The organism is Saccharopolyspora sp. NPDC050389 (genome assembly GCF_040655595.1).
In the GTDB taxonomy this organism is placed as follows: domain Bacteria; phylum Actinomycetota; class Actinomycetes; order Mycobacteriales; family Pseudonocardiaceae; genus Saccharopolyspora.
On the sequence record NZ_JBFAKG010000089.1, the window covers coordinates 1 to 40,473 of the forward strand.

At 69.9% G+C, this 40,473-nt stretch carries 44 protein-coding genes and 1 pseudogene; 11 read left to right on the plus strand and 34 right to left on the minus strand.

All coding sequences use genetic code 11. The features are described from left to right. Positions 1-511: 511 nt before the first annotated feature. From AB0I53_RS38950 to AB0I53_RS38960, 3 genes are read right to left on the minus strand one after another with little or no spacing between them, the layout of a single operon-like run. Positions 512-811: a hypothetical protein gene (locus tag AB0I53_RS38950; protein ID WP_358614063.1), complete on the minus strand. Its 300-nt coding sequence runs from the start codon at positions 809-811 to the stop codon at positions 512-514. Next, positions 798-2,105 carry an acyclic terpene utilization AtuA family protein gene (locus tag AB0I53_RS38955; protein WP_358614064.1) on the minus strand — a complete coding sequence of 436 codons (1,308 nt, stop codon included), beginning with the start codon at positions 2,103-2,105 and terminating at the stop codon, positions 798-800. The genes AB0I53_RS38950 and AB0I53_RS38955 overlap by 14 nt, the downstream gene beginning before the upstream one ends. Beyond that, positions 2,105-3,376, minus strand: a complete 1,272-nt coding sequence (locus tag AB0I53_RS38960; protein WP_358614065.1) for a citrate:proton symporter — start codon at positions 3,374-3,376, stop codon at positions 2,105-2,107. The genes AB0I53_RS38955 and AB0I53_RS38960 overlap by 1 nt, the downstream gene beginning before the upstream one ends. 91 nt (positions 3,377-3,467) lie before the next feature. Here AB0I53_RS38960 and AB0I53_RS38965 point away from each other — a divergent pair, with 91 nt between their 5' ends. Next, complete coding sequence (locus tag AB0I53_RS38965; RefSeq protein WP_358614066.1) at positions 3,468-4,391, plus strand: LysR family transcriptional regulator; 924 nt, start codon at positions 3,468-3,470, stop codon at positions 4,389-4,391. 12 nt (positions 4,392-4,403) lie between these two features. Here the strand turns inward: AB0I53_RS38965 and AB0I53_RS38970 are convergent, their stop codons facing one another. The 3 genes from AB0I53_RS38970 to AB0I53_RS38980 all read right to left on the minus strand — a co-directional run bounded on the left by AB0I53_RS38970 (position 4,404) and on the right by AB0I53_RS38980 (position 6,905). After that, positions 4,404-5,093 carry a demethylmenaquinone methyltransferase gene (locus AB0I53_RS38970; protein ID WP_358614067.1) on the minus strand — a complete coding sequence of 230 codons (690 nt, stop codon included), beginning with the start codon at positions 5,091-5,093 and terminating at the stop codon, positions 4,404-4,406. A 105-nt stretch (positions 5,094-5,198) separates the two neighbouring features. Then, positions 5,199-5,687 (minus strand): GNAT family N-acetyltransferase, encoded by a 489-nt coding sequence (locus tag AB0I53_RS38975; RefSeq protein ID WP_358614068.1) that lies wholly within the window; start codon positions 5,685-5,687, stop codon positions 5,199-5,201. Between the two features lie 93 nt (positions 5,688-5,780). Continuing rightward, on the minus strand, positions 5,781-6,905 hold the full coding sequence (locus AB0I53_RS38980; RefSeq protein ID WP_358614069.1) for a glycosyltransferase family 1 protein: 1,125 nt from the start codon (positions 6,903-6,905) through the stop codon (positions 5,781-5,783). A 198-nt stretch (positions 6,906-7,103) separates the two neighbouring features. Here AB0I53_RS38980 and AB0I53_RS38985 point away from each other — a divergent pair, with 198 nt between their 5' ends. Further along, on the plus strand, positions 7,104-7,964 hold the full coding sequence (locus tag AB0I53_RS38985; RefSeq protein ID WP_358614070.1) for an inositol monophosphatase: 861 nt from the start codon (positions 7,104-7,106) through the stop codon (positions 7,962-7,964). Positions 7,965-7,967: 3 nt separating this feature from the next. Here the strand turns inward: AB0I53_RS38985 and AB0I53_RS38990 are convergent, their stop codons facing one another. From AB0I53_RS38990 to AB0I53_RS39000, 3 genes are all read right to left on the minus strand, one after another. Then, positions 7,968-8,564, minus strand: a complete 597-nt coding sequence (locus AB0I53_RS38990) for a hypothetical protein (protein WP_358614071.1) — start codon at positions 8,562-8,564, stop codon at positions 7,968-7,970. Positions 8,565-8,754: 190 nt separating this feature from the next. Continuing rightward, positions 8,755-9,630, minus strand: a complete 876-nt coding sequence (paaC, locus tag AB0I53_RS38995) for a 1,2-phenylacetyl-CoA epoxidase subunit PaaC (protein WP_358614072.1) — start codon at positions 9,628-9,630, stop codon at positions 8,755-8,757. A gap of 176 nt (positions 9,631-9,806) precedes the next feature. Then, on the minus strand, positions 9,807-10,304 hold the full coding sequence (locus AB0I53_RS39000) for a DUF3592 domain-containing protein (RefSeq protein ID WP_358614073.1): 498 nt from the start codon (positions 10,302-10,304) through the stop codon (positions 9,807-9,809). Positions 10,305-10,392: 88 nt separating this feature from the next. On the opposite strand from AB0I53_RS39000, the gene AB0I53_RS39005 reads away from it, so the two are divergent. Next, positions 10,393-11,691 carry an isochorismate synthase gene (locus AB0I53_RS39005; protein WP_358614074.1) on the plus strand — a complete coding sequence of 433 codons (1,299 nt, stop codon included), beginning with the start codon at positions 10,393-10,395 and terminating at the stop codon, positions 11,689-11,691. 49 nt (positions 11,692-11,740) lie between these two features. Here the strand turns inward: AB0I53_RS39005 and AB0I53_RS39010 are convergent, their stop codons facing one another. Continuing rightward, on the minus strand, positions 11,741-13,240 hold the full coding sequence (locus tag AB0I53_RS39010) for a M1 family metallopeptidase (protein WP_358614075.1): 1,500 nt from the start codon (positions 13,238-13,240) through the stop codon (positions 11,741-11,743). A 301-nt stretch (positions 13,241-13,541) separates the two neighbouring features. Then, positions 13,542-15,212, minus strand: coding sequence for a 2-succinyl-5-enolpyruvyl-6-hydroxy-3-cyclohexene-1-carboxylic-acid synthase (gene menD / locus AB0I53_RS39015; RefSeq protein ID WP_358614076.1), 1,671 nt, complete (start codon positions 15,210-15,212; stop codon positions 13,542-13,544). A gap of 135 nt (positions 15,213-15,347) precedes the next feature. On the opposite strand from menD, the gene AB0I53_RS39020 reads away from it, so the two are divergent. The 3 genes from AB0I53_RS39020 to AB0I53_RS39030 all read left to right on the plus strand — a co-directional run bounded on the left by AB0I53_RS39020 (position 15,348) and on the right by AB0I53_RS39030 (position 18,667). Continuing rightward, positions 15,348-16,271, plus strand: coding sequence for a 1,4-dihydroxy-2-naphthoyl-CoA synthase (locus AB0I53_RS39020; protein ID WP_358614077.1), 924 nt, complete (start codon positions 15,348-15,350; stop codon positions 16,269-16,271). 280 nt (positions 16,272-16,551) lie between these two features. Further along, positions 16,552-17,742 carry an o-succinylbenzoate--CoA ligase gene (gene menE, locus AB0I53_RS39025; protein ID WP_358614078.1) on the plus strand — a complete coding sequence of 397 codons (1,191 nt, stop codon included), beginning with the start codon at positions 16,552-16,554 and terminating at the stop codon, positions 17,740-17,742. Between the two features lie 52 nt (positions 17,743-17,794). Next, positions 17,795-18,667, plus strand: coding sequence for a 1,4-dihydroxy-2-naphthoate polyprenyltransferase (locus AB0I53_RS39030; protein ID WP_358614079.1), 873 nt, complete (start codon positions 17,795-17,797; stop codon positions 18,665-18,667). Positions 18,668-18,906: 239 nt separating this feature from the next. Here the strand turns inward: AB0I53_RS39030 and AB0I53_RS39035 are convergent, their stop codons facing one another. Genes AB0I53_RS39035 through AB0I53_RS39045 form a run of 3 tightly spaced genes read right to left on the minus strand, consistent with a single transcriptional unit; the run spans position 18,907 to position 20,910 of the window. Then, on the minus strand, positions 18,907-19,473 hold the full coding sequence (locus tag AB0I53_RS39035) for a DUF3558 family protein (protein WP_358614080.1): 567 nt from the start codon (positions 19,471-19,473) through the stop codon (positions 18,907-18,909). A gap of 34 nt (positions 19,474-19,507) precedes the next feature. Continuing rightward, on the minus strand, positions 19,508-20,611 hold the full coding sequence (locus tag AB0I53_RS39040) for a PLP-dependent cysteine synthase family protein (RefSeq protein ID WP_358614081.1): 1,104 nt from the start codon (positions 20,609-20,611) through the stop codon (positions 19,508-19,510). Next, entirely contained in the window at positions 20,608-20,910 is a 303-nt protein-coding gene (locus AB0I53_RS39045) for a DUF4229 domain-containing protein (RefSeq protein WP_358614082.1), read from the minus strand. Before AB0I53_RS39045 ends, AB0I53_RS39040 begins: the two co-directional genes overlap by 4 nt. 195 nt (positions 20,911-21,105) lie before the next feature. On the opposite strand from AB0I53_RS39045, the gene AB0I53_RS39050 reads away from it, so the two are divergent. Together AB0I53_RS39050 and AB0I53_RS39055 are read left to right on the plus strand one after the other, a co-directional pair. After that, on the plus strand, positions 21,106-21,330 hold the full coding sequence (locus AB0I53_RS39050; RefSeq protein ID WP_093269525.1) for a BldC family transcriptional regulator: 225 nt from the start codon (positions 21,106-21,108) through the stop codon (positions 21,328-21,330). 220 nt (positions 21,331-21,550) lie between these two features. After that, positions 21,551-21,742: a hypothetical protein gene (locus AB0I53_RS39055; protein ID WP_358614083.1), complete on the plus strand. Its 192-nt coding sequence runs from the start codon at positions 21,551-21,553 to the stop codon at positions 21,740-21,742. 43 nt (positions 21,743-21,785) lie between these two features. Here the strand turns inward: AB0I53_RS39055 and AB0I53_RS39060 are convergent, their stop codons facing one another. The 16 genes from AB0I53_RS39060 to hemB all read right to left on the minus strand — a co-directional run bounded on the left by AB0I53_RS39060 (position 21,786) and on the right by hemB (position 35,336). Continuing rightward, entirely contained in the window at positions 21,786-23,414 is a 1,629-nt protein-coding gene (locus tag AB0I53_RS39060; protein WP_358614084.1) for an AAA family ATPase, read from the minus strand. A gap of 236 nt (positions 23,415-23,650) precedes the next feature. Beyond that, positions 23,651-24,649, minus strand: coding sequence for a c-type cytochrome biogenesis protein CcsB (ccsB, locus tag AB0I53_RS39065; protein ID WP_358614085.1), 999 nt, complete (start codon positions 24,647-24,649; stop codon positions 23,651-23,653). After that, positions 24,649-26,271, minus strand: coding sequence for a cytochrome c biogenesis protein ResB (locus tag AB0I53_RS39070; protein WP_358614086.1), 1,623 nt, complete (start codon positions 26,269-26,271; stop codon positions 24,649-24,651). The genes ccsB and AB0I53_RS39070 overlap by 1 nt, the downstream gene beginning before the upstream one ends. After that, on the minus strand, positions 26,271-27,053 hold the full coding sequence (locus AB0I53_RS39075) for a cytochrome c biogenesis CcdA family protein (protein ID WP_358614087.1): 783 nt from the start codon (positions 27,051-27,053) through the stop codon (positions 26,271-26,273). The genes AB0I53_RS39070 and AB0I53_RS39075 overlap by 1 nt, the downstream gene beginning before the upstream one ends. Positions 27,054-27,288: 235 nt before the next feature. Beyond that, on the minus strand, positions 27,289-27,885 hold the full coding sequence (locus AB0I53_RS39080) for a TlpA disulfide reductase family protein (RefSeq protein WP_358614088.1): 597 nt from the start codon (positions 27,883-27,885) through the stop codon (positions 27,289-27,291). Next, a complete protein-coding gene (locus AB0I53_RS39085; RefSeq protein ID WP_358614089.1) occupies positions 27,882-28,517 on the minus strand; it encodes a histidine phosphatase family protein in 636 nt (211 codons plus the stop codon). Before AB0I53_RS39085 ends, AB0I53_RS39080 begins: the two co-directional genes overlap by 4 nt. Next, on the minus strand, positions 28,514-29,800 hold the full coding sequence (hemL, locus tag AB0I53_RS39090; protein ID WP_358614104.1) for a glutamate-1-semialdehyde 2,1-aminomutase: 1,287 nt from the start codon (positions 29,798-29,800) through the stop codon (positions 28,514-28,516). The genes AB0I53_RS39085 and hemL overlap by 4 nt, the downstream gene beginning before the upstream one ends. 97 nt (positions 29,801-29,897) lie before the next feature. Then, the gene (locus AB0I53_RS39095; protein ID WP_358614090.1) at positions 29,898-30,257 is read right to left on the minus strand and encodes a hypothetical protein; all 360 of its coding nucleotides are present in this window, start codon (positions 30,255-30,257) and stop codon (positions 29,898-29,900) included. Positions 30,258-30,332: 75 nt separating this feature from the next. Then, entirely contained in the window at positions 30,333-30,767 is a 435-nt protein-coding gene (locus AB0I53_RS39100) for a hypothetical protein (protein WP_358614091.1), read from the minus strand. Next, entirely contained in the window at positions 30,760-31,179 is a 420-nt protein-coding gene (locus AB0I53_RS39105; protein ID WP_358614092.1) for a hypothetical protein, read from the minus strand. Before AB0I53_RS39105 ends, AB0I53_RS39100 begins: the two co-directional genes overlap by 8 nt. Continuing rightward, positions 31,179-31,850 (minus strand): proline-rich domain-containing protein, encoded by a 672-nt coding sequence (locus tag AB0I53_RS39110; protein WP_358614093.1) that lies wholly within the window; start codon positions 31,848-31,850, stop codon positions 31,179-31,181. Before AB0I53_RS39110 ends, AB0I53_RS39105 begins: the two co-directional genes overlap by 1 nt. A 52-nt stretch (positions 31,851-31,902) precedes the next feature. Further along, positions 31,903-32,478, minus strand: coding sequence for a proline-rich domain-containing protein (locus AB0I53_RS39115; RefSeq protein WP_358614094.1), 576 nt, complete (start codon positions 32,476-32,478; stop codon positions 31,903-31,905). A gap of 106 nt (positions 32,479-32,584) precedes the next feature. Next, positions 32,585-33,142, minus strand: a complete 558-nt coding sequence (locus AB0I53_RS39120) for a hypothetical protein (protein ID WP_358614095.1) — start codon at positions 33,140-33,142, stop codon at positions 32,585-32,587. A gap of 46 nt (positions 33,143-33,188) precedes the next feature. Further along, positions 33,189-33,725 carry a hypothetical protein gene (locus AB0I53_RS39125; RefSeq protein WP_358614096.1) on the minus strand — a complete coding sequence of 179 codons (537 nt, stop codon included), beginning with the start codon at positions 33,723-33,725 and terminating at the stop codon, positions 33,189-33,191. 40 nt (positions 33,726-33,765) lie between these two features. Beyond that, positions 33,766-34,356 carry a hypothetical protein gene (locus AB0I53_RS39130; RefSeq protein WP_358614097.1) on the minus strand — a complete coding sequence of 197 codons (591 nt, stop codon included), beginning with the start codon at positions 34,354-34,356 and terminating at the stop codon, positions 33,766-33,768. After that, complete coding sequence (gene hemB / locus AB0I53_RS39135; RefSeq protein ID WP_358614098.1) at positions 34,353-35,336, minus strand: porphobilinogen synthase; 984 nt, start codon at positions 35,334-35,336, stop codon at positions 34,353-34,355. The genes AB0I53_RS39130 and hemB overlap by 4 nt, the downstream gene beginning before the upstream one ends. A 311-nt stretch (positions 35,337-35,647) precedes the next feature. Here hemB and AB0I53_RS39140 point away from each other — a divergent pair, with 311 nt between their 5' ends. Then, complete coding sequence (locus tag AB0I53_RS39140; protein WP_358614099.1) at positions 35,648-37,312, plus strand: hypothetical protein; 1,665 nt, start codon at positions 35,648-35,650, stop codon at positions 37,310-37,312. Here the strand turns inward: AB0I53_RS39140 and AB0I53_RS39145 are convergent. Together AB0I53_RS39145 and AB0I53_RS39150 are read right to left on the minus strand one after the other, a co-directional pair. Next, positions 37,299-37,442, minus strand: a complete 144-nt coding sequence (locus AB0I53_RS39145; RefSeq protein ID WP_358614105.1) for a hypothetical protein — start codon at positions 37,440-37,442, stop codon at positions 37,299-37,301. The genes AB0I53_RS39140 and AB0I53_RS39145 overlap by 14 nt on opposite strands. Beyond that, entirely contained in the window at positions 37,379-37,738 is a 360-nt protein-coding gene (locus tag AB0I53_RS39150; protein ID WP_358614100.1) for an alpha/beta hydrolase-fold protein, read from the minus strand. Before AB0I53_RS39150 ends, AB0I53_RS39145 begins: the two co-directional genes overlap by 64 nt. Here AB0I53_RS39150 and AB0I53_RS39155 point away from each other — a divergent pair. Then, positions 37,658-37,897 carry an iron chelate uptake ABC transporter family permease subunit gene (locus AB0I53_RS39155; RefSeq protein ID WP_358614101.1) on the plus strand — a complete coding sequence of 80 codons (240 nt, stop codon included), beginning with the start codon at positions 37,658-37,660 and terminating at the stop codon, positions 37,895-37,897. The two genes, AB0I53_RS39150 and AB0I53_RS39155, sit on opposite strands and share 81 nt — an antisense overlap. Positions 37,898-37,954: 57 nt before the next feature. Here AB0I53_RS39155 and AB0I53_RS39160 read toward each other — a convergent pair whose 3' ends face one another. Beyond that, positions 37,955-38,194: a hypothetical protein gene (locus AB0I53_RS39160; protein ID WP_358614102.1), complete on the minus strand. Its 240-nt coding sequence runs from the start codon at positions 38,192-38,194 to the stop codon at positions 37,955-37,957. A gap of 405 nt (positions 38,195-38,599) precedes the next feature. Here AB0I53_RS39160 and AB0I53_RS39165 point away from each other — a divergent pair, with 405 nt between their 5' ends. Beyond that, the gene (locus AB0I53_RS39165; RefSeq protein ID WP_358614103.1) at positions 38,600-39,379 is read left to right on the plus strand and encodes a trypsin-like serine protease; all 780 of its coding nucleotides are present in this window, start codon (positions 38,600-38,602) and stop codon (positions 39,377-39,379) included. A 195-nt stretch (positions 39,380-39,574) separates the two neighbouring features. Here the strand turns inward: AB0I53_RS39165 and AB0I53_RS39170 are convergent. Next, a pseudogene (locus AB0I53_RS39170) lies at positions 39,575-40,219 on the minus strand (ABC transporter substrate-binding protein); the annotation flags it as partial. Between the last annotated feature and the right edge of the window lie 254 nt (positions 40,220-40,473).

Below are 40,473 nucleotides of genomic sequence, written 5' to 3' on the forward strand. Positions count from 1 at the left end.
ACCACACAAAACCTGCATGGTCGGGGGCATAAAAGAACACTAACCAAAACAGTCCGCTGTTGAGTTCTCAAAGAACACACCCACACCATCACCCAACCCCACAACAGGGATCGAAACTCCGGGGAGCATTTCCTCGTTTTCGCTTTCGTGTTTACCACTGTAGAGCATCGTGATTTCCCGTGTCAAATCGGGGGGGTTCGCTTTCTCAACCGACCCAATTCGTTATCTTTCGGGACCACTTGGCTCTTCAGTTATCAACACGCAGAAGCATTTCGCTTTATCAAGTCTTGCCTTTCGGGCTCGCCCACTCTACCACTCAGTCGTGGGAGCTTGGTTCGCGACCCCGCGTCAGGCCCGTTCCGGTTTTCCCGGCCCGTGTCGCTCTGACTTGGATAAAGTTACACACCCCCAAAACACCCCTTGCAACCACCCCCCTTTTAACGGCTCCGAGGCGCATCAACCGGCCGTTTGTCTGCGAAAACAGGCTTGCCGCATCTCGCGGCGCGCGTTCTCAGAGGACCAACGACAGGAGACGGGAACTCAGGGACTTTCCGTGGGTGTCGAGGGCCAGCGACGTAGTCACCCCGCCATCGAGGGCTTGGCGGCAAGTGAACTGCAGGCCGCACAGGTTCGGGAGTTCGTAGCGCAGTACCTCGCCCCGGATGTGACCGGCGAGGTGCTCACGGACCCGCTCTGCCGTGACCTCCCGGACAAGGAGAGCGAAGTCGTCGTCGCGGTAGGGGAACAGCGACAGCGTCGAGGTGTCTCCCTTGTCGCCGGCCCGGCAATGGGCGATTTCATGCAGCAGCACCGTCGGCCTCCAACACCGTCACCCTGGTCTCGACGTCCGATCTGGGAATGAACGCCGACACGATGCCGATCACCTCGCGAACATCGACGCGAACACCGCCGCCGCCCGCCGGCCCATTCGTGTAGAGCGCTTCGACCTCGTGGCAGACCACATCGGCCGCCATCGGATCAGGCGCCATCGCCGCCACCCGCAGGCGGCACTCATCCGTCGGCTCACCCGAGCCCTTGAGCGCACCGAGGACGTCCGCTCTGATGCGCAGTCCCGTGCCGCGCAATCTGGTGGTGATCACGTCCGCTGCCAAGCGCGCACGGCCGGCGGCGTTCGGCCCGGCGTAGCTGATGCCGCACTCAGCCCGGTATCCGGCGCGATAGCCGACGCTCACCTTCAGCTCCGCCGGGCGGGCCCGACCGGCGGCACCGCTGATCCGAACCCGGTCGGCGCCGGCCTGTTCCGCGCGCACCGGACGGAAGTCCAGCACCACGTCGGGAGTGCGATAGCCAGTCGGATCGGTCACCTCGTAGAGCAGCTGCTCGCGCACCGTCGCGGTGGAGACGACGCCCCCGGTGCCTGCGAGCTTGCCGATGGTCGTCGTGCCGTCGGATGCCACCTCCGCGAACGGGAATCCCAGCTCCGCCAGATCCGGCACGTCCTTCACCCCGGGATCGGCGAAGTAGCCGCCGGTCACCTGCCCCGCGCACTCCAGGACGTGCCCGACGAGCGTGCCAGCCGCGATCCGTGGCCAGTCGTCGAGCTCCCAGCCCAGCCGATGCGCCAGCGGCGCGACGAACAGCGACGGATCCGCGACCCGTCCGGTCAGCACCACGTTCGCCCCGGTATCCAGCGCCGGTAGCAGCGCGTCTGCCCCCAGGTAGGCGTTCGCGGACACGACTTCGCCGTGGTCGGCGAGCGGGATCCCGTCCTCCAGCGCCGGAAGCCGCAGGTCGAGGCGGTCCAGCACGTCATCCCCGGTGACCACCGCGATCTTGCCGCGCAGACCCAGTTCCGCCAGCAGGTGTCGGGTGACCGCGCCCGCCGCCAGGGGATTCGCCGCGCCCATGTTCGTCACCACCCGCACGCCGTGCTCGCCGGCGACCGGCAGCAGCCGCTCGAACCGCGCGCGCAGCCGCGGGTCGTAGCCGGCCGCCGGGTCGCGCAGCTTCCGCTGCTGGCCGAGCGCGATGGTGCGTTCCGCCAGGCACTCCAGGACCAGGTCGTCCAGCCCGGCCCGCGCCGCGAGGTCCACCGCCGGTCCGATCCGGTCACCGGCGAACCCGGCTCCGCTGCCGATGCGCATCACAGCACCCCCGTGACCAGCGCGACGGCGGTCATCACCAGCGTCGTGCCGAACGCCCACTTGAAGATGAACCGCTGGTGGTCGCCGAGGTCGACCTTGCTCATCCCGAGCAGGATGAAGGTCGAGGCGGTCAGCGGGCTGAGCGGGAAACCGGTGGTCATTTGGCCGAGGATCGCGGCCCGCCCGATGGCGGCCGGGTCGCCTCCGAGCGCCGCGGTGGTCTCGGCCAGCACCGGGACCACGCCGTAGTAGTACGCGTCCGGGGTGAACACCAGGCTGAACGGCATGCTGGTGATCGCGGTCGCCACCGGCAGCAGCCCGGCGGCGGAGTCCGGGATGACCGACACCAGGCTCTCGGCCATCGCCTTGATCATTCCAGTGCCGGTGATGATGCCGGTGAACACTCCGGCGGCGAAGATCACCACGGCGACCAGCACCACGTTGTAGGCGTGTTTGGTCAGCAGCTCCTGCTGGCTCTGCCAGGACGGCCGGTTGACCAGCAGCGCCACTAGGAAGGCCAGCAGGAAGAGCACTTCCAGGTCCGCGAGCTGGGCCAGCAGGCACACCACGAGCACCAGCGTCAGCGCCGCGTTGATCCAGTACCGAACCCGGTCCACCCCGGCCGGTCGGGTGCGGTCCGCGACCGCCACCTCGATGACGCCGAGCCGCTTCCGCTCCGCGCGGCCGATCAGGTAGGCCGCGAGCAGCACCCAGAGGATTCCGGCCAGCATCGCGGGGAGCACCGGGAGGAACAGCTGACTGCTGTCCAGTTTCAGCGCGGCCATCGCCCGGGCCGTGGGCCCGCCCCACGGCACCATGTTCATCACGCCCGCGGCCAGGCAGATCACGCCTGCCAGCACGATGCGCCGCATGCCCAACCGCTGGTAGATCGGCAGCAGCGCGGATACGGCGATGAGGAACGTCGACGCTCCGTCGCCGTCAAGCGCGACGAGCAGCGTGAGCAGCGCGGTGCCCACCGTGATCTTCAGCGGATCGCCCTTGGCCCAGCGCAGGATGCGGGTCACCGCCGGGTCGAACAGCCCGGCGTCGACCATCAGGCTGAAGTAGAGCACCGCGAAGGTGATCATGATGGCCACCGGCGCGACGGTGATCAGCCCGTCGGCGATCAGCGAGCCGAGCCGGCCGCCGAAGCCGCTCGCCAGCGCGGCCGCGATGGGCACCAGGGTCAGGGCGAAGAGCACCGAGACACGTCGGGACAGCACCAGGGCCAGGAAGACCCCGATGGTCAGGAACCCACTCGCGGCGAGCATGCAGCACCTCCGTTGTCGGACGGACGTACTGTGATCCGCATCGCTCATGCACGTCAAGCAAGAGTTACTGATACATTAATGCGCTGTGAGCATGGATCTGACGCTTCAACAGCTCCGCCTGGTGCTCGCCGTCCACGACGCCGGCAGCTTCACGCTCGCCGGCGATCAGCTCCACCTGGCGCAGTCGTCGATGAGCCGCACCGTCCGCGAGGTGGAGCGCAAGCTCGGCATCACGCTGTTCGAACGCACCACGCGGAACCTGGTCATCACGCCGGAAGGCAGCGAGTTCTGCCGGGTGGCGCGGCGCGTGGTCGAGGCCTTCGACGCCGGGATCAACCACTTCGAGGGGTTCCTGGCCGGCAACCGCGGCCAGGTACGGATCGCAGCGCTGCCGTCGCTGGCGGCGATCCTGCTGCCGCCCGTGGCCTCCGCCTACCGGGCGGCGCACCCCGAGGTCGAACTGTCCATTGAGGACGGAATGTCGGACGAGGTGCTGCAGCGGGTCCGCAGCGGCGCGGTCGACCTGGCCGTCACGGTGGTGCCCGAACCGCTGCCGGACCTGCAGGTCCGGCCGATCGCCACCGACCGGTTCTGCTGCGTTTTCCCTCCGTCGCACCGGTTCTCCGAACGCCGGCGGCTCGACTGGGCGGACCTCGCCGACCAGCCGCACATCGCCTTCGCTCCGAGCAGCAGCATCCGGCAGCACGCCGAACGCGCCTTCGCCACGGCCCGGGTGCGCCCGGACGTCGTGCTGGAATCGCGGAACATCACCACCGTCGCGGGGCTGGTCGCGGCCGGGCTCGGTGTGGCGGTGATGCCCGGGCTGGTGCTGCCGCTGGTCCAGTTCGCCGGGCTCGAACACCGGGCGCTGGGCGGCCCCGAAATCCGCCGCCGCATCGCGGTGGTCCGCGATCCGCACCGCCCGCTCGCCGCGGCATCTGAGGCGTTCATGACCGCTATCGGTCGGGCCCAGCACTCCGCCGATGCCGCGCCGCCGGAGACGACCTGGCTCTGAAGCGGCAGGGAATCAGGAAGGCTTGACCGCGCGGTGAACGGCCACGACGCCGCTGGTGAGGTTGCGCCACTGCACGCCGGTCCAGCCGGCCTCGGCGATCAGCTCCGCCAGCGCGCGCTGGTCCGGCCACTCGCGGATGGACTCCGCGAGGTAGACGTAGGCGTCCGGGTTGGACGACACCGCGCGGGCGATCGGCGGCAGGGCCCGCATCAGGTAGTTCAGGTAGATCGTCCGGAACGGCTGCCAGGTGGGCGTCGAGAACTCGCACACCACCAGCCGGCCGCCGGGGCGCACCACCCGCAGCATCTCCCGCAGGCCGGCGGCCGTGTCGACCAGGTTCCGCAGCCCGAACGAGATAGTCGCGGCGTCGAAGGATTCGTCGGCGAACGGCAGCCGGAGCGCGTCGGCAGCGACCATCGGGACACCTCGGTCCCGGCCGACCGACAGCATGCCCAGCGAGAAGTCCGCAGCCACGCACCACGCGCCGGAGCGAGCGAACTCCACCGTCGACACGCCGCTGCCCGCCGCCAGGTCGAGCACCCGCTCGCCCGGCTTCGGAGCCAGAGCCCGCCGGGTCACTTCCCGCCAGCGCCGGTCCTGCCCGAAGGACAGCACCGTGTTGGTCAGGTCGTACCTGCGCGCGACGCCGTCGAACATCGCGGCGACCTCGTGAGGCTTCTTGTCCAAACCGGCCCGAGACACACCCGAAGGGTACGTGGCGGGATCAGCGAGATCACCAGCACGCCCATCAAGTCCGCATTGCGGAATTTCTATTCCATTCCCCCTTTCGCGATGCCCGGCCCTCGATCAGCAGCCGGGCCACAACTGGATCCGCAGGCATTCTCTGACCTGCGACTTCTTCTCAGGGTGCGGTTCCCGCCGTCCCGCCGGACGGAATCCGATGCGCTCGCAGAAACGCCGGGCAGCCGGGTTCCCATCGAACACCCACAACGCCACCGACGTCGCACCCCTGCTCCGCGACCACGACAAGGCCGCATCGACCAGGGCCTCCGCGACGCCCTCGCCCCGCCGCGCCGGGTCGACCCACATTGCTTCGAGCCGGTACTCCGCCGGGGTCGTCGTCGGCACCGCCGAGACGACGCCCACCGCCTCCCGCTCCGCCCAGGCCACGAACCACGGACCCCGGGCGATCCGCTCCCGCCAGAACGCCATCGGCCGTGCCCGCTCTCCGTCCAAAGTGGATCCGAATGCGGCGGGGTCGGCTGCGAGCGAGCGCAGCCGCACCTCCCGCAAGGCGGCCAGCTCGCCGTCGACCACCCGGCGCACGGAAATCACGGCACTCATGATGGACGGGAGAACCGTTGTGGCGCAACGTATTTTATTGCGCCAGCACCACGGTGCTCCTGAAGTCTTCGGCGATTTGCTCCATCAAGCCGCCAAGGGCTCTACGCGTGCCGCAACCTCGGCGTAGTGCCCGATCAGCTGCTGGCACAGCGCGGGCCAGGTCCGCCCAGCGACGGCGGCGCGCGCCGCCTCGCCGAACCTCGCCCGCAGCGCCGGTTCGCGCAACTCCGCGACAGCGGCGCGCAGCGCATCCGCGTGCACAGCGGGATCCTCGGCGGGCAGCAGATAGCCAGTGCGGCCGTGGTCGACGAGATCCCGAGGCCCGCCCGCGTCCGGAGCGACGACCGGCACGCCCGAAGCCATCGCCTCCTGCACCGCCTGGCAGAACGTCTCGTGCGGCCCGGTGTGCACGAAGACATCCAGGCTCGCGTAGATCCGCGCCAGCTCGTCGCCGGTCCGCTGCCCGAGGAACGCCGCACCCGGCAACGCCGCGCCGAGGTTCTGTCGTTCAGGCCCGTCACCCACGACGACGAGCCGCACGCCCGGCATCTCGCCCAGCGCCGCCAACCGCTCGATGCGCTTCTCCGGCGCCAACCGCCCCACGTACCCGACGAGCAGCTCGCCGTTCGGCGCCAACTCGCAGTGCAGATCCGAATCCCGGCGATGCGGCGAGAACCGAGCGGTGTCCACGCCCCGCCCCCACCGGTGAACGCGCGGAACTCCGTGCTCCCGCAACGTTTCCACGGCCCACGTCGACGGCGCCAACGTCCGGTCGGCGGCACCGTGCAGGCGGCGGATCCAGCGCCACGCGGCGCGAGCGGTCAGACCCAGGCCGTACGACTCGGCGAACCCCGCGACGTCGGTCTGGTAGACGGCGACGGTCGGAACACCGATCCGCCTGGCGGCGGCCAGGCCGCGCGCCCCGACGATGAACGGCGACGCCAGATGCACGACATCCGGGCGGAATTCCTGCAACCCGCGCAGCAACCGCCGCGTCGGGAAGCCGATCGGCAACGATGAAACCAGCGGCAGATCCACCGCGGGCAGCCGGATCACCGGAAAACCCGCGTACTCCTCCGGGCCCGCTCCCGGCGCGATCACCAGCGCCGCGTCACCCCGCCGCTGCAAGTGCTCCAGCACTCGCAGCACGGAATTCGTCACCCCGTTGATTTGCGGCAGGAAGCTCTCGGTCACGATCGCTATGCGCACGCGGCACACCGTGACGGCCCGGTCCGGCGAACAGTCGACCGCAACGTGACGGCACCGCCAACGCCAACCGAAGACCACGCCAACTCGCCGACCGGACCACTCGCGGCGTGGCGCAACGCGCAATCGTGACCTGTAACTCCACAACCGGTCACCTGAGTGTTGCGCTCCGGTCACCCACAGCACGGAGCCTGGGACGGCATGACGGTCCTGCCTTCCCCGCCCGCGCAGATCGATCCCGCCCTGGTTTCGCGGGCGTTCGAGGTCGCCGGCCGACTCGCGAACGATGCCGCTGACGTGATCATCGCGACCGCGGGACGAGGAGCGCGCCCCGAGCCCACCGAGTCGCCGTTCGACTGGGTCACCGACACCGGCCGCACCCTCGAACGCCACACCCGCCGGATCCTCGCCGACGAGTTCCCCGGAATCCCGGTGTTCGGCGAGGAATTCGACGCCGCGCCCACCACCGTCGCCGAGCACTGGGCCGCTCGCGCCGGTTCGGCGCGGTTCCGCTGGTCGGTCGACCCGGTCGACGGCACCGCCAACTACGTCGCGGGCCTGCCCTGGTGCGCCTACAGCCTGGCCATGCTCGACGAGCACGGGCCGGTCGTCGGAGTGGTCGCCGATCCGTACCGCACGCAGATCTACGCCGCGGCGCGCGGCCGCGGCATGCGCGCCAACGGCACCCCGGTGCGGCTGCCCGTGCAGGGCGAAGCGCGCGGCGGCATCGTGTGCACGGAGCTGACCAAGAACGGGCCGTGGCGCGGCATGGACCGGTTCATCACGAATGCCGCGAGCGCCCAGGTCGGAGTCCGGCTGCTGGGCTCCCCGGCGCTGGCCATCACCCAGGTCGCGCTCGGCCACGCGATCGCCGCGGTGCTCGACTCGTACGAGGAGTGGGACGTCGCGGGTGCGCTCGCGCTGGCCACCGAATCCGGTGCCACCGTGCTGGACCGCCGCGGCAACACGACCGCTCTCCCGCTGGACGGGCTGCTGGTGGCCGCGCCCGGCGTCGCCGCCGACGTGCACGACTGGTGGCGGCAGGCCACCGAACGGAGCTGACCGTCAGGCGGCCGGCATCAGCGCGCGGGCGGGAGCCGAACCCGGCGGCGGGCCGAACACCGCCGACATCGGCCGCAGCAGCGGGAACTGCTCGCGCAGCACCGACACCTGCTCGTGGACCCGGCTGAGGTCGGGGGCGGCGACCAGTTCCACGACCGTCTCCAGCACGTGGTCGGTGACCATCCCGAACCTGGTCGCGGCGTCGTCGAGCTGGCTCTGCACCCGGCGCACCACGGCGTCGTCCCGCGACTCGCTGGCCGCCAGGCCGCGGCCAAGCTCGGAAAGCGCCCGAACGTTCGGCAATTCCGCGTCCATCCGCCGAACCACCGTCTGCAACTGGTGGCGGGCCTGCGTGGAGGACACCGCGTCGACGGCCCGAGCGGCTCGGTACACCGCCTGCTCGCACCGCTGAACCTCGGTCAACCACTTGTCCGGCAGGGGCGACGGGGACGCGACGGACTGCGTGGCGGGCGGCACCGCGGTGGGCGCGGCAGCCGGCTTGGTTTTCCGTCTCCGGGCGCAGACGACGGCCAGCATCACCCCAGCCCCGCACGCTCCCGCTATCAGTGCGACGAGCACTTGCACCCAGATTCCGTCCATGTCGAGTTGTGTCCTTCCACTTCGCCGAAGAGGCATCCGAACCGGTGTCCCGCCCGCGGTCACCGGTCCGACGATGTCGACCGGACCGAAGTTCCCGAGCGCCCCCAGATCACTTTGCGCCTGCCGGGCCCCGAAGTTCTTGGGGGAAAGTACTCAATCTGATCGCCTGTGCCGCAGCTCTCGCGCCTGATCAGAGCTGCGCGGCGGCTCTGGCCAGGTACTGCATGTCGGCGAGCAGGAACTCCATGCCGCCGGTGTGCACCCCGTCCCGGCCGCCAGGCCGGACGAACCCGCCGAACTCCGTCGGATCCGGCCGCTCCAGGCGAGCGACCGAGAACACCTCGTCCAGCACCTCGCTCACCTCACCACGAACCACCGCCGGATCGACCCCGCAGCCGACATCCGCCAGCCGGGCCTCGACCGGGTGCGGCGTGAACAGCTCACCGGTCATCGGCCACACCCGCTGGAACCCGCCCGCCATGCGCCGCGCCGAGGCGGCGTTGGCATCGCCGAGGCGGATGACCCACTGCGCGGCGTGGTCGCGGTGCCTCGTCAGTCCCGCGAGCGATCGTGCGGCCAGGGTGGCCAGCACGGCGTCCCGGCTCCGCGTCAGCCGCTCGAACACTGCCGCCCGCCACGCGGTGTACAGCAGCAGCCGTGCGACGGTGGCCGAAAAGCCGCCGCCCTGTCCCGGCCCGCAGTCGACCTCGACCAGCCGCACGTTGCGGAATTCCGCGGCGGTCCGGAAGTACGCGAGGCTGTCCTCGCCCCGCCCCTCGCCCTCGACCTCGCCCGCGCGGTGCAGCAGGATCCTGGCCTCTCCCAACAAGTCGAGCGCGATCGCACCGAGCGCCGCGGCCTCTTCCAGCTCCGGGGCGCGAACTCCCCACTCGGACAACCGGTGCGACAGGACCAGCGCATCGTCGCCGAGCATCAGGCAGTACTGCGCGAGGTCCGAAGTGGCCACGCCACCCGGAATCGATCGATCCACAGTGGACATCGAAGGTGCGCCGAGCACCCACTGCTGCACATCCGACGCACTGGACTGCACTTCAGACGTGTTCATGGCGACCTCGCAGACGCGGGCCGACGGCCGGTCGGCACGAGTGGACCGCTTCCCCCACTCGCAGGTCCATATCGGTCGTGCGAATCCGCCGCCAGCCCCCTTACGGCGGGGAAACCAGTGTCACACCACCCGGCCGAATTAGGGAAGCCTGATCAGCGGCACAAGGGACCAAGGACTCACCGCGCGGTCGGCCGCCGCAGCAACCAGTACACCGGAAGCAGCACCGCCCACAGCACGGCGAGCGAGCTGGAAACCGGCAGCAGCGAAAGAGTCATGTTGCGGCCGGCGACGCGCACCAGATCCGGGTTCCGCGAGTCGTACTCGACCCGGACCAGCTGTCCGGCCTGCAAGTCGGCCGGGTAAAGCACGCCGTTCGGCGGGATGTAGACGCGGCCCTCATCGGTGTTGAAGCGCACCACGGTCCGGGTCAGCGAGGTGTCCACCACCTCGGCCACCGCTTCGCCCTTGGACTCCTCGATGGTCCGGTCGTTGATGAAGCACGCGCCGACGATGGAGAGTCCCATCACGGTCAGCAGCAGGCCGAACACCAGCACGCCTCGCGCGGCACGCGTTCGCCCCCGGCGACGGGGCGTCCCCGCAACCGGCTGGTCACCGTCCGTGCTGGGTTCGGTCACCGGGTCGGCCGCGTTCTGCGCCACCGCATCGCTCGCCACGGTGACCGATTGTAGGCATCCCGTCGGCGGCTACGCGCATGCCTTCGGTGTCGCCCACCTGTTGGAGACCGACGCATACCCTCCAGGAGTGGCGACTACACCGCGGCTGCTGACGGCCCGAACCCGAAGGCTCGAAGCAGGCGACCCCCGATACGACCGCCCCCTGCTGGAGCTGCTGCCTGCCGACGCCGTGCTCAGCTGGGTCCGCGACGGCTCCGGGCTCGTCGGCTGGGGCTGCGCGGCCCGCCTGGACGTTTCCGGTCCCGACCGCTTCAGCCGGGCCGACGACTGGTGGCGAGAGCTCTGTCACCAGTTCGAGGTCGACGACTCGGTCGGGCTGCCCGGCTGCGGGCCGGTGGCGTTCGCCAGCCTGGCCTTCGCCGACGACCCCGGGCGCTCCGTGCTGATCGTTCCCGAGGTCGTCATCGGGCAACGCGACGGCGTGCGATGGATCACCACGATCGGCGACGGCTCCGCCGAGCAGCAGCCGACCGAGCCCGTGCGCCCGCCCGGCACGGTGTCCTACAGCGACGGGCAGCTGTCCGCGACCGGCTACCGCCAGGCCGTGGCCGAGGCCGTGCGCCGCATGAGGCAAACCGGCGACCTCGACAAGATCGTGCTCGCCCACGACCTGCTGGCCAGCACCTCGGAGCCGCTCGACGCCCGATTCCTGCTGCACAACCTCGCCGCCCGGTACCCGACCTGCTGGACGTTCGCGGTCGACGGCCTCGTCGGCGCCACACCCGAGCTGCTGCTCGAACGCGTGGGATACGAGGTGCGGTCGCAGGTGCTCGCCGGCACGGTCTGGCCGCGCGAAGGGCACACCACCGAGCAGCTCGCCGCCGAGTTGATGGCCTCCGCGAAGAACCGCAGCGAACACGCCTACGCGGCGGAGTCGCTGGCGGTTCGCCTCCGCCCCTTCTGCAGCGACCTCACGGTGCAGAACGAGCCGGAGGTCCTCCAGCTGCGCAACGTCCTGCACCTCGCGACGAACGTCGAAGGAAAGCTCAGCGAAAGCAGCACACACGACGGCGCCGCAACGCTGCTGCGCATGGTCGCCGCGGTGCATCCCACGGCCGCGGTCGGGGGAACGCCGACCGAGGACGCCGTGCGGGCGATCAGCGAGCTGGAAGGGATGGACCGGGGGCGCTACGCGGGCCCGGTCGGCTGGCTGGACGGCAGCGGCAACGGTGAGTTCGCCGTGGCGCTTCGCTGCGCCCAGGTCGAAACCGCCGCCGCACCCGGCACCGAGGCCGAGCGCGGCGGCGGCAGGATCCGCCTGTACGCCGGGTGCGGAATCGTCCCCGAATCCGACCCCGACCAGGAGGTCGCGGAGGCGGAAGCGAAGCTGCTCCCGGTCCGCGAAGCCCTCGAAGGCGTCCGCTAGCGGAAACGAGTCCCACCGACGGACGCCTTCTCGCCAGTGCCCGTGCGGATCAGTGGTCGTGCAGCAGGGCGTGGGTGCGGTCGATCTCAGCCACCGCCTTCGGCGGCGCCACCGCAACGCGGGTCGCGCTCGCCGGCACCCCGGTCGCCTCGCCGACCGGCGGCTTGCCCTTCGTGAACAACCAGGTGTTGAACAGCTCGTCGAGCTGCTTGCCGGAGCGCTGCTCGGCCAGCGCGATGAACTCCTCGATCGTGCCGGTGGAGTAGCGCTTCTCCGATACCCAGGTCCGGATGATGTCGAGCAGGGCCTCGTCACCGACCACGTTGCGCAGGGCGTGCACGGTCATCGCGCCTCGGTCGTAAACCGCGTCGCTGAACACTTCCGCCGCGCCGGGATCGCCCGGCAGGACCTGCCAGAACGGGTCGTCGGCCGGGTAGGACGCGTAGTAGTGGTCGAACAGCTCCTGTGCGGTTCCGGTGCCCTGCTTCTCCGACCAGAACCACTCCGCGTAGGTCGAGAAGCCCTCGTTCAGCCAGATGTTGCGCCAGGTGTCCACCGACACCGAGTCGCCGAACCACTGGTGCGCGTTCTCGTGCACGACCACCGACATGTTCGCCCCGTTCCGGAAGAACAGGTGGCTGTAGGTCGGCCGGGTCTGGTTCTCCAGCGCGAAGTTCAGCCCCTCCGACGAGACCAGGCCGCCCTGCGCCTCGAACGGGTACTCGCCGAGCAGCCCGGTGAGGAACTCCACGACCTCCGGGGTGCGCTCGACGCTGGCCTTCGCCGGGCCCGCGAACTCGCCGAGGTTGTCGGAGTACGCGGTGACGAACGGCTGCCCGAACGCGCCGGTCTTGGTGCTGATCTCGTACTGCCCGACGCCGATGAACGCCAGGTAGGTGGCGGTCGGCTTGGTCGTGCGCCACTGCCAGGTGGTCCAGCCCGCGAGGCTGGCGGTCTTGGTGTTGACGCCGTTGGACAGCACCTCGGTGCCGTCCGGCACCGCGACGGAGACGTCAAAGGTCGCCTTGTCCCTGGGGTGGTCGTTGCTCGGGAACCACCAGGCCGCGATCTCCGGCTCGCCGACCGCGAGCGCACCGTCGGAGGTGCGGACCCACGGCTTCAGGCCATCCACCTCGACCGTCGACGGCACGCCCTCGTACTCGACGACGAAGGTCGCGAGACTCCCCTCCGCCAGCGTCTCCGGCGGCGTCACCGTCAGCTCCGTGCCGTCCTGTGAGAACTTCGCGGGCTGGCCGTTGACCCGCACCGACTTGGTGGGCAGCGCGAAGTCCAGGTTGAACGCGGTCAGGTTCTGCGTCGGCTTCGCGACGATCGTCGTGGTGCCCTGCAGATGGTCGTCCGCGGGCTGATACCGCAGCTGGATGTCGTAGTGCGAGACGTCGTAGCCACCGTTGCCGTAACCGGGGAAGTAGCCGTCTCCCACACCGGGCGCCCCCGGTCCGTCACTGCCGGCCAACGCCGGTGTGGCGAGCAAAGCCGTTGCGCAGCACGCCGCCGCCGTGGCTCGCAGGCCGTGTCGTCGAAACACCTGCCACCTCCTCGAACATCTTGGTCGCTAGGAGAGTAAGGAGGCTCCCAACTACCAGGCATGTTTTCGGATCACAGGTTTTTCCCACAGTGCAGCGAAAATCCGCGAAAGCACGTGGCGGGAGCACCGGTGAAGGCCGGTCGGCCGCCCCGATCTGCGGATAAATACCCACCTTTCGAGCGACAACGACCCACGAGCGGCGCCGGACGAGCATGTGACGTCGCTCGCTCGGCCGTCAGCAACGGCCGAATCCCGAGCAGTGAGATCAACTACGCGTTAACGGCTCAACCGCAGCACACCGTCAGCCGAGCAGCGCCGTACGAACCGCGCCCAGCAACCGCTGGTGCACCGAACGCAGCGCGGCGCGATCCGCCCGCACCTCGACGACCCGCAGGCCCGGCCGCCACTGCAGGGCAGTGGTGAGCTCGGAACGCTCGCGCACCAGCACGTGGTCGACGCCGTGCGCCGCGCAGAGCTTGCCGATGTCGGTTCCGTGCGGCGTGGCGAAGACCCGCTCGAAGGCCTCCCGGTGCTCGGGACTTCCCTGTTCCAGCAACGCGAAGATGCCTCCGCCGTCGTCGTTCAGCACGACGATCGTCAGATCGGGCCGCTGTTCGTACGGCCCCAGCATCAATCCGTTGCTGTCGTGCAGGAAAGTGAGGTCACCCAAGAGCGCGTAGGCGGGTCGGTCGTGCGCGACCGCGGCGCCGATCGCGGTCGACACCGTGCCGTCGATGCCGGCCACGCCCCGGTTCCGGTGCACGACCACATCGGACCGCTGCCGCGCGGCCAACGCGACATCGCGGCTCGGGTTCGACGACCCCAGAACCAACAGGGCCTGTTCCGGCAACGCATCGACGACCTCGCGCGCCACCGCGGCTCCGCTCGGCCAGCGCTCCAGGTCGAGCGCGGCGTGCAGGGCTTCGGACGCCTTCTGGTCGGCGTGCTGCCACGCGGTGAGCCACTCGGGGTCGACGTCTCCCGGCGCGGCGCCGAAAGTCTCCGCTACCTCCCGCAAGTTGTGCGCCGGAGCCGCCCAGTCCACACCGCCGTGCGCGAGCAGCACCTCCACGTCGGTATCCGCCAGCAATTGCTGGACCTGCCGGAAGACGGTCGGGCGGCCGACGCACAGCACCTGCTCGGGACGATGTTCCTGCATGAACTCGGGCAGGTTCAGCAGCCACATCCCGGTGCTGATCGCCGCCGAGCCGCCGATTCCCACACCACCGGATTCCGATAACACCGGCCAGCCGTACCGATCGCCCCACTCGCCGGCGCTCTTGGCGCCCCAGTCGGCGACGAGCACGAGTCCGCGCCGAGCGTGCACTTGGGACAGTTCGCTCGGTGCCTGGCCTCGTTGGGAGACCTCCGTCCACCGTGCATCGGCCGGGCGTCCGGCCAGTGACTCGCACCACTGATCGTCCCCGTCCGGCACCAACGGCTCCCGGAACGGGACGTTCAGGTGCACCGGGCCGCCTCGCCCGCCGCCGATCGCGGCGTGCCAGGCCCGGCACATCTGGCTTCGCCAGTACGCGTTCTGCCCCGGTCGGCTCTCGGCCACCGCCAGCTCGTCGAACATCCGGATCTCGGCGCCGAACAGCCGGTGCTGATCGATGGTCTGGTTGGCGCCGGCCGCGCGCAGCTCCGGCGGCCGGTCCGCGGTCAGCACGATCAGCGGGACACCCGAGTGGTACGCCTCACTGACCGCCGGATGCAGATTCGTCGCCGCGGTACCGGAAGTGCAGACCACCACGACCGGCGACTGCGTCCGCGACGCCAGCCCCAGCGCGAGAAAACCCGCGCTGCGCTCGTCGATGCGAACGTGCAGCCGCAACCGCGCTGCGTGCGCGGCTCGGTACAGTGCGTAAGACAGAGGTGCGTTGCGTGACCCCGGGGAGAGCACCACCTGCCGCACCCCGTTGCGGACGAGCTCGTCGACGATGACCTCAGCCTGGGCCGTGGACGGATTCAACCGATCACCTCTGAACATCGCTTGGCGAACTCCGGCCGAGGGGGCCATGGTCCCCCTCGTCCTAGTTCGCGCAAGCGCCGGGCAGCTGCGGGGAGGCCCCCGCGCCGAGCGCCTGCTGCGCCTATTGTCCCAGGTGTGCAGAATCCCCGTGTCTCTGAGCTGTTCGATCCGGCTTTGTGGGAGCCCGTGGCGGGCTTCGACTTCACCGACATCACGTATCACCGCTGCGTCGAAGACGGCCCCGGGAAAGGCACCGTGCGCATCGCGTTCGACCGCCCGGACATCCGAAACGCCTTCCGCCCGCACACCGTCGACGAGCTGTACCGCGCCCTGGACCACGCGCGCATGACCAGCGACGTCGGCTGCGTGCTGATCACCGGAAACGGCCCGTCCAGCAAGGACGGCGGCTGGGCCTTCTGCTCCGGCGGCGATCAGCGGATCCGCGGTCGTTCCGGGTACCAGTACGCCGACGGCGAGACCGCCGAGACGGTCGACCCGGCCCGCGCCGGGCGGCTGCACATCCTCGAGGTGCAGCGGCTGATCCGGTTCATGCCGAAGATCGTCATCGCGGTCGTTCCGGGCTGGGCCGCCGGCGGCGGGCACAGCCTGCACGTCGTGTGCGATCTCACGCTCGCCAGCGCCGAGCACGCCCGCTTCAAGCAGACCGACGCCGACGTCGGCAGCTTCGACGGCGGCTTCGGCTCCGCCTACCTCGCCCGCCAGGTCGGCCAGAAGTTCGCCCGCGAGATCTTCTTCCTGGGGCGGCCCTACACCGCCGAGCAGGCGCACCAGATGGGCATGGTCAACGCGGTCGTCCCGCACGACGAGCTGGAGGCCACCGCGTTGCAGTGGTCCCGCGAGATCAACGGCAAGTCCCCGACCGCGCAGCGCATGCTCAAGTACGCGTTCAACGCCATCGACGACGGGCTGGTCGGCCAGCAGCTGTTCGCCGGCGAGACCACCCGCCTCGCCTACATGACCGACGAGGCCGTCGAAGGGCGTGACTCGTTCCTGCAGAAGCGGACCCCGGACTGGTCCGCCTTCCCCTGGTACTTCTGAGTCGCCGGGACCGGTTCCGGGCGGACCCGCACCGCTTGCTCCGGCGCGAAACCGGTCCCGTCCACCATCGCCCGCAGGCCGCCGGCCGAAGAGGTCCGCCAGCAGGTCGGCCGGGCACACCAGCACGATGAGAACCATCATTTCTCGGCTCCTTCCAAGCGCGTACCAATTTCATCGGCCGAAAATTCGAACACTTGATCGCTAGAACAGGTGATCGAGTGTCGAAGTTCTCGCCGCGGCGGCGCAGCCCACGGGGCCGGTGCTCCCCGACAATGGGCAGATGCCGAACGCCCGCGATCTGCAGCCGCTTCCCGTGCCACCCGGAGCCGGGGCATTGGCCGTGCTACCTGCGCTGACGCGGGCACTGCACGGCGACGGACCGGCCCTGCTGCCGGTCGCCGCCGGAGACGCGGCAGAGTCCCGCCGGCTCGTCACCGCCCTCGCCGACGGCGCGCCGCTGACCGCAGCCGAGGACCACCCCGACGACCCGACCGCGCTGGTCATCGCCACCTCCGGCTCCACCGGCACCCCGAAGGGCGTGCTGCTTCCGGCGTCGGCGCTGCGCGCTTCCGCCGAAGCCACCCACCGCCGCCTCGGCGGGCCCGGCAACTGGCTGCTGGCGATGCCCGCCCACCACGTCGCAGGCATCCAGGTCCTGGTCCGGGCCTTGCTGGCGGGCACCAGCCCGCACGCCGTCGACACCTCCGCCGGATTCCGGCCCGACGGGTTCGCGACGGCGGCCCGACACGTGCTCGCCGCGGATGGCCCGCACTACACGGCCCTGGTGCCAACCCAGCTGTCCCGACTGGTCGAAGCGGGCGGCGATGGCCTTGCCACGCTGCGGAAATTCGACGCGGTGCTGCTCGGCGGCGCAGCCACCCCGCCGGCCTTGCTTCGCCAGGCGCGGGACTGCGGCGTGCAGGTCACCACGACGTACGGGATGAGCGAGACCTCCGGCGGCTGCGTTTACGACGGGCGGCCGCTGGACGTCGCGAAGGTCCACATCGACGGCGCGACCGGGCCGATTCGGCTGGCCGGACCGATGCTGGCCAGGGGTTATCGGCACCAGCCCGACGCGCAGGCGTTCGCCGACGGCTGGTTCCGCACCGGCGATCTGGGCCGGTGGCAGGGCGACCGGCTGGAGGTCCTGGGCCGCGCCGACGACATGATCATCAGCGGCGGGGTGAATGTGGCCCCGCTGCCGGTCGAGCGGGCCCTCACCGAGCAGCCGGGAGTCCGCGAGGCGTGTGTGCTCGGCGTGGCCGACCAGGAATGGGGCCAGGCGGTGGTCGCCGCGGTCGTGCCTGCGGATCCGGCCGATCCACCGGCTGAGGACGCCCTCCGGGCCGCCGTGCGCGAGCGGCTCGGCGCAGCAGCCGCGCCGAAGCGCATCGCCTTCCTCGCGGAGTTGCCGCTGCGTGGGCCGGGAAAGCCGGATCGGCGAGCATTGGCCGCACTGCTCGATTCCTGAATGCGGGGAGGCTCTCGCCGACGGCCCTCGCGGGTGCGCGAAGATGGCTCACATGGCGACTGTCGCTCAATGGATCGAAGGCGCTCGCATCCGCACCTTCCCGAATGCGATCGCACCAGTGCTCGCCGGCACCGGCGCGGCGGCGGGGATCGACGGGTTCGATCCCGTTACCGCGGTCCTGGCGCTGCTCGTCTCCATGCTGCTGATCATCGGGGTGAACTTCGCGAACGACTACTCCGACGGCATCCGCGGCACCGATGACGACCGGGTCGGCCCGTTCCGCCTGGTCGGCTCGGGTTCGGCGAGGCCGGGCGCGGTGCGCGCGGCGGCGTGGACCTGCTTCGGGCTCGCGGCGGTCGCCGGACTCGGCGTTGTCGTCCTAAGTGGACATTGGTGGCTGCTGGCCGTCGGCGCGGTCTGCATCGCCGGGGCCTGGTACTACACCGGCGGCAAACGCCCTTACGGCTACGCAGGCCTGGGTGAGCTCGCCGTGTTCATCTTCTTCGGCCTGGTCGCGGTGCTGGGCACGATGTACGTGCAGGCCGACGCGATCTCCGGCTCCGGCATCGGCGCCGCGGTGGGCATCGGATCGCTGTCCAGCGCGGTCCTGGTGGCCAACAACCTCCGCGACATCCCATCCGACCGGGTCACCGGCAAGCGCACCCTCGCGGTGCTGCTCGGCGACCGTGACACCCGCACGCTCTACGTCGCGCTGACGCTCGTCCCGTTCCTGATCACGGTCCTGATCGGGCTGCGGAACTCCTTGGCGTTGCTCGGTTTCCTCGCCCTGCCGCTGCTCATCGTGCCGTTGCGCGCGGTGGCAGGCGGCTCCCAGGGGCGCGCCCTGATCCCGGCGCTGCGCGACACGGGCTTCGCCATGCTGGCGTGGGCGATCCTCACCGGCGTCGCCGTAGCCATCGGCTGACGCTGACACCGAGCTGCAGAGGCTGTTCGGAATCTCGTTCGTGCAGCGGTGCATCCCCACAAGCTGATGTGGAGTGAACGGCCTGTTCGCCTCGATAGACGAGGTGAACAGGCCGTTCACGACATCGGCGCGCACTACCGGTGTGGAGTGAACGGACCGTTCGTCCCGATGGACGAGGTGAACAGGCCGTTCGCTTCATCCACCCGGCACCCGCTGGAGACTTCCTGGGCCGGAACCGGTCACACCACGACTGCGGTGAGCACGTACTCCGCGACGAGCTCGGCCTTCTCGCACTGGTCGGTGCTCGCTTCGCCGGCCGTCACCGAAACCTGCAGCGTCGCGCCCGCCACACCCGCGAACACCGAGCAGTCGCTCGCGCGCATGGTCCGGGTGCCTCGAACGGCGCCCAGCTCGACCTCCTCGCGGCCCAGCGTCGCGAAGCCCTCCGGCTGGGCGCCGATCAGCACGGAACGCCCTCCTGAGCTGGCTTGGAAGCTGCAGCCGCGCACTGGCGGATCGAAGCCGATCTCGCGAGATTCCCCGCGTTCCACGGGAAACGCCAGCGTGCTCAGCTCGTCCTGCTCGACCAGCCCGCAGAGCTGGTCGGCGGGCAGGTCGGCGAGCCGCTTCTGCTGCTCCGGCGGCACTTTCCGGGTGATCGACGGGCTCGCGGATTCCGTCGCGGACTCCTCGGCCGAAGTGGTCGGCGTCGGCGGTGCGGAGGTCGGCTGCGCCTGCTCTCCCGATGTGCAACCGGCCACCACGCCGAGCAGCGCAACCACGGACAGCCAACCCCAACGCCTCACCGACACACCAACCTTCCTGCGCGGGCTCTCGCGTTCAGTCTGCCCGGAACTCGCCGGTGGCGTGGAAGTGGTCCAGCACCGCGGTCGGCGCGGTCAGATCCAGGCCGCGCTCGGCGACCCAGTCATCGTCGTAGTACGTGTGCGTGTAGCGCTCGCCGCCGTCGCAGAGCAGCGTCACGATGCTGCCGCTGCGGCCCTGCTGGATCAGCTCTGAAACCAGGGCGAACACGCCCCACAGGTTGGTCCCGGTGGAGCCGCCCACGCGCCGCCCCAGCACCTTCTCGACCCAGCGGATCGTGGCGATCGACGCCGCGTCCGGCACCTTGATCATCCGGTCGATCGCCTGCCCGACGAACGAGGGCTCCACCCGCGGCCGCCCGATGCCCTCGATCAGCGACCCGGAATCGCTGGTGCGGTTCGGGTCGCCGTCCCGCCAGGCGTCGAAGAACACCGAGCGCCCGGGATCCACGACGGCCAGCCTCGTGTTGTGCCGGCGGTAGCGCAGGTAGCGCCCGATCGTCGCGCTGGTGCCGCCGGTGCCTGCACCGACCACCACCCACGCCGGCTCGGCGTGCGGTTCGAGCGCGAGCTGCTCGAAGATCGATTCGGCGATGTTGTTGTTGCCGCGCCAGTCGGTGGCCCGCTCGGCGTGCGTGAACTGGTCCATGAAGTGGCCGTCGAGCTCCGCGGCCAGCCGGCGGGACTCGGTGTAGATCGCACCCGGCTCGTCCACGAAGTGGCAGCGGCCGCCGTGCCATTCGATCAGCGACACCTTCTCGCGGCTGGTGGATCTGGGCATCACCGCGATGAACGGCAGCCCGAGCAGGCGCGCGAAGTAGGCCTCGGAAACCGCCGTGGATCCCGACGACGCCTCGATGACCGGTGTGTTTTCGGTCACCCAGCCGTTGCAGATCGCGTACAGGAACAGCGATCGGGCCAGCCGGTGCTTGAGCGAACCAGTCGGATGTGTTGACTCGTCCTTGAGGTAAAGGTCGATGCCCCACTCCGCGGGCAGCGGAAAGTGCAGCAGGTGGGTGTCCGCGCTGCGGTTCGCGTCGGCCTCGATGATCCGCACGGCTTCGCTGGTCCAGCCGCGGGTTCGAGCGCAGGAACGGTCGATGTCGAAGTTGTCGATCACTGCACGTCCGCGGTTCGCTCGCCGCGCAGCTGGGCGCGAAGTTCGGCGCGGCGTGCCCCGCGTTCGGCCATCCCCGCAGCGACCCTGCGACGCAGCCCGCCGAAGACGAGCAGCGACAACGGCATCGCCACCACGACGGCCACCGCGAGCGCGACGAGGACGGGAACGTGCACCAAGAGCAGCACCGCAGTGACTGCGACCACCAGTCCCAGCCTGGCAACGGTGTAGAGCGTGATGTCGCGCGTGAGGTTCGGCTGCGCGCCCTGGTCCGCGGTTCCGGCTTCCTGCTGTTCCTGCACGTCATCCAGGGTAGAGCAAGGAGAGCTGCGCTCGGCCCGGCACCTTCCCGGCGCACGTCGCGGCCGCCCGAAGCGCCGTTTTCGTCCCTTACCTTCCCTTTACCTAAACCCAAATGTTCGAGTACCTGACCATCGAGGTGCCAGGATGCGACCGGAATGCCCGAAAAACCACTACTCGCAACGTGGAGGTCACCTGTGACCGCGACGACCCAGCAGCCTCGCCAGAACGGTCAGGAGCAGCTCCTCACCCCCGGTGAGGTTGCCGCGCTCTTCCGGGTCGATCCCAAGACCGTGACGCGGTGGGCGACCGCCGGCCGGATCGGCTCCATCCGCACCCCTGGTGGCCACCGCCGCTTCCGGGAGTCCGAGGTCCGCACCCTGCTGGCCGAGCTGACTAACGACGTCAACCGGTCTGTCTGAGCGGCGATCGGTGCGCTGAGCCGACGCCCCGGCAGTCGGCGAGCACCGCGCCACCGAGGATCTGAAGATCGCCGGCGGCCCCAGCGACCGCCGATCCAGGTGGCGCCTCGCCCCTCAACGAGGCGCCACCTGGATCCGCCTGCGACGACACCACCTGCGACGACGACAACCGCGCCCGGGATTGGCTAATCTCGAAGCGGAACAGTTGGAGGTGGCCACGATGATCTACGTTCTGGCAGCGATCGGTGCGCTCACCGTCGTCGTGCTGATGTGGAAGGCTTTCGGCCCCCAGACGACCGGGGAGGCCCGTCGGCGTCCCCGACAGGCGCCGATCGCACCGGACGACGATCCCGATTTCCTGCGCCGGCTCGGCGAGCAGCAGCGCAAGCAGCGCCCCGGCGAAGACGACTGAGCACGCCGTCGGGGTGGGCGGCGGCGCCCACCCCGACCGGACGTCAGCCCCGGTTGCGGCCGGGCGCGTGCGGGAAGTCGTCGGCCACGATCGCGGCCAGCTCCAGCAGCGCCATCCGGGTGGGCACGTCGAGCTGGTCCAGCTCCACCTCCGCGCCCTCCTCGAGGTGCGGATCGAACGGGATCTTCGAAACCGCGCGGCAGCGCGCCCCGAAGTGCGCGGCCAGCTTGTCCACGTCGACCTTGCCGGAACCCGGGCGCACCGAGTTGATCACGGCGACGGACCGGGACACCAGCTCGCCGTACCCGTGCGCGTCCAGCCAGTCCAATGTGGCCGAAGCGCTGCGCGCCCCGTCGATCGAACTGGACGACACGATGACCAGCGAGTCCGCCATGTCCAGCACCCCCTTCATCGCGGAGTGCATCAGGCCGGTGCCGCAGTCGGTCAGCACCACGTTGTAGAAGTGCTCCAGCAGCGTGACGGTGCGCCGGTAGTCGTCCTCGCTGAACGCCTCGGAAACGGCCGGATCCTGTTCGCTGGCGAGGATTTCCAGCCTGCTGGGCCCCTGCGAGGTGTAGGAGCGGACGTCGCTGTACTTGCGGATCCGGTGCGCGTCCCGAAGCAGGTGCCGCACGGTCGCCGTGGTTTCCAGCGGGATCTTCTGGCTCAGCGTGCCGCGGTCCGGGTTCGCGTCGACGGCGATCACCCGGTCGCCGCGCAGCGAGGAGAAGGTGGAGCCGAGCGTCGCGGTGGTGGTGGTCTTGCCGACACCGCCCTTGAGGCTCAGCATCGCGATCTTGTAGCAGCCCTGCAGCGGCTGGTTGATCCGGCCGATCAGCTCGCGCCGCCGCCGGTCGGCCGGCCCTTCGCCGAAGTTCACGGTCTTGCCGCTGGCCACGTAGACGGCCTTGCGCCAACCCGATTGGGGTGACCGTTTGGTCGGCCGGAGCAGCTGAGCGGACGAGAGGTCCTGGCCGAATGGCTGATCCCCGCCGCCCTGGGCCTGGGCAGCCTGGGGATATGGCGAAAACGACTGCTGCGGGCCCGGTTGCGGCCCGCCCTGCTGGTTCTGCTGCGGGTACTGCTGCCCCGGGAAGGGCGGATCGCCCGCCGTCGGGTACGGGCCGGACTGCCCGCCGGACGCCTGCTGGTACGGCCCGGACGGTCCTCCGGAGACTGGCGGATACGGCCCGGACGCCCCGCCGGAGACTGGCGGAAAGGGTCCGGAGGGCCCACCGGAAACCGAGTAGGGACCCGACTGCCCTCCAGGCACCTGGTGCGGGCCCGAGGCGTTCGGCTGGTGGTGCGGACCGGAAACCGTTGCATCGCCGTATTGCGGGCCCGCCGGGAACTGCTGCGGGCCGGACTGGCTCGGGTCGGCGTATTGCGGCTGCACTGCGGGTGCGCCCGGCGTACCGCCCGGGTAGTACGGCTGCGGCGCGTCGCCGTACGGGCCGGGTTGCCCGGCCTGCGACGGGTCAACGTACGACGGCGTCGGGTGTCCGGCGGGATGCGGTTGTCCCGGCGAGGTCTCCGGCTCGGCGTACGGCCCTTCCTGCGCCGTGCCGTTCCCGTTGCCCGTGGATTGCGGCTCGGCGATCGCACCGTCTGCCTGCGTCGCGGCGGGACCCGTGTCGCGCCGCGCTTCGGGCTCTTCGTACTGTCCGGTCACCGTTGCCGTCCCTCCAACAATCGAGTCGCGCCCTGCCGGACCGAATCGAGATCTCCCCGTCTCCGCAAGGCACGGTAGTCCCAGATATACCCACAAGTCACCGGGGGTGGCCGGTCGGCTCCGCAAACGAGCACCGCCCGCCGAACCTGACTTGCGCAGGTGGCGGGCGGTGTGCCGGAAATTACGGCCGCTGCGGCCGATTTTCGGCCGCGCCCCGGCCGGGGCCGATCACGAGCTCACAGTCCAGCGTACGAGTGAAGCCCCGCGACGACGATGTTGATGAAGAACAGGTTGAAGATCATGACGGCCAGACCCAGGATGTTGATCCACGCCGACCGGACGCCCCGCCAGCCGGCCGTGGCCCGGGCGTGCAGGTACGCGGCGTAGACGACCCACGCGATGAACGAGCAGGTCTCCTTCGGGTCCCAGCCCCAGAACCGGCCCCAGGCGGCCTCGGCCCAGATCGCACCCGCGACGATCGCGAACGTCCAGACCGGGAAGATGATCACCGTGGCGCGGTAGGCCATCCGGTCCAGCGCCTGGCTCGTCGGCAGCCGGGAGCCGAACTTGGCCAGCTTCAGCGGGTTGTTCTCGTACCGGGACCGCAGCAGGTACAGCACGCTGGCCACACCGGCGAAGAGCAGGACGCCGCTGGAGACGATCGCCGCCGCGACGTGGATCACGATCCAGTACGACTGCAGCGCCGGCTGCAGCGGCGCGGCCTGGGCGTAGAGCACGGTGCCGGACAGGAACAGCAGCAGGATGACCGGCAGCATCAGGAAACCGCCGAGCCCGCGCAGCTGCGTCGGGGTGGCTTCGCGCCGCTCCGCGCGCAGCTGCCGGAACAGCACGATGATCCAGGCGACCACTGCCGCCAGGCAGATCGCCGAGCCGAACTCGTACATGTTGCCCCACGGCACCCGGCCGGTGGAGAAACCGCGCAACAGGAGGGAGGCCGCATGCACCAAAGCGCCGAGCACCGTCATGGCGACGGCCATACCGCCGAGCCGCTCGCTCAGCGGGCGCTTCGCCGGCGTCTCGACGTGCCCGATCGTCGGCGTCGCGGTGGCGCCGCCACCGGCGTTGACCAGCGCCGACTCCTTCTTGCGGGAGGCCTCCCCGGTCCTGCCGTAGGCGAATTCCGCGAAATACAGCAACATCGCGGCGATGTAGACGACCACGGATGTGGCGTACGCCATGTCGCTGTAGGTCGACAGCGTCTGATTGACCGGCATCAGTTCTTCCTTTCGCGCGCGGGCCCAGCGACCGCGCGTGACTCCGGCGAGTGGTCGACGCCCGTGCCGAGGAGATCGGCGGTCAGCCTGGTGAACTCCTCGCCGTAACCGGCCTGGTCGGTGCGGGCGAGTCCGCCGACTTCGACAACGGTACGCGCGGAACCGGGTTCGTCCGGTTCCGGGTTCGGCACGACCCGGACCCACACGCGGCGCCGCTTGATGGTCAGCGAGGTGCCGATGCCGAAGATGATCGCGACGGCGAAGCCGAGCACCCACGGCTGGAACGGGTCGTGCGAGATCTGCAGGTTGGTCCAGCGCTTGACCTCGTCGAAGCGGACCTTGGTGCCGTCGTCGAGCAGGATCTCCTCGCCGGGGCGCAGGTTCTTGCGGGCGACCCGCTCGAGCCTGCCCTGATCCACCATGGACTGGTCGACGCCGAAGATCGACTGGCCGCGGCCGGAGTCGAGGCCGAGGTCGCCGCGCAGCACGTCCACTGCGACGGTCGGGTCCAGCAGGTCCGGGAAGCCGGAGCTCAGCACCTTGCCGTCGAAGGTGGCGGTGGGCGCGAACAGGCCGGTGATCGCTAGCTGCTTCTCGCGCCGCTGCGCGTCGTCCAGCACGCCCGGCGGGTCGAACTTGGTGGCGCCCTGCGAGAGCATCGTCTGGATGGAAACCGGCTGCCACTGGATGATCCCGGTGCGCTGCTGGCCGTCGGGGAACGTCACCGTGAACTGCGGGGCGTATCCATCGCCGGTCAGGTAGACGCGGTCGCCTGCGATGCGCAGCGGGTGGTTGACCTGCAGCAGGTAGGGCTGCCAGGTGTTGGTGTCCAGGTCGCCGTCGGCCTGGTACTGCATGTCGACGCGGTAGCTCTCGACCTGCCCGTTCGGCTGGTACTGCACGTCGAAGTCGTTGACGCGCACGCAGAACGGGTTGAGCTGGGTGCCGTCGACGGTGAGCCCCGCGCGGAAGGAGTCGTAGTTGTAGGTGCCGGCGTTGCAGAACTCGGAGCCGTTGGCCACCACGATGACCTGGCCTTCGTAGCCGTACAGCTTGCCGCCCGCGACGCTGATGAGCATGCCCACCAGGGCGAAGTGGAAGACGAGGTTGCCGATCTCCCGCAGGAAGCCGCGCTCGGCGCTGATCGACCGCCCGCCGTCGGCCTCCTCGCGTTCGACCATGCGCCAGCCGCGCAGCCGCTTGCGGGCGGAGGTCATCGCCTCGTCGACCGAGGCGTCGAGGGTGGCCTTCTCGTAGTGCGGCATCCGGGCGAGGTTGCGCGGCGTCCGGACCGGCTTGCTGCGCCACTGCTTGTAGTACTCCCAGCAGCGCGGCAGCAAGCAGCCGATCAGCGAGATGAACAGCAGCACGTAGGTGGAGGCGAACCAGACCGAGCTGAACACCTCGAACGCACCGAGCTTGTCCAGGATCGGCGCCAGCGTCGGGTAGTCGCTGAAGTAGCGGTCCACTTCGGACTGGTTCAGCGAGCGCTGCGGGATCAGCGCGCCGGGCAACGAGGCGAGCGCGAGCAGGAACAGCAGCACCAACGCGGTGCGCATCGAGGTCAGCCCGCGCCACGTGTTGCGCAGGAACGCCAGGGTGCTTTTGAGGAATCCAGGCATCAGATCAGCGTTTCGAAACCGGCGATCGGCTCACGCAGCACTGCGATCAGCTCTCCCCACAAACCGGTGACGAGCAGGAGGCCCACCACGATCAGCAACACTCCACCCGCGATCTGAATGGCCCGGGCCCGGCGGCGCAGCCACCCGGCGCTCCGGATGGCCCACCGGGCACCAAGCGCGAGCAGCACGAACGGCATCCCCAGGCCCAAGCAGTACGCGGCGACCAGCAGGATCCCGCGGACCGCGGTGCCGGTGGTCGCGTCGGTGGCGATGGCGATCGAGGTCACTCCCGCCAGCGTCGGCCCGAGGCACGGGGTCCAGCCCAGGCCGAACACCGCGCCCAGCAGCGGCGCGCCCCAGATCCCGGCCTTGGGCACCCGGTGGATGCGCAGGTCGCGCTGGAGCGCGGGCACCAATCCGACGAACACCAGGCCCATCGCGATCGTGACCACGCCACCGATCCGCTGCAGCAGCAACTCGTTCGCCAGCAGCGCATCGGACAGGCCGAGCAGCAACAACGTCCCGGACGCGAACACCACGGTGAACCCAGCCACGAAGAGCAGGGCCGCTCCGGCGACCCGCCAACGGCCGCGGCGGCTCTGTTCGGCTTCCGCGACGTCCACCGGCGGGGCGTCGGCGCCGACGACACCGGCCAGATAGGCCAGATATCCGGGCACCAGCGGCACCACGCAGGGCGAGGCGAAGCTGATCGCCCCGGCGAGCGCTGCGATCGCCGCCGCGAACAGCAGCGGTCCGGTCGCGGCGAGCTCGGTGGGGTTCACACCTCGAGGGTAGGAAAGTCAAGAGGGCGATCTACCACCGGGCTCGGTGAACCGGCCCACATCTTTCCTGGTGAACGCATTCCGCAGGCACGACAAGAACCCACCAGGGCCTAAAGTCCCGCGTTTTCGGGACCAGCGAATCCGATCGGAGGTGAGCATCACAGCACCGGCGCGCGCCCACTTTCCCGAGGCCGGGCACGAACGCGCGCCGATGCCCGCAGAGCTGCGGGGAACGTCAGCCCTGTTCGGCGGCGACCTTCTGGACTTCGGGGAGCAGCTCGCTCTCCAGCATCTCGGTCAGGAAGACCGCCGCGACCCGGTGCTGCCGGTCGAGCACGATCGTGGCCGGCACGGTGCTGCGCGGGAACTGCCGCAGCGTCAGGAGCGTGCGGCCCGCCGGGTCGAAGATCGACGGGTAGGTCAGGCCCCGGTCGCGGTGGAAGTCCGCGGCGGCCGACTGGCTGTCCCGCACGTTGATGCCGAGCACCTGGACGCCCTGGGCGGCGGTCTTGTCCTGCACCGCCTGCAGGTCATCGGCCTCGGACCGGCACGGTCCGCACCACGAGCCCCAGATGTTCAGGACCACGACCTGGCCCTTGAAGTCGTCCAGCCCGATCTGCTTGCCCGGCTCCAGGAGGTTGTCACCGGCCATCCCACTGACCCGGCCGCGCTGTTCCGGCGGGTAGAAGATGCGGGTCTGCCCGCCGGGCGAGACGAAGGTGAACTCACCGCCGCCGCCCTTCGACACCGCGTCGTCGCCCTGGGTCGCGCAGCCTGCGACCAGCGCCAACGCCGCCGCGACCAGTCCGAACCGCACCAACAGTCGTTTCATGCCCCTGTCACCTTCGGATCGGTCTCCCCGGCCGGTTCGACATAAGCGATCCGCACCAGTTCCTCGCCGCGGAACACCAGGCTCGTCAGCGAGGCCAGCGAGCACTGCCGCCGCCGCGGGTCGTGCCACATCGGCTTGCCCTCCAGGAACCGGCGCAGCGTCCAGATCGGCAGCTGGTGCGAAACGCACACCGCCTCGTGGCCGGCCGCCGCCGACCGGGCCCGGTGCGCTGCGCCGAGCATGCGGTGCGCGATCTCCAGGTACGGCTCGCCCCACGACGGCCGCAGCGGGTTCCAGAGCTTCGGCCAGTGCTTCGGCGACCGCAGCGCGCCGTCTCCGACGGAGACCTTCAGGCCTTCGAAGCGGTTGTCGGCTTCGATGAGCCGCTCGTCGGTCGCCACGTCAAGCTGGAACGTCGCGCCGATCGGCATGGCCGTCTGCTGCGCGCGCTGCAACGGCGAAGCGACGACGTGGGCGACGTCGCGCCCGGCCAGGAACTCCGCGACGACCTTCGCCTGCTGCTCGCCCCGGTCCGACAGCCGGTATCCCGGCAGCCGCCCGTACAGGACGCCGTCCGGGTTGTGCACCTCGCCGTGGCGCAGGAAGTGCACCACCGTCTTCTCGCCGGTCATGCGTCCGACCCCGGTGCGGTGGCCGCGGCGGCGGCGCGCGCCGCGTGCGGCAGCGCTTCGGCGATCGCTTCGAATGCCGCTTCGTCCATCGCCGCGTTGACGAACCAGGACTCGAAGGCGCTCGGCGGCGGGTAAACGCCGCGCCTGAGCAGTTCGTGGAAGAACGCGGGGAACCGCCAGACCTGCTGGGCCTGCGCCTGCTCGTAGTTGTGCACCGGCGTCTCGCTGAAGAAGACGCTGACCATGTTCGCCGCGAAGGCGATCTGGTGCGGCACGCCCTCGGCCGTCAGCGCCGCGCCGAGCAGGTCGCCGAGCCGCTTGCTGTTGCGGTCCAGCGCCGCGTAGACCGCGGCGTCGGCGGCGCGCAGGTTGGCCAGCCCGGCGGCGACCGCGACGGGGTTCCCGGACAGCGTGCCCGCCTGGTAGACCGGCCCGGACGGGGCGAGGCGGGCCATGATGTCGGCGCGACCGCCGAAGGCCGCCGCGGGCAGCCCGCCGGACATCACCTTGCCGAACGTGTAGAGGTCGCCGGCGACGCCGTCGATGCCGAACCAGCCGGCCGCGGAGACCCGGAAACCGGTCATGACCTCGTCCATGATCAGCAGCGCCCCGGCGGCGCTGGTGATCTCCCGCAGCCCGGCGTTGAAACCGGGCAGCGGCGCGACCGCGCCCATGTTGCCCGCCGCGGCCTCGGTGATCACGCAGGCGATCTCGTCGCCCTGCTCGGCGAAGACCTGCCGCACGGCGTCGAGGTCGTTGTAGGGCAGCACGATGGTGTCCGCCGCCTGCGCACCGGTGACGCCCGGCGAGGTCGGCAGGCCCAGCGTGGCGACCCCGGAGCCGGCGCTGGCCAGCAGCGCGTCGACGTGGCCGTGGTAGCAGCCGGCGAACTTGACGATCTTCTGCCGGCCGGTGAACCCGCGGGCCAGCCGCACGGCGCTCATCGTCGCCTCGGTGCCCGAGTTGACCAGCCGGACCTGCTCGACCGGCTCGACGCGGTCGATGATCTCCTGCGCGAGGTCGATCTCACCGGCGCCCGGGGTGCCGAAGGAAAGGCCGTGCGAAGCGGCCTCCTGCACCGCCCGGACCACGTCGGGGTGCGCGTGGCCGTTGATCATCGGGCCCCAGGAGGACACCAGGTCCACGTACCGGTTGCCGTCGGCGTCCCACAGGTAGGCGCCTTCGCCGCGGACCATGAAGCGGGGCGTGCCGCCGACCGAGTGGAACGCCCGGACCGGCGAGTTGACGCCGCCCGGCGTCACCTCGAGAGCGCGCTCGAACAGCTGCCGCGACCGCGGAGCCGGATCGTCGTTCGAATTCGATGCGGGGTTCGCAGAAGCTGTCACGTCACCAGTCTGACAGGCGCGGCGAAGTGACCGGTCACACCCCGTTCGACGCCCGGCGGGCTCGCAACGCCAACACCAGCTGGCGGATCGCGTCGAGCAGCAGCAGCCCGGCCAGGGTCGCGGCGCCGACCGCGGCGGCCAGCCAGCTCCCGATCGACCTGGTGACGACGTCGACGGCGCCCTGCGGGCCCGGCAGGTAGATCGTCACCGTCCCCTGCCGCCACGACCACCAGGCTGCGACCAGCAGCCCCACCGCCACGACGAGTTCGATCCCGGCCACGGCGGCCCGCCAGGGCTGGTTCAGCCCGGCCGAGCCGGTCGGCTCATCGGCGTGCTCGGCGGTGTCGTCGCTGAGTCGCGGCCCGTCGGCAGGCCACGGTTCCGGAGTCGTCACGCGAAGAAGCGTCTCATGACCGACCGTGCACACCGCAAACCAGCAGCCCACCGGACGAACCGGCAACGCACGCGGTCACTCCTCCACCAGCCGGGCCAGTGCCGACGACAGCGCTTCGGGATCCTTCGCCCAGGCCAGGACCACTTCGTCGGATTCGAGCCGGAGCGGGACCTCACCCGTTCCCTTCGGGACCGTCCAGCTCCCGCCGAGCACCCGCGCCCCCACCGGCGCGCCCACATCCGTGACCGCCGCGATGCGGCGGACCGCCAGTTCTTCCCGCCCCAGGGCCAGCTCCGCCGGCGTCAGCCGCACCGAAACCAGTCGGCGGCGGCCGTACACCCAGATCGCGGCGGCCGCCGCGAGCGCGCCGCCGACCAGCAGCCAGGCGGCCGCGTTCACCGGGCCCGGCGTCAACGCCTCCACACCGAGCGCGAGCAGCGCGAACACCGGTCCCCACAACACCGGCCACCAGCTGCTGCCGCGTTCCGAGTACAGCACCGGCTCAGCCATGCTCACCCGTCAACCAGTCCGTGCTCGGGCGCCGCCACATGAGCACCGCGGCGGCCGCGCCGAGGATCAGCACGATCACATTCACGCTGAGCACCGCCCCGGTGCCCAACAACATCAGCAGGTGCACGACCGCGAACCCCGACAGCACGCCGCGGGCCCACGCGCGCCGCCGGAACATCAGCGCCCCCAGCACCAGGTAGGCCGCCACCAGCACCGCCGCGATTCCGGTGTTCACCAGGAGCAGTTGCTGCGCGCGGCCGACCGCGTCCGCCGGCGCGGCCTGGCCCTGCTCGACCAAGCGTCCCGCCAGGTCACCGCGCCCGACCCACATCAGCGCCGTCTGTCCCACCAGGACGAGCGCCACCACCCACCACAGGACGACGGCGTAGCGCAGCGGTCGAGGCGAATCCATCAGAACCGGCTCGCCGCCTTGAAGTACCAGTTCGACGGCTTCAGGTAGACCACCGCGGTGAACACGATCATCCCCACCAGGCCGAGCCCGGTCTGGCTGTAGGACAGCGCGAAGAACGAGCCGGGCAGCTGCACCTGGTCCAGGTCGCCGGTCATCGTCATGCTGCCGCCCTGGATCAGGCTGATGACGCCGACCAGCATCCAGATGCCGGCGAGGACCGTGAGCGTGATCCGCGCCCAGTTCTTCCCGGCCCGCATCTTGAAGCCGAAGAGGATCCACAGCCCGGTCAGGATCATGTAGATGATGGTGATGAAGACGAAGAGGAACAGCAGGAACCCGTTCGCGATGGAGGCGAGCTGCCGATCGACGTCCGTGTCGCCGGTGGTGCCGGCGATGGAGTCGTTCACGAAGCCCTGCAGCATCAGGTAGCTCATCACGGACAGGACCGTGGCGACCAGCGGCACGACGACCGAGATCCAGAACGCGATCTCGACGGTGATCGGCCGCTTGAACGCCCCCAGCTCGTGCGCGGGCACCGGCGGTGCCGCGAACGGATTCGACTGCGGGTACTGCGAAAACCCGCCCTGCGGGTATTGCTGCGGAAAACCGCCGGAGGGAGTCCCGCCCTGCGGGTACCCACCTTGTTGCCAAGGATTTTGCGGTGAAGTCACACGGCAAACAGTATGAACAGGGCAGACCCGCTGTCCACTTGGTTGGTCAAACTCACCTGCCCGCCATCAGTTTGATGTAGTCGTTCGACGGCTTCAGGAACACCAGGATCGTGACCAGCACCGGCGTGACGAACGCCAGGAACATCTGGAACATGCCGATGATCGCGACGGCCGAGATCATGGCCATCCCGTACTGGGTGAGGATGACGGTGAAATTGATGATCGAGTACAGGTCGTAGAGCAGCCAGAGCGCAGCCAGCACCACCAACCCGATCCGCGCCCAACCGCGCCCGCGACTCAGCTGCAGCGAGAACACGATCCAGAGGGCCGCGCACACCACCGCGGCGAAGGTGAATCCGCCCTGGAAGACCATGAAGGACCAGGAGCTCAACGCGTACTCGCCGATCTCGACGAGCAGGAGCACCAAGGTCAAGACGCTCAGCACCGCGGACAGCGGCGGGATCACGAGCCCGACGATGCTCGCGAATTTCAAGGTGCCGGGCGCGGGCGGCTTCGCTCCAGACGGCTGCTGCGGGTGTCCGAACCGGGCCTGCTGCGGGTAACCCGGCTGCGGCGCGAACTGCTGCGGATTCGGTCCCTGCTGCCAGGGGTTCTGAGGCGACGTCACCCGCCGACCGTAATACACGCGATCAGCTCGGCGGGTCGACTTCCCGTATACCCGGGTGCCGGACGGCCACGCTCGTGAACAGGGCAGAGCCGCCGTCCGGCCGGGCTCACCTGCCCCGCACGGCCTTGAAGTAGTCGTTCGACGGCTTCAGGAAGACCAGGATGAGGAACAGCACGGTCGTCACGACCACGAGGAACATCTGGAACATGCCGATGATGGCGGACGGCGAGTCGAAGGCCGGCCCGATGTTGCCGCCGGTGATCACGACGAAGTTGATGATCGAGTAGAGGTCGTAGAGCAGCCAGACGGCGGCCAGGACCACCAGCGCGATCCGCGCCCAGCCGCGCCCGCGCCGCATCATCAGCGAGAAGACGATCCAGAGGACGGCGCACACCACCGCGGCGAGAGTGAAGAAGGCGCTGACGGCCAGGGTCGACCAAAGGCTCTTCAAGTACTCGCTGAACATGACGAGCAGCACCACGAAGTTGATGACGCTCAGCACCGCGGACAGCGGCGGCACCACGAGCCCGAGGATGCTCGCGAAGTTCACGGTGCCGGGCAAGCGCGGCTTCCCACCGGGTGCCGAATAGCCCGCCGGTGCCTGCGGATGACCCGCAGGCTGCGGATTCGGGCTCTGCTGCCAGGGGTTCTGAGGCGACGTCACCCGAAAACACTAATACAGCGGACCATTCCGACGTTTCGGAATGCGCTCACCGGTGCCGGCCGTGCTGGAAGTACTGGTTCGACGGTGCGAGGTACGCGAAAACGATGGTCGCCGCCACCGCCAGCAACTGCAGCACGGACAGCAGCGTGGCCAGGACGCTGCCCATGCCGCCGCCACCGACCGACGGGATCGTGAGCAGGATCCACACCGCCCCGACCACCGTGATGACGATCCGGGCCCAGTTCCGCCCGCGCCTCATGAAGAACAGGAACATGATCCACAACGCCGCGATGGCCGCCACGATCACGACCAACATCACCAGCACCGCGTTGTAGATGCTGTGCGCCTGCTCCATCGTGAGCGGCTGGCCCTGCGCGGCGGTCTCGTCCAGCACCAGCTGCAGCTCGGCGTCGGATACCAGCAGGAACGCCGCCGCCAGCATCGCGAAGCCCACCACCACGCTGGCGATCCCCGCCCAGAACGCGTAGTCGATCGTGCTCGGCCGCCACGGCCCGGACAGCTCGTGGCCGGGCACCTGCGGGGCGGTGTGCGGGTCGCGCTCGGGTTCCTGTGGCGGTGTCACCTGCTCAAGGTTAGGAATCGCGACGGCCGCCGTCCAGGCATTATGACCAACCGTTACCTGGCCGCCCCGGTGCGTGACCGAGCCGCCGCTGCCGCACCGCCTGGAAGAACCGGTTCGCTTCCGGGCGGTACATGAACACGATCGCGGCGATCTGGACGACCATCACGACCAGCGAGAACGCGACGTCCGCACCGGTGATCCCAACGCCGGTGAGCTCGCGGATCAGCGCGCCGCCGACCAGCGAGACGGTGAGCACCGTGATCAGCGCGTTGAAGATCCCGAAGCCGCCGAAGACGGTGAGCACGACGCGCCCCCAGTTGCGGCCTTCCAGCATCCGCCGGGACAGCATCAGGTACACCAGCAGGATCAGCGCCTTGAACAGGAACGTGAACATGATCCCGCTGTTGGCCGCGGCCTCCAGATCCTGCTGGGTCAGCGTCGGCTCCAGGTGGCGCAGCTCGGCGATCAGCTTGGGGCGGTCGAGGAGCTGGACGAACGCCTGCACGACGCCGAGCAGCACCGATCCGATCCACAGCCACTTCGCCGTCTGCAGCGCCTGCGGCGCCGATGGCGGCTCTGGCTCCGGTACCGGTCGGCCGAACGCGTCCACCCGCTGCCCCAGGTCCGTCATGCCCGCGCGTCCGGCAGCCAGCGCGCGACTTCGGCCGCCCAGTAGGTCAGGACGATGTCGGCGCCGGCCCGGCGGATCGAGGTCAGCGTTTCCAGCACGGTGCGCTGCCGGTCCAGCCAGCCGTTGGCGACCGCGGCCTCGATCATCGAGTACTCGCCGGACACCTGGTAGGCGGCCACCGGCACGTCGGCCACGCCGGCGATGTCGCGCAGCACGTCCAGGTAGGACATCGCGGGCTTGACCATCACCATGTCGGCGCCCTCGGCGAGGTCGAGGTCGGCCTCGCGCAGCGCCTCCCGGCCGTTGGCCGGGTCCTGCTGGTAGGTCTTGCGGTCGCCCTTGAGCTGCGAGTCCACCGCGTCGCGGAACGGGCCGAAGAAGGCGGAGGCGTACTTCACCGAGTAGGCCAGGATCGAGGTGTCGCCGAAGCCGGTCGCGTCGAGCGAGTCGCGGATCACGCCGACCTGGCCGTCCATCATGCCGCTCGGGGCCACCACGTGCGCCCCGGACTGGGCCTGGACCACGGCCATCTCGCCGTAGATCTGCAGCGTGCGGTCGTTGTCGACGTTGCCGTCCTCGTCCAGCACGCCGCAGTGCCCGTGGTCGGTGAACTCGTCCAGGCACAGGTCGGCCATCAGCACGGTGTCGTCGCCGAGCTCGGAGTGCAAGTCGCGCAGCGCGACGTTGAGGATGCCGTCCGGGTCGACCGCGCCGGAACCTTCGGCGTCGTGCGTGGTCGGCACGCCGTAGAGCATCAGCCCGCCGACACCGGCACTGACGGCGTCGACGGCGGCCTTGCGCAGCGAGTCACGGCTGTGCTGCACGACGCCCGGCATCGACGGGATCGGAACCGGTTCGCTCGCGCCCTCGCGAACGAACATCGGCAGCACCAGGTGACGGGGCTCCACGGAGGTCTCGGAAACCAGTCGGCGCAGCGCGGGGTTGCGACGCAGTCGGCGCGGACGGTGCGAGGGGTACATGACAGCGGCTCCCCAAACAGGCTCGACGGGGTGACACCACGAGCGTAGCGATCCGACAGAACGGACGTCCCGAGGGCTCAGCCTGGCCCGCGATGCTCGTGAGCGTTCAAGCCGGTAAGAACCGGAACCAACGCTCACGAGGTCAACTACGGCTGCTCTTGCGCCATGTGACGGAAAGCTCGGGTGCACGGACCATCGCGCCGTCCTCATGCGAAAAGCACCGGCCCCGATCCCGGTCAAAACCCGGTTCCTCGCGCCTGGTGATTGCTAGCTTCCACACATCTGTTCGACCAGCTGCACAGGAGCAGGACTTGACCACTCGGCCGTCTCGCCTGGTCGCGATACTCGCGGCTCCCGGCGACATCTCCTTCCACGACGCGACAGATCTGCGGCTGCTCGCCGCGATGACCGAGGAGGACCGTGCCGAACTGCGGACGGCCGCCCGGTCCGGCACGGGCTGGGACCGGACGTTCGCCGCCGTGGCTCTCGCCCGCCTTCGGGACGAGGCCGCTGGTGATCTGCTCGCCGACCTGGTGGCCGACCCCGCTTGCTGGGATGACACCGCTGTCGCTCTCCGGATCGGCGCGGACGAGTCCGGTTTGGCGGCGCTCACCGAGCACGAAGATCTGCTCGGCCCGTGGCTGCTGAAAATGCTGGGCTCCGACGACGAGGCGTTGCACCGCAGCGCCGCCGCCACGCTCGGCATCCTCCGCATCGCGGCAGCCGGGCCACGGCTGCTGCGGCTGGCGCAGTCGGCGATCGATGAACTGCCGAGCGACGATGAACGCACTTCGACCGCTTGGTTGCTCCTGAACGCCGCCGCCGAAACCTGGCCCAGCCGCGAGGTGGCCGACCAGGTGCGCCGGTGGCTGGACCTGCCGATCGACCACGCGCAGTGGCCTGCGGATGCGCTGACGACGATAGCCGCGAGAGCCGAGCCGGGAGCTTATGAATGGGCGCTGGAGCGGTGCGCGGACCGGCTCATGAACGGGTACACCCGGTACACAGTGGATGCTTTGACCAGCCGCGGCCGGGAAAGCCTGCCGCTGCTGGAGAAAGTAGCGCTGGAATCGCCGCACCAGGAAGCGGCGGCCATGGCCCTGCAGGCCATCGCGGTGCTGGACCTCGCTCTCGCCGAACGCCACGCCCGGGAGCAGTGGCAGCGGTTCCCGGAAGACGCGATCGAGGTGCTCAGCGAGCGCTACCGCGGAACGGCCGATCCCGAAGTCGCCGAACTGGTGGTACGGATCGTCACGAAGGCGGCGCGGCGATCCCCGTGGGAGTTCTGCGATGCGCTGGTCCGCATCGGCGGGCCCATCGCGATGGCGGCCGCCACCCGGGCCGTCGAGAAGCTCGCCGAACGCGACCAGTACGACGAAGATTTGCCCCGCCTCCGAAGCCTGGTCATGAACGCCGCGTCGGCCCGCGACCTCGCGGCAGAGCTGACCGGTCTCGGCCTGGTGCCGGAATGGGCTGCGGAGGCCGCGGACGAGCTGGCCCCCGATCCGGTGTCCCCGTACGACCTGCTGCTGGCGGTGTTCGAGCGGGCGGGCCGTTCGGTCGAATTCGAGGTGGATTCCGGGTTCTACCCGCCGGGCTACGCCGACCTCCTGGCCGAGTTCGTCGAGGCCTCCGGCGGCGCCGTCGAGGCCTCCGACGTCGAGATGGTCGTCCTCGATGCCGACGGCGACACCGCCGAGATCGACGACATCGAGGAAGAGGAGATCGAGGGGTTCCGCTTCTCCTTCACCCACCGCGGTTCGTCGCACTCCTGGGAGACCGAGGACAACGGCGACTACCTCGACATCGAGGTGACCGCCGGGATGGCCCACGCCCTGCGCCCCGCCGACCCGAGCGACCCGCGCCGGTTCGTCGAGGTCGGGAACGAATCGACCACGTACCTCTTCGCCGACCCCGCGAAGCTGACCGAGTTCTGCAAGCGCAACGGCATCGACGAGGTCTTCAGGGGCGAGTGAGTTCCTGCAGGCCGTCCGCGAGGCAGCCGCGCCAGCAGATGAACTCGTGCCCGCCCACGTACTCGGTCAGCGACGCGCGCTGACCGTGCGCCACGCAGTGCCCGTGCAGTTCGCGGGTGTCGTCGGCCATGCTCCGCTCGTAACGACCGAGAGGTGCAGCCGGAGATCGCACGGCTCGTCGGCGTAGGCCCGGATGATCTCGGGCGCCTTCCACAGCGACGGCGACTGGCTGAGCACCTTGCCGAATCGCTGCGGATGCCGGTGCGCCGTCATCAGGACCGTGATCCCGCCGAAGCTCTGACCGGCGATGATCGACCGGTCCGGCTGTGCCGCCGCGCCGAACTCGTGCTCGGCCCGGGGCATCAGCTCCAGCGCCAAGAAGTCCTGGAACCCCGGGTCTCCGCCCAAGGCTGGATCCTGGCGCATTCGGCGTTGCTGGCGCCCGTCCTGCTGCTCGGCTCGGACGTGCTGGCTCGGGTCGTGCTCGGCGAGCGCACCGAGCTGCCGGTGGGCCTGATGACCGCGCTGATCGGCGCTCCGGTGTTCATCGCGCTGGTGCGGCGCAGGAAGGTGGCGAAGCTGTGACATCAGTGCTGCGGGTCGGGCGGGTCTCGATCCGCCTCGGGTGGCGTGCGATCACGGTCAACGCCCTGCTGGCGCTCGCCGCGGCGGCGGTGGGGTTCGCTGCCACGCCCGGTCCGGGCGGAGCCTGGCCTGCGCCCACGGGATGTCATATGTGTCCGCTGTGGACGGTGTGCGGCAGCCCTGATTCGCCGTCAGGGTCTGGGTGATCGGCGGCAGCTCGGGCGCGGCGAACGCAGCGGGTGCCACGAGCGCCGACACCGCGCAGAACACCGCCGTCCACTTGGCACGAGATCGCACGCTCCCGAAGCTATGCACTGCCGCGAGCATTCGGCAGGTCTCGGAAAGGGGACCCGGCCCCGGCGGGGAAACCCCGCACCAACCGGGGCGCGGGTAACGACGCGCTCACAAGTTCGTGAGGGACCTCCCGGAAATTCGCCAATCGGCTTGCCGTCCCGGCCGCAGTTGATATTGACTCCGCAATGGACCAATGTGAACAAGAGCCCGCGCGGATCGGAAGCGGCGGGGCGCTGCGGTGGAGTCGGCGACGGGAAAGCGGCGAGACCGCTTCCGCGCACCCCCCCCCCCCCCCCCCGATCGGCACCGCCGCGGGTTCGCGGCGCCCATCCCTCCGGGGTCGAGGCGGCCGCTGATATCCCGCTACGCAAGCCGATCTGCGCGCTCTCCAGGATTCGGAGGATTGCCGTGTTACGAGTACTGCGGCCCAAAGTGATCGCCGGGGTCGTCGCCGCTGCCGCCGCCGTCGGAGTGGGCGTGGCGGTGTCCGTGCCCGCTGGTGCGGTGGCCAACGCCCGGGACGCCGAGGACGGCGCCTTCCCGTTCGCCGTGAAGTTCCTGATGACCGACATCCCCAAGCCCGACGGCAGCAAGTACGACAGCGCCTGCTCGGGCGCGCTGATCGATCCGCAGTGGGTGATCACCGCCGGGCACTGCTTCCACGACGTCGACCGCAAGCCGGTCAGCGGCCCCACCCCGTACCCGACGACCGCGATCGTGGGGCGCACCGACGACGCCGACGAGGACGAGGGCCACGAGGTGGAGGTGGTGGAGGTCCGGCAGTCGCCCGTGAACGACGTCGCGGTCGTCCGTCTCGCCGAGCCGATCGACGACGTGCGGCCCCTGGCCCTGCGCTCGACGCCGCCCCGTCCCGGGGAAACCCTGGTGCTGGCCGGCTGGGGCCAGGAATCCGCCGACGCGACCGAGCCCGCCACCCACCTGCAGGTCGGCAAGGTCCAGGTGCACGACGTGCAGGACGCCATCACGACCGTCACCGGCAGCTGGCCGAGCCCCGACACCAGCGCCTGCCCCACCGACTCCGGGGCGCCCTACTTCGAGAACCGCGGCGCCGGTGCGGACGCGCTGGTGTCGGTCGAGAGCGGCGGGCCGGACTGCCCGCACGCCCAGCCGGAGACCACGTCCAGAGTGGACGTCATCGCCGACTGGATCCAGGAGCAGATCGACTAGCGCCGCGCCCAGCAAGCCCCGCCAGCGTGAGCGCAGGGACGACAATTTCTCGGGAAATGTGCGTTCACCCGGGTGATAGTCAATTTCCCGCGAAATTGTCGGTTCCCGAAGAAGACCCAGTCCGCTGTCGAGCTTGTCCAGCTGTTCCAGGCTGACCACCGGGGTCCGGTTGGACACCTTCTCCCGCTGCGCGGCCGGCCGGTCCAGCCCGATGCCGCGCACGACCTCGTTGGCGTGCCCGCCCGAACCCACGATGCGCGGGCCTTCGCCGTCCCAGCGCACGATGCCGGCCGTCTGTCCACTGTGGCCTGCGAACTCATCGCGGGCGCGGGCCACGGCCGCGTCGTGGTCGGCGATCACGCGCTGCGCGTCTGCGGAGCGGTCGACCACATCGGCGAAGGCGGTGAACGCGCTCCGCCAGTCCGCGCCCGCGTCGCTGACGTACGCCGTCGGCGCGATGCCAGCCAACGCGTCCAGCTGGTTCTTCGAGCCGACGGTGTAGTCCACCAGGATCAGGTCCGGCCGGGCCGCGACGATCGCGCCCAGATCGGGCTCGGCGGTGGAGGCGACGACCTTCGCGTCCCCGCTTTTCCCGGCCAGGTAGGGCGCGACGCCCTGCTGCCCCCGCGCGGAGGCGACGCCGACCGGCTTGAAGCCGAGGGCGAGCGCGCCTTCCAGGGTGGGCTCGCTCGACGTCACGATCCGGGCCGGCTGGACCGGGACGGCGACCTGGCACCCCTTGACGTCGGTGTTGGTGCGGGCCGGCCCGGCATCGTCGGGCCGCGGACCGGCGCAACCGCCGATCACCGCGGCGATCCCGGCCACCAGGACGACCACCACCAGTCACACGAGCGTGCTGCAGCGCGAGCGCATCGACTTCCCCTCATCCGATGAACTTAGGCAAGCCTAATCTTGGGCTGCGATCGCACCGGGCGATCTCGGCCCCGAACCGCTGCCCCGGACTTCCGCTCCGCTGGCGACGAGACGTGAGTGTTTTGGGTCGCTATAGAGGCTGTTTTGGATGTCGTGGTGTGAGGTGTGGTAGCGCGGGGTTTTGTCTTTGAAGCGGCGCAGCCGCTTAGTAGGGCTTTGTT

Coding starts and splice junctions, on each gene's coding strand:
- AB0I53_RS38955 (WP_358614064.1), bottom strand. CDS start 2,105: ATGCGCATCGGCAGCGGAGCCGGGTTCGCCGGTGACCGGATCGGACCG.
- AB0I53_RS38960 (WP_358614065.1), bottom strand. CDS start 3,376: ATGCTCGCCGCGAGTGGGTTCCTGACCATCGGGGTCTTCCTGGCCCTG.
- AB0I53_RS38965 (WP_358614066.1), top strand. CDS start 3,468: ATGGATCTGACGCTTCAACAGCTCCGCCTGGTGCTCGCCGTCCACGAC.
- AB0I53_RS38985 (WP_358614070.1), top strand. CDS start 7,104: ATGACGGTCCTGCCTTCCCCGCCCGCGCAGATCGATCCCGCCCTGGTT.
- AB0I53_RS38990 (WP_358614071.1), bottom strand. CDS start 8,564: ATGGACGGAATCTGGGTGCAAGTGCTCGTCGCACTGATAGCGGGAGCG.
- paaC (WP_358614072.1), bottom strand. CDS start 9,630: ATGAACACGTCTGAAGTGCAGTCCAGTGCGTCGGATGTGCAGCAGTGG.
- menE (WP_358614078.1), top strand. CDS start 16,552: ATGCCGAACGCCCGCGATCTGCAGCCGCTTCCCGTGCCACCCGGAGCC.
- AB0I53_RS39030 (WP_358614079.1), top strand. CDS start 17,795: ATGGCGACTGTCGCTCAATGGATCGAAGGCGCTCGCATCCGCACCTTC.
- AB0I53_RS39055 (WP_358614083.1), top strand. CDS start 21,551: ATGATCTACGTTCTGGCAGCGATCGGTGCGCTCACCGTCGTCGTGCTG.
- ccsB (WP_358614085.1), bottom strand. CDS start 24,649: ATGCCGGTCAATCAGACGCTGTCGACCTACAGCGACATGGCGTACGCC.
- AB0I53_RS39070 (WP_358614086.1), bottom strand. CDS start 26,271: ATGCCTGGATTCCTCAAAAGCACCCTGGCGTTCCTGCGCAACACGTGG.
- AB0I53_RS39080 (WP_358614088.1), bottom strand. CDS start 27,885: ATGAAACGACTGTTGGTGCGGTTCGGACTGGTCGCGGCGGCGTTGGCG.
- AB0I53_RS39085 (WP_358614089.1), bottom strand. CDS start 28,517: ATGACCGGCGAGAAGACGGTGGTGCACTTCCTGCGCCACGGCGAGGTG.
- AB0I53_RS39100 (WP_358614091.1), bottom strand. CDS start 30,767: ATGGCTGAGCCGGTGCTGTACTCGGAACGCGGCAGCAGCTGGTGGCCG.
- AB0I53_RS39105 (WP_358614092.1), bottom strand. CDS start 31,179: ATGGATTCGCCTCGACCGCTGCGCTACGCCGTCGTCCTGTGGTGGGTG.
- AB0I53_RS39130 (WP_358614097.1), bottom strand. CDS start 34,356: ATGACGGACCTGGGGCAGCGGGTGGACGCGTTCGGCCGACCGGTACCG.
- hemB (WP_358614098.1), bottom strand. CDS start 35,336: ATGTACCCCTCGCACCGTCCGCGCCGACTGCGTCGCAACCCCGCGCTG.
- AB0I53_RS39145 (WP_358614105.1), bottom strand. CDS start 37,442: ATGGCCGACGACACCCGCGAACTGCACGGGCACTGCGTGGCGCACGGT.
- AB0I53_RS39150 (WP_358614100.1), bottom strand. CDS start 37,738: ATGCGCCAGGATCCAGCCTTGGGCGGAGACCCGGGGTTCCAGGACTTC.